A 56,703-nucleotide genomic window follows, 5' to 3' on the forward strand; every position below is an offset into this window, starting at 1 on the left:
GAAAACTGAACCGGTTAATTGTGAGCCGATCATACAACGATACAAACAGCATTTAGAATATGGTTGGGACACCCCCCAACTATTCGGAGCGATGTCTATTCCCAAAGAACATTGGAAACGGCTAACAAGTGAAATTGCTGAATTAGTGACAAACAAGTTGGTTGAGGCTTCGGCGCTTAGTAGTAAAACCCAAATATCGAAAGTAAAACATTGCTACTTTACAGTTTCGCCATCGGACATAGGTATCGAGAAAACTGATATTGAAAATCTTCTCTACCAAATTAAGACAGAGTATCGGACTTCCACAACCGATTGGCAAAAAGTTGATGGCCTGCAAACATTGTTGATTCAACAAGCGCAGCAGCTCATAGAAAAGCATCAACACCCGTTTTTCATCAAGTCGTTAATGGTTTGGCAGGGATACGAACGAACAAAAAGCCGATTACATATAGTATGTAACAGCTCAATAGAGGCTGGACGATTCTCGCGGAATATCAACGATACACTATGCAAAAAATCCCCCTCACTCATAGATGAAGCAGACAACACAAAATTACCATGCATTGCATGTTTAGAAAGGTTATTGAAATTATCATCTGAGAATACAAAATAAAAAACCCCGACTAAGCGGGGTTTAATTATTAAGCAGCTAACTTTTTATCAAGATTGATAAAGCGCTCTGCAATATCGGACAATTCAGCTTTTTCTGAATCGACCAATTTATAATACTTGTCTCCAATTTGTGCGACCCACTGAACCAGGTCAAAACAAATACGCTCACTTACATGAAACACCTCAACACCAGAAACCTTGTGCCAGCGACACGGTGGTAAGCATTCAAATAACCACCAATAATCTTCTGAACTGATCTCTTGCTCTTCCTTCATTTGTTCTTGTCGATAAAGGTTTATCCGAGCATCATGCTCTTCTGGACCAATTACCTTCAAGCTAACTTCAGGGTTAATCTCAGCTTTATACTTTTCGTATTCAGGCCAAGTCATATCCAACGAATCTTCAGTTTTGTAAAGCGCACCGCTGTATGCGACACGTTCTACACCTTCAGAGTCTGTATAGATAATGCTTTCAGTTACATGATAGTTAGAGATAGGTGCGTTTGCGTCAACAATGTATTTATTCTTACTCATGGGGTTTACCTCATTACGTATTGAAGGCAGCTCGAAAGCGCCTATTTTGTTTGTGGCCGATGGCCGATATAGAAAATTCAGTATATCACCAGACAAAAAAAATGCACCTCGTAAGGTGCATCTTGTCTAGTTATTGATTGTTTCAAACGTATCGTGTGGTCTACCGCAAGCTTCTTCTAACTCTTCATCCGGAGTAATTAAAAGTCGGCGCAGAAGACCGGCGCGAAGTTCAGCGCCAGTAACATTATCACCTTCATTATCAGAAACAACTTCAAAAGCGATATCAAACGCATGATTGAACTGGCCTTTACGATCAGTTGGCTTAGCTACATTGTATGTAACTACATAATCGACTGACTGGCCGCAACGTTGTTTCTCATCGAGACGAGTAACATTGTGTGCTAAACCAGCATCAACCAGGTACTTTTCAACATACTCAAAAAGCTTACCTTCAGCATAGGGATACCATGCTTCATTTCTGATACCTGCCAATGTTTTTTCAGTGAAGTGAAACATTTTGATGTTTGGCAAAACGATAATTGTCATTGCTTTACGTACTGACATATTAAGTCCTCTTTACGTGTTGAAGGCAGCTCGAAAGCGCCTGTTTTTGTTGTGGCCGGAGGCCAATATAGAAAATTCATTATATCAACAGACAAAAAAAATGCACCCCGTAAGGTGCATTCATCTATTTCAGCCTAATGTGTTCGCCCCGACAATCTGGTTTCAACGTCCACAATACATGCTCTGTATTGCTTACCGCCACTTCCCATTCATCATCAATAACAAACAGATCAACATCATCTTGATATCTCGAAGTGACTTTACCTTGAAAGTCACCCTTGGAGTTATATACCGGTAATCCAAAATACATAAGACACCTACAAGATTTGATATTGAAGTACATAGGGGTTACTGATCGCTTGCTTATACATTTCCTGCAATGCGTCTCTGGTGCATTCAAATACACGAACCACTTTTTTAGTCGGGCGCTGAATAATAATTTCCAGCATTCCTCGACCTGGCTTTGTTACCTCTGACACACCATCCAGCAACTGTATTCCATCACTGTCAGGACCATCAGGGAAGGGGACGTAAGCATCACGTATTGCATCACTAACACGTTTCGCTACATCTTCACCTTTCTGCGCTTTGAAGATTTCAAGAACAGTCTTAAAGTCTCCACGCCACTGATTCGTACCAGTAAACATAGGTTCAAGCCCAAAGGTTTTGTAGATAGGTTTAAGTTTCTTATCACGTTGAAAACAAACTTCCTTCCACTTCGCATATTTCAACTGCTTCGCAAAAACATCACTGGGCATACCCTCGATAGAGCCAAGAACCGTACCGCCATTTTGGTTATACAAAACGGTTTTAGTGCCACCGGTTATGCCGCGAAAATCATCACTTGTATGTTTCCAGATAAGATCGATATTCTCAGGGGTTTTTAATAGAACGTCAGTAGTCATACTGTTGCCTCATTACGTATTGAAGGCAGCTCGAAAGCGCCTGTTTTTGTTATGGCCGTAGGCCGATTTAGAAACTTTAATATAGCACGAAAAAAGGGTAAATGTAGGGTAGGGGGACCATAAAAAAAGCCCCCTAATAAGGGAGCTTTAAGTTATTTGGCGCTTAGCGTCGATTAGTGCTTTGTCTGGTCTTTTTTCATATGAAAAAACAAACCGAAGCCGACAACCAGTGCCAAGATCATTATGAGACTTGTTACTAATGGTGCCATTACTTCTCCTGTACTTTATCCGCTAGCTGTTGAGCTAAGTATAGCCCAAAAGCCCAAGCTATGATACCAACGGCCATTACCAGTACACCGGCCCAACCTGTCATTTTGTCATTATCGACAAGTATACCAAGTTGACCAGCACCGATAAGAAAAATGCCGATTTTACGCATATCTTCGCTTACCGCTGCAAACAGCGCCCGAAGATTCTCAATAAGTTTCTTCATAGTTAAATTTACTTTCCTCTTTACGTGTTGAAGGCAGCTCGTAAGCGCCTGTTTTGATTTTGGCCTATGGCCGGTTTAGAAACTCCAATATACCATGTGCCAGGTATAAAAAAAGCTTCCCGAAGGAAGCTTTACTATTACTTTGTTTTCAGAATGTTTAGCTCAATACCTTGCTGGGAGGCCACAGGGACCAACATGCTAAGCAGAATTTGTAGGTACTTCTCTCGCGTATCAAGGCGAAGTATCTGACGTTCTGCAATGCCGGTATAAGGCTCCATAACACTAAACAAAATACGCTTAGCTTCTCGCAAAGTAGATTCCGCTACCAAGAACGGGCAACACTCACCATCAGCTTTGAACCCCTTCAATGCCATTTCCCGTTTGTGATAATCGTAAAGCTCTTTAGCTGCATCATCTGAAGCCAAATAAAGATCATCCCAACGAGTTATGACTTTACCAACACTTTCGGTAATTCGACCGCATTGACTGTCCTCAACGACTGGCTTGAACTTATCTAAAGCATCCTTCCGGATAGCTTCAGATATAGGCGTAATCAATTTCAGAAAAGCGGTTGCACCTAAAACTGATATCAAAGCACTTGATACAGGCTTAGGCATTTCTTTTTGAATTGGGGCCATACGTTGTTGTAGTTCTGAAGTATTCATAAGTTTCCTCTTTACGTGTTGAAGGCAGCTCATAGAGCGCCTGTTTTCATTGTGGCCGAAGGCCGGTTTAGAGCCTTCAATATACCAATGTACCAGGTATAAAAAAAGCCTCTACAAGAGGCTTTATTGGATATTAGGCAGCGACCCACTGAGAAACACCGCCTTTGCGATCAAGGCGCTTAATTCTCTTACCATCCATATAATTATGAAAAGCGTAGTGAGTGTTATAGCTGAGTTGCTTGCAAGCCTTCAAATACATCTTCCATGCCCTACGTAATTCAGCGTAGTCCTGTATTGGGGCAATGTTATTGAAGAAGTCAAAGGCTTGGTTAACCGCAGTAACGTTAGTACCGAATTCTGTTGGTCTGATGGTTATCAACCGCTCAAATCGAGTACCGATTGTGATCTGCGTCACCCGACCAATATCACCAAAAAACTCCATATGAATTGTTTGGTCAAGGGTTGAATTTGTATAACGCTCAAATGGCTTTTGCGTAGTCATACGTGTTTTCCTCTTTACGTATTGAAGGCAGCTCGAAAGCGCCTGTTTTGTTTTTGGCCGGAGGCCGATTAAGAGTATTCATCTTAGCAAACATTCTCTGCTGCAGCATAGTCATTTGCGACTATAGGCCTTATGGCCAACATAGATAGGTCTGACTATGCTCGATGAAAAAAGGTCCCGAAGGACCTTTATTTATTCACCTGAACCAGCGTCAATTGCTTGCCCTGGCTCTATCTCAGAAGTGTTTACTTCCTCTGCTTCAATCATTTCTTTCATCAACTCTGGATCAGCGTCTGGATATGATGAACAATGCTTTGCCCATCTATCTAGTAACGCCTGATTAGCTTCCGCTTCATCACGACCCAAACCAATAAACTGAAACGATCTTGTTTCTGCAATTTTAAGTAACATACCTACCCCTTTCGACAATGCTCAAGCGCTTCATGAAAATCTTCACAGCTATAAACACTGCCAATCTCTTCATGCGATACCTGGTACTCTTCCCACAAAGGGTTATACCTTATGCTGTAACCATTACCGATCCAGAATTTATGTCCTGATTTTGAAAACGATTCAGCGGCAATCTGCCCTTTTTCCCAATAACTAGGCGTTCCCTGGGATAAAGGTGTGCGTTTAATGTGTCCATTAAAATACGCACGATAACCATCTGAAAAACCATCCAGCTTACTAATCAAATTGATAGCTTCAGCTTCAGTAGCAAGCGCCCAGATCTCTTTAATCATTCTGGAACGCTTAGCCCCTCGAATACCTAATTCCTTGCAACGTATTTGATGATCCATAACGGCGTACATCGATACTGCAAAATCCTGTTCCAATGCAATCAAATCTGTCTCAATTTGCTGCAAACGAATTTCAGGGGTTATATTTTTAGGTATGGGGGAAACCAAACCACCATATACAATATAAGAGTATTCGGTAAGCTCGCATAAAGCACCGGCCATTACACATCCATACAGTGCAGATAGAACCGCACTTCGAGATTGCATATCAGCACCCTCAGAACGTGCTTTAGCCATAATCGCATCAACATTACTAGCAAGTGTTATTGCATTCTGTCTCATACATCTTCCTCATTACGTGTTGAAGGCAGCTCATTGAGCGCCTATTTTCATTGTGGCCTGCTGGCCGATTAACCATTTCACTATACCAAATTAATTCACTATCGCACCAACTTCATGCCTAAATACGTGTGATTTCATTTTTGTGATCTCCTTGTCTCAATCAAGGCAAGTAAAGCGCTTTGTTCATAAAGCGCCAATGCAAGGCTTCGCGCTTACTCACCCGTTCAGATTCGCTTTGCTCACTTAGCTGCGGCTTCCGTTGAGCCATTTGCCTTTACTTCACTTCCAGCGCTATTTTTACAGCCGATTTCAACAAAAGGAGAATCAAAATGTTTACATCAGCACTCAAATTTACAGGCAAAATTTTCTTGGAGTCAGTTGACGAAGTTTTCTTTGGTAACACTGAAAATAAACAAACAAATAGCCAGCTTGATCAGCTCAATGATGGCTTTGGCAACATCATCGCTGACAACAACGATATGACTTGGCAAGAAGCTGAAACAGCTCAAAGTCTTGGTGAATTGTATGATACTTACTACTAAAAAATGCATCTTCGGAAATAAAAAATGCACCCGAAGGTGCATGTATATTAAGCATTGTTAGCTTTCCAGTCATCAACGATTCTGCGTTGTTCAAAATCATCTTTCATGTTTTCAATGGCCCATTTTCTGAATTCCAACTTGGATTCTAAATAAACCCTGATAAACAGCTTCGGTAAGAATTTGCGATAACGCCTTATCAAATCGTCTCGTTTACTTTCCTGATATGCATACCAATAAACAAGCTCATCAGCTCTACTAAACGGCACATACCAAAGAGATACAGCCGTGACAAACAAGACAGTAGAACTTACCTTGTTGCTATAATTTAACCACATCATACGTCACCCCTTGAATATTAAAATTAGGCATGCCTAATTAAAAAGGACGCATAGCGTCCTTTATTCGTTACCAACCAGATTGATTAGTTTTGGGGATTACCACCAAGTAAACCGGCAGCTTTTAAGCATTCGATCTCTTGTTTAGTAACGTGACCAACTAACTTTTCAGCTTGAACTTTCATCGCCTTGCGGTTCTGACCATCTTGTTGCCAAGACTCAACAACCAACTTACCTTCAATCTCGACTTGATCGCCAGGATTAATGGTATTTTTACATTGCTTGAGAAAGCGGTTAGTAACCTTAACGTCGATAAACGACACTCGCTCAACCCATTGGTTGTTGTTGTTTTTATCAAAATAACCATCATCGTATGCGATACTCACATTGCCAAAGTATTCACCTGACTTTTGAGTTGATTCTTTGATATCAACGAACGATACATTACCAGCGATAATTACAAGATTTTGCTTTAAGTTTTTCATAGGATATTTCCTCTTTACGTGTTGAAGGCAGCTCGAAAGCGCCTGTTTTGTTTAAAAAAGTAGCATGTACATAGTAATACATGGCTACTTCTTGTGCAAACACAAAGCCTCGAAAACCCGCCCGAAAAAAACGATCTTTTTTGTCATTTTTGATTAACTGTTTCTATTGGCAAGTCTACGAGCTCTTGGAACTCTACATGGGAAGGGCAGCTAGAAGCGCCCACTTTTTACAAACTCGATTAGAAGGTTACACGCGCCAGTTCTTAAGAAAAACAGCTCAATATAATGAGCTGCGCGTGTAGGAACTACACGACTATCCTCTAAGGCTGTGTTCTGACTAGCAGATACACTGAATTACAAGCCTCCCAGGTCGCACCTGGTTGTACCATCGGTCAAGCCTCCCAGGTAGGGGACGTTGCTATAGGCAACGAATCTCGGCGCGTGGCCTTTTTAAAACTGGATCAAATGAACGAAAGAGGGGGAAGGGCGACCTAATAAAAATCCTTGCCCATACTCACAACCTAGTTGTTCTGACATCTGACGCTGAGATTCTGTTTCAATCCCTTCAGCCAAGACGTAACACCCTTTCACATTCGCTACTTGTATTAACGATTTTACTATTGTTTGTTTGATTTCGCTAGACTCAACACCGTTAATTAAACTACGGTCAATTTTTACGCCATCAATGTCCAGTTTATCAATTGCGGCCATGTTGCAAAATCCAGCCCCAAAGTCATCTACAACGACTTTAGCACCTAATTGTTTAAGCATATAAATAGAGCAATTTACTTGCTCATAATCTTCTATCTGAAAGTCTTCAGTTATTTCAATCTCGATACAAGATGCATCGAGATCACCACCTTGGGCCATATTGTAAAAGCACTGCAAAAATACACTTTTATCACCTTTCTCTAATTCATCAGGCGAAACATTAATTGCTAATTTCAATCCCTTACCGTGGCGCTTTTGTTCAACACTCACTTTGTTCAACATCACAGGCCATAGACGATTCCAGATAGTGCTTTTGTTGAGCCGGTCGATAAATCGACCTGGCCCAACAATTCCGCTTACCGGATGATTCAACCTGAGCAAGCATTCAAACCCTTTTAGTTTGTTTGAACCAAGTGCGAATTGCGGTTGATAGTAATACTGAAAGTGTTCAGCCAACCGCGCATCGATGTGTTTGCTTTTACGAGGCTCAACGAGTCGAGCCGAACGCATACCGGTCATTTGCCCATCTTCCCTTTGATGCCACTCATGCCTTTACTAGCCATGCTTTTCCCCATTCCCTTAGCTTTGTTGGTTGCAGCAGAGCCACCTTTTTGACCCGCACTACCAGCACCGCCAGCCATTTTTTGGAATGCGCTATCTGCACCGGCCATACCGACCCAGCCAAGCGCTGTAGAGAAAAGTAATGGTGCATACAGGTACAAAGCTGAAGCAATCCACTGGGACAGCATTTGTGTATTAACTTCATCAAAATCGACACCTAATGCTGTCATCATCGTGTCATCAATAAGTCGAGAGAGTTCCCAAAAAAACGGCCAAAACATCATTGACATTACTACACCGTGGAACAAGCCAATGTACTTCCACTTAAATCCCGACATTATCATTGCAGGAAGATAGGAGATCACGATCACCATAATGATAAAGGGTTTTACCATCGGCATAGACAACTGAAGCATACTCGCCCCACTGAATTGCTCGATCGACTTACCAGCTACACCGATAGTTCCCATCGCCCTAAACGCCCAGTCAGTAAAACCATCGTCGCCTTGAGTACCGTAGTCCGTAGTTGAAAGAGAATTCAACTCAGCTAACTTGATAGGCGTGAAAAGCGACTCTTTAACAACAACATCTTTTTGTGCATAGCCATAATTGTATTGTTTTACTCTGTTTAAACGTGTAACCAACGTATCGTAAATTTCCATATGGTTATCTTTTAAGTAATCACTTAAAGAGTTGTACAACCGTGTCGATAAGGCCTCTTCTGCGATATATGCTCTTGTTGTATTGATAACACCTTCACCAAGCCACCATTCTTTACAAGTTGGAAACCCATAATCACTCGGTAACTGCTCAGATTCGGGAAGTTCATTAACTGAGTTACCGAAACCTGGCCTTGCCTTTTTAGAATAAAACCCATCACCATCAGCGTTATCATAATAATCCATGACCAATTTGTGACCCCCAGGCCAATTATGGTCATCAGGTAGACCGAGATCCCATTCAGATAAATATTTACGTCTCGCTGGGTTGTAGCATGTTTTTATAAATTCCTTGGTTTCATTACGCAAAGCTTCATCTGTAATCCGCTGAGAAAGCATTCCATCAGATATAAGGCGAATGTCAGTCGAGCAAGGCAAGTCTTCTACTGCCCAGTTTTTAATACCTTGAGAAATACGAAGCGCTACAGCAAACAACACCGGTATACGTATCTCACGACCGCCAAGTTGCACCTCCATATTTTCAGCAACAAATTCAGCTTCCTCGCCCAAAATTTCAGTAGTTATTGTGCCTGCACCAGTTGTATCTGACGTACATTGTCGAGAGTAATACTTAATGTCATCAAACTTGAGACGTACCATCGGATAAAGCGCAAGCTCTAAAGCAAGCAGCATAAAGAAAAGCCCCATTGCAACCGTTCGCAATGAGGACTTGGTATTAAAGTCTTCCATTGATGATTCTGAGGCGCTTTTCACTGCACCAAATATCAGTGCGATCATCGGGAAGTAAACCAAACCGGTCTGAGCAAATATATCCCACAACACATCGTAGATATAAAATGCAAGTGAGATACCATAAGCATCTATCGTGCTATCAACTACCATGCGTCCCCCTTAAAACACCAAGCCTAAAAACTCTATCAGCACTAACGTTCCAACAACGTAGGGATAAAGCGTTTTAAGAAAGAAAACCTGGCGCAAATTAAGGCCCTGCACACGACCAAACCACCTTACAAGCTCTTTCCAATAAAAAATCAGCAAAACCACAATAGATAGACGCATGACCGTAAAATAACTACCCACTCCGTCTATGCGCTTTCCCACTTCCAAAACAGCTTCTTTCTGCTCCATCAAAGAGACAGCAAGGTTAAGCAAAAAGCTTACCCCCAGTGTAGCGAGCAACAATATACCGCCACCAATTAACAGCCATTTGAACACCGCCTTTCTTTCAATATTCATTACTGACCTCGCCCTATCATTTTACGAATGGCATCAGTCATATCTTCACTAGGAGCAACGCCATTGTACTTCTCGCGCCCTGCTTTTCTGTTAAGCAGTGTCACGGCAACAGACTGTTTGGTTGAAGCTCTTAACTCTGCATCTTGGCGAAGCAGGTCCATTTCTTCACCAAGCTCAGCAATACGTGAAGTAATGATTTGTACCGCATCCGGATTTTGCGCCACATGCGCTTCTTTTAAACCAGAAAGCATGATTCGACGTGCAGCAATCAAACGCTCAACGATATCAGCAATGGCAACTTCTTCAGCTAATCGCTCAACCAATGCTTCTCGATACAAAGACTCGCCTTTAAGCGCTTCCATGACTTGTTGTGTTATGGCATACCCTGGGGCTGAAATTTCAGCTAGGTCTTCAGAGTCGTAAACAGTGGTAGGTGTATCCAGCAAGGTCAACAACCGGTCTTCTATACGCCTTTGTTCTTTTTCCATTTTTGCGTAAACGCCGGTTCCAGGTGTTGTTGTCAAACGTTCACAATCTACACACGTTCTTATCGTGGTTTCCCCTACGATATCAGTCACCCATTCCGCAGCCTCTTCAGGATCTTTCCAGTATTTAGCAAACCAAGGCGCATCATCGTTTTGCGGTAGGTTAGAACGACTTTTAACATCACGATTAGCCAACAAGTTGACACCCGCCTTTACTGTGTCGGCTACAGTATCGATAGGCGGTTGATCTTTACCGGCAGCTTTTTCACCCCCAACCCATTTAACGCCGCCATCGCCTTTCTCTTTATCAACATTTTCTTCTACTTGAACAACGTCATCAGATTCAGGATCTGAATCACCCCAATCTTCAAAGCCTGATACTTCAACCCAGCTACCAGGTGAACCGCCTGTGCCATACCCTTCACGCACCATCTTATCGGTCATTTCTTCACAGGTAGCTACAGAGGCGTTAAACAACTCGCTAGCTTCAAGCTTACCTTGCTGGATGAACTCATACAGTTGCGGATCAGCTCGCGCAATTTCCATCATAGGCCAATTTGATATCGCGCCGGTCACACTGGCCAACAGGTCATCACCCAACTTTTCAAGCTGGCCGGTTACACCATTTAAAATATTGGTAACAGACAGTGACATATCGAAGTTGCCGCACATTGGCGTTTTCCAACGAACCCCTGCACCTACAGGTATATTTCTATTTCGGCGCTGCTTAATTTTGGCTTTTCCGCCGATTTCAAAAACCAGTCTTGGATCTAATTTATCCTCTGCTGCTGAAGCTTTTGAAACCACTGCCCCATTCGTCAAAAAGAAGGCTGTTACGGCCAATGCAATAACACTTTTTTTCATCATTATCTTCCTGTTGAATCTGTATCAATGGAGAACAAGAACACTTGACCTTTTTTCTCGCAGCATGTGTAAGGCCTCCATAGCTGCCAAGCGTAATTGCCATCGTCTGAACGTCTGTGCTGATAACCGTCATAAACGTATTCCGTCATGTTCGGCATATCTGTATCAATTGTTTGGTCTTTGCGAGTAGAGTCTTCACCAAAGATGTGACATTGGCTTTCGGCTCTTGGATAAAGCATTTGCCACTTACCCTCTTTCGATGTCCACTCCTTGACTTGACCAGGGGGCCACCAACCATCCTTGCTATTCTTTTCACCAAGGAAGTTGTAAACGTGCAGTGCGGAAGTGTCTGTAGCGATGTCTGCCGCCCTTTGAGCAAAGACAGCTGAAGCTTTGTAGGTGTCGTTTTGCATCAGACTACCAATGCGGGGGTAAACATTGCCAAAGCGCCCAGTGAACAAGAATGTTTCATTCTGTCCATCGTTGCGTTCACCGACTTCACGCATACCAGGAACGAACGTGGCAAGTTTAAGAAATTCTGTATAAGGGAATTTCCAAGAAAAATAATCAAGCGTAGATACATAGTAAGGCTGGAATGGTTGCACACCACTTTCACAACCATAGTCGGTACTGCCCAGCACTTCAGAAATAGGCAATAAACCAGGACTACCAATGATATCAACGTGGCGCGATATAATTTTAGAGGATTGTTTACGCTTATCTTTACCCTTGTCTTTAGAGCGGTCTTTAGCAGTAATACGGTCAGCATTAGCCGGAGTGCTACCAGATTGCCCCAAAGATACAAGCTCGGATACAAACGACATTTCATCCCACGGCGTTTCACCTGGCGTTTGATATACTTGCACAATAGCATCAGGATTGTAGTGTCTAACCTTAATGCTTGTTTCCACACTACAGCTGGGCGGGAAAGGTCTGCACTTCAACCAAAAACAAACACCTGTTGGTCGCCATGCAACGCAACTAAATGAAAGGCTTTCCTGTATTATTTCAGCACTGTTGATATCTGCCTTAGCAGGCAGGGGTTTGAAAGAAAAAATAAGACCTACTGGGACCATCACGGACAATAAAAACTTATTCATGAGTGCCACCTTGCTTTTGATAGATTCGCAGGGCCTGATTCACATCAGTAGTTCCATACACTACATAGCGCTCATCAATCACTGTAGCAGGCAGTTTAGTTACCCCTAAACCATACGCCCTACCAACGCCCTGATAACCATCCACAATAGCTTGTATTTGCTTCTTACCCTCTTCACTGTTTGCATACCGGCTCATGAAAGCGGCGGCATCGTCAAGGTTAGTAGGTAGCTTCTTGCTAATTTCACTTTGCAGACCAACAGGCTTGTCCAACTGATAATAAACAAGCTCTATTCCTGCCACTTCAACTTCAGAAACGTTACCAGTGCTATAGTCGTAAAAGACTTCGATTTTTTTAGGCCACGCATCGGAAAACCCGCCTTTCGGTTGCGTACTGGCAAACCCGCCGTTTGAGACAAGCGCAAGAACAAATAAAACGTGCTTCGATAGGTACAAAGGACACCCCCCAATATTTCTATAAGGGCATTGTCCAGTAATAAAAAAGGAAATGCTGGGAAAAACCCCAGTGACTTTAACAGGGTTTTTTTAGGCAAAGAAAAACCCGCATAAAGCGGGCTTAATTTGAGCTTTAATTAGGCATGCCTAATTTTTCAATAATAAGTATCGTACAACTCACCACGCGATTGTGCGTCTTCTGCTTCTTGACGAGTCATATGCTCACCATTAACGAACACGCCACCAATTCCGTCATCCAAACCGTCTAGTTGACGCTTATCTTCTGAAGAGCTGCCATCAGAACCAATAAAAAAGCTAACCAAGAAGAACACTGCTACGGCCAGCACCCCCAAAAATCCTGCAATACCCATAATGTCACTCCTTAGCTTTAAAGTTTTCCAATGAATCAACAATTTCGTTGTATCTTTGTTTAACCCAGCTTTTCTTGATTGGTCCCCAGGAATGGAGTTGATACCCGCCAGTCTTTCGCGAACCAACGTACTCAACTTCAATTCCCATATCTCGTATACCATTAATATTAGTCTTAACTGTGTTTTTAGGCCAGTTAAGCAAGCCTACTATTTCGACCGTAGAGATTGGCCCTTGCTCATCGATGATATATGCAAGGATCAACCTCCTATAGTAAGCACTTTCAAATAGATTTTTTATTTGCATTGAAACCACTGTTTCTGAATATCGCCATCAGACCCAATAGTAACATAAACCCAAATCCTGTGCTGCCGCCACTCTTTTCGCTACCAGTGTCCCCACCAGTATCACCGCCAGAGCTGGCATTATCATTGTCAGTCAATGTAATCGTAATGGTACTTGTTGTAACCTCTACACCCGCACCCTCAAGCACAACATCAAATGAAGTATTACCAGCTTCATCATCAGAGTCATCCAGAATCTGAAGTGTTAGTGATTTTTCAGTTTCACCATCAGCGAATGTCAATTCTTGATCTAACGCAGTAAAGTCAGTACCAGCAACCGCACTACCAGCTACCGTGTAAACCCGAACAACAGCTGTTCCTTCAGAACCACCACTTCGAGTAACCGTAATCGTCACACTACCAGCAGCTTCAGAAACGCTAGTCGCTGACGCGCTTAACGCAAATGTACCAGCATCAGGCTCTACCGTATCATCATTATCAAAGATATCGACATTCACGCTCTTGACATCGTACTCAGCAGTTTCGCTAGGACTATTAATTTCAATAGTCAGACTTTCTTTCGTTTCTGCCTTTTGGTCATCAATAGTCACCAAAGTAACTGATTTTTCAACTTCACCTTCAGCAAATACAAGCTGTTCATTTAGAGCAACATAGTCAGACCCAGCAACTGCACTACCAGCTACCGCAGAGACATTAACAACCGCTTCACCAGTACCCCCAACGCGACTTACAACATACACACCTGAATCACCTTCATTCAACTCTGAAGGCCCAGCAACCGAGAACATGCCAGCTGCGCCAGTTTGAGCGCCATCAGCAACATTTACCGTTGCAGTAGCCACATCACCAACACTCAACTTATAAGCATATTTCATTGTTACTGAAAAAGACTCAGTGCTTTCGCTCTCACTGTCTTTTACCATTGGGTAGACCACTTCAGCAGTGGCCGCACCCGCTTCAAATTCTGCCAGTACATAAGCATCTACGAAATCAACACCCCATTCCGCAGTATCACTTTCAGCAAATAATTTAACCGATGCAGCTTGCGATAAGTCACCATCACGTTGCAATGTGATCACCACGCCATCTTCTTCATTGCCTGAAAAAGCAGTTTCAGCAAACGATACGACTCCCAACGCCTCAACACCTGCACGGCGCTGAGTAGTTGCCACAAAGTTTTCTTCCAGAACGCGAGCATTGTTAGCTGTATCTTCATTACCACAAACCTCACCACCGCTAGATAAGTCAGGCGAAGAATAATGATGCAGCGTTTTAGCAGCTGGCGAAGCCGAATACATGATTGTGTAATTACCACCACACATCGTTGCTCTCGCGTATTCTGGACCCACATACGCCTTAGCTTCTTCGTGGTTCATACCGATATTATGACCAACTTCGTGTGCAAACGTAGTGTATTGCTCAGGCGCAACATCATTGTCAAGCATGCTTGAATACTCACCGCCTATACCGGCAAGCCCCAACACTGTATCTTCAGGGCGTTGCTCACGAACATATACAACCAGATCGCCTTTCCATTTTTCCTGATAAGCCGTGTACTCAGGGCTTCCTTCATTCAATGCCGCCAGTGAGAAAAGGTAGTCAGCACCGTCTTGAACGATATTGCCATCACCATCTACAACATCTTGATAAGGAACATCATCTGACACCGATTCAACCGCAATTACATCAGACACAGACAGGCGGTAATTCAGACCGTGCGCGGCATAACTTTCGTTAGCGGTCGCAACCCAAGCTTCAATTCGCTTGTGCGCCTCGTATGCACCATATTTTGCGAAATAAGAAGGCTGATAGAACACAACAACATCAGCTACAGCAGCATTTCCAACAGCGGTCGTAGATGATACTGAATAACTTTGAACTGTGCTTTTTGTTGCCACCTTTGGCAAATATTGAACCGGACTTTCATTAACATGAAGCCCACGAATATCAGCGCCTGTTCCCGCCGTTGCAGAAGCAGCCATTACCGACAAACATACTGTGCTGATTAGTTTTTTCATTACGAATCCCCAAAATTAAAGCTCCCTTAGACTATACCGCTGCGGTATAGTTACGTCAAGGCTATTATTAGTTTTTTATATTCATTTTCTGATTTACCTGGTAACAACTCAGGTAAAACGATATTCATCATATAACGTCGAACATCAGTGGGAATGCGCTCTAGCGTGTACCCACGACCCTCCATTTTGGAGGGCCAGCTTTCGGTATATTTTGTGCCACAGTGGTTGTTTAATTCCTCTATGGCCGCTTTTTGTGTTTTTGTCTTTTTCTCAATTTCCAGCCATTGCAGGAAAAGGCCTTTTTCATTCATAATTTTTTACTCAAGAGTGTGGAATCTAACAGTCACACTGAAATTTCTTGTTTCACCCGTTGCCTTGTGGCGCACGGAAACCGTAGACGAATAATTCTGATCGCCAGTGCCAGGTGTGAAACTCATAACGCATTGCCACTGACTAGATGTGCAATCTCCAGACCATGCAATTGTCCAATCAGATGTCGTGTAAAATTGGTAATTTTCTATTCCCAGATATTCACCAACACTTAATATTGCTTTATATGTCTTGTCAGGCCAACCATTTGCCATACAAGAATTAGGTCGTGCTTGGTCAAAAGCAGCCGTATCAACATAACACCCCGCTGTAACAGATCTAAACGGATCATTTGGCGTTGTATTTGTGTAAGAGACATTCACACTGTCTGAAGCCGTGCGACTTGTATAATGGCTATTAGTCACGATCAACTGAATGCTACCAGAGGCGCTTTCTTGTGGCCCTAACGAACTTGATACTCTGCATGATGGAGAAGCGCTACCGCCTTTGGCAATAGTACCACCACTACATCCGGAAAAGCTCAGCCCACTCCCCGATGTCACCCAGCTATAAGAACAGCCCTGCCTACATCCCGAAATTGAACCAGTAGCAGTGCCAGAAAAGCTTGAACGTGCCGCAGCCGAATTACACGAAGAACAAGTTAGATTCACGCTAGGCGTTTGCGGAATGCAGTATTTAGTGACATCTACGCAGTTATCCAGCTTACTTCTTTGCTCAGTAATCAAAAGGTGATTGTTATTAACAGAGCTTTGAGAAGTGTAAAAGTCATCATTACTTGTAAATGAGCCACCATTAAATTGATTTCCAGTGACAGTGTTATAGTTCGCGCTAGTGCCGCTTACACTGGCAATGCTTCCCGTATTAAAGTTAGCTGTAGTCACGTTGATACCAGAAGCGCTAAGCGCCCCAAGGACAGTCAGTTTTGATGCAGATGCATTGCCTACAGATGAGCTGTTTGATTCAATAACATTGGTTTGAAGACGGTTATTCACCGTTAGGTTTGATGCCGATACAGACCCCGCAGAGGCATTGCCAGAAGTGCTACCGCTTGATGCTTGCACTGTCTGACCTTTAAAGCTGTTGGTATCAATACGGTTACTGTCTAATTCACTAAATGTAGATGTGCCGGAACTCGATACCGATGTACCAGAAGCGCTATTGGCCTCGCCACTATTAATGTTACCTGTAGTAACATCTAAATTTGTCACATTACCATTAGATGATGAAAGTCTGTTAAGCCCAGCCGTTCCTGTGACACTCATATTGCCAATAGAGCCGCTATTGGCTGACACACTATCAAAGTTACCATTCGTGCCGCTCACAGTGCCATACGTGAGCGTATTACCACTTAACGTATTGACAGTACCTGATCCATACGACAAGGAATTACCCGATAAAGAACCGATATTACCGCTGTTAAAGTCCAAGATATTACCGGATACAGAACTAATAGTGCCTGAGCCGTATGTAAATGTATTACCGCCAAGTGCAGTGATCGAGCCGTTACCGAACGTGAGCCTATTACCGCTGACTGAATCAATACTACCGCTATTATAATCCAGTGAGTTACCACTAAGACTATTGATTGCCGCGCTATCAGCACTTACATAATCAAACTGGCCTGTGTTTGCTGAAACAGAATCAATACCAGTAATATCATTGCCATTACCAACAATATCGCCATTCATAGACAGCGAACCGTTAGTTCTAACCGTCCCAGCATTAACATTTAACTGATTACCCGCATAGGTAATACTGTTATTACCTAGCTGAACCTCTTCAGTATTAATTCTGTCTATATCAGCATTAGTAAACTCAGCATTATCGAATGTGGCTCGTTGAACATTAAGTGAACCAATATTAACCAGGTCATTATTGTTAATATCTAAATCAACTTCTAACTGAGTACGTTGCGGATTATCCGGATCTGCTACGCGCTGAAGGTAATCATCATAAAGAGCAGATTGGAAAGGTCTGTTGATAGTTGCTGTAACAGTAGTCCCAGCTGAAGTGCCACCTGGTATCTGGTTTGCTACCGCTTGTGCTACCGATTCTTTGAGAAGGTTAACAGTCAACGTGTAATCGTCACCAGTTTGCCCACCAAATATAACTGTACAAAATGGCGATTGAAATGCTCCACCGCCACCGCATCGTGCCGCATCACCAGTAAAGTAGCCGCCAGCTGCTAAATCGTTAATTGTGGCAGGCCACGCCATGTTATCTCGATAGTAGGCCGTTAATGCGCTCGATATTTCTCTGAGCTCTTCAGCCGTAGACTCATAGGTTTCCCTAACACTTTCTGGCTGCTGCATTCGTGTTTTATAGTAAACCGTACTACCCAATGCCAAAATGCCCACAAGGGCCATAATAAGCAATGAGCCGTAACCGGCTTGACGTTTCAAGCTTCTCATACCGCTTACCCTTACTGACAACCGCCTGCGCTTTGGCAGGAGTTCCATTTGTTGATGTATTGGTCAATCAGAGATTTATTGTTGTTAACGCTACTTTGGCTGGTCGTAAAGTTAGAGCCATTAAACGTGCCGCCGCTAAACTGATTAGCAGTGACCGTATTAAAATTAGCGTTCGTTCCCGAAAGGTTGGCGATGGTCGCGCTGTTTGCGCTCACAGTATTGGCACTGGCCGAATTCGCAGTAACATTGCCCGACACATTCATGCTACTTGCTGTAGCGTTGCCCAACGTGCTACTTGAGGCCTGCAACTGATTAGTCGTGGTTTTATTGCTAACTGTTACATTACTTGCCGTGAGCGTACCACCCACAGAAAAGTTACCGGTAACGTTCACACTACTGGCGCTAAACGAACCGGTAGTTAGGAAATTAGTATCTACGTTCGTCGCATTCACGGTCGCCAAGTTTGCATTTGACGCAGTAAGATTATCTGCATCTAGGGAGTTGAACGACACTGTATTAAAATCAGCACTGCTGCTTGTGAGGTTAGTTACTGTTCCATTATTGGCGGTAAAACGGTTCAATGTAGCTGTGCCAGTAACGCCCAGGTTGCCGAAGTTTGCGCTGTTGGCTGATAGGCCGTTAAAGTTACCGTTAGTACCATTCACAGTAGTATACGTAAGGGTATTACCGCTTAACGTATTCACAGTACCAGAACCAAAAGACAGCGAGTTACCGCCTAGACTATCAATGGTTCCCGAACCGTAATTTAATGTATTACCGCTAAGGCTTCCTACTGAACCTGAATTATAAGATAGGGTATTACCACTCAACGAAGTGATTGTACCATTCCCATAGTTCAGAGTATTACCAGACAAGGTATCAATCGTACCAGTGTTGTAATCGAGGCTATTACCACTCAATGAAGCGATATTACCCGTAGTAGCTGAAAGGTTAGTGAAGTCACCCGCATTAGCCTCTAAACGGTCAAAGCCAGTGATATCATTACCATTGCCCACTATATTACCGTTCATAGAAAGGTTCGCATTCATACGAACCGTACCGGCATTCAAATTAAGTTGATTACCCGCATAAGTAATACTGTTATTACCAAGATGAATTGATTCAGCTTCCACCCTGTCAATATTTGCCGTTGTAATCGTCGCATTTGTAATGGTTGCCTGATTAGCATCCATTTCATCGATATTGTTGAGATTGTTGTTATTGACATCGATGTTTGTGCCAGCTGCTAACTGGTTACAATCAGCGCAACCGGCCACTGCTTTACGCGCAAGAAAGAATGACTGAATAGCCTCTCTTGATGGTGTTCCCATTTCAGTGCTAACGGTTTCACCATCAGCCGCAACATTACCAAAGGAAACTTTACCAGCCAGCATATTTGCTAATTGGTTGCGGTTAGTGTCAATACTCACAACCAAGTTGTCACCGTTTGTCCCAATGACATAGTTTGTGCCAAACGGAGATACCCCCGAACCAGTGTAATACCCCGTAGCAATAAGCTCATTTACAGATGCAGGCCACGCACGGTTTTCCATATAGTAGCCATTCGCTGCCGCTTTGAGCTCTGAAATATCATTTTTGGCATCATCAGCTTGTGATATTGGTTGTTGCTGCTGGATTAACTGGGGACCATATGTGACCGCAAGGCCAGATAGGATTGTCAGCACAAGAATCAACTCTATAAGCGTAAAGCCCTGTGACTTTTTATTAATTTTCATAATCAAACTCCTGCTTAACACAATGGCGTACCAAAGGCTTCTCTATCCAACTGCTTACGAACCCCATCAGCTGTGCGGCTAAAGGTACTATTTGCCGTCCATGTAACGGTTGAACCGGCAACCGTTGCATTTTCTGAAAACCCAGCAACGAAACCGGCATCGGTGGCATTATTAAAAACGACTGAAACCCGCAATAGCGGGTTCCTTGGTCTGATTCGGTCAATTACTAATTGGTAATTGCCTCCCCAGGGATTGTTGAACCCCCCGCCAACAAGGATTCCTTCAGCTCTCAATCGAGCTTCTGTGATGGCGGGGAAAACAGCTTCAGTGCAGTGGCGATGATAGTATTGATTCATGGATTCAAGTAAAAGTTGCGCGTCTTGATCTAACCGTTTTGCGGTAAGGACCCTGCCATTTACTTGACTAAACGAGCTTGCCCAAATCAACATTCCCGCACCGATAGCAATGGTGATAAGTAGCTCAATTAACGTAAACCCACGAACCCGTTTCATGACGTTACCCCTGGAATGTGACCGTCAGTGTTGTACCGTTGAAATCGGCATTAACCGCAGATGTCGCATAGTCAGCGGCAAGTTGCGCTCCAATATCAGCATTTTGAACACCTGTCGCTGTAACCGTGTAACGTGTAGCATCTGCCGCATCTACCGCGATAGTGTAGTTACCACCCCAAGGGTTACGTGCAGTACCGTCAGCCATACGATCAGATACATAGCCTTGGTCATCCAAAACAGTCATTGAAATTCCGGTGAACACATTGTTTCGCTGCTTATAGAGCGAAGCGCCGTTTTGAATTTCACTAATTTGCGCTCGCGTCTTAGCTGCATCACCGATACCAAACATTTGTGCCAATTGAGGCCAGAAGGTAATTGTCAGACCGACAATCAACACCAACACAATTGACAATTCGATTAGGGTAAAACCCTTTTGCTTTTTCATCATTTTCACCTTTCGGCTCCTTACTTATCGATATGACATATTAAATAGAGAAGAGATAACGCCCATAAACGAGCTCACCACCATCAACAATGTCAGAGACATTGTTATCCAAAGAAAGAAAGCCACGAATTGACGAGTCCCTATAAGCGCACGAACCGCTTCATCCCCGCTCCTATCCGCTGCAATCGATATTGCAGACTTCTTTCTATCCTGATCTGGTGAATTTGCAGCGTTCCGCAAACGAAACATGAGGCGCTTACTCAACAAACCAGAATTTAGTGCTTCACCCAAATCACTTTCACCAAACTGTGTTTCGCGAATAATGTGATTTAAGTGATGAACCATGTAGCCATTTGAATTACGCTTGAGCTCAGTCGCTGCTTTATGAAGGTTGTAACGAGTCTCTACGAGAATCCCCAACGTCTTCATCGTTTTCATAGCTGCAAAGTTTTTATAAATGTTCAAAGGAAAATACCCATCAAGAGACAGGCGCATTTTTGACGTATTGTTTGAGACAAAATGAAGTCCCGCTATAAACACCACCAACAACGCCAGAAGCATGTAAGGCCACATCGCCTTTACCCATTCGCTAAAACCAAGCACAAAACGAACTGAAAACGTCATTTTGTCCGGTGGCATTAGATCAGAGAATTGAGGTAACACGAACAACCCCATAACCATCATGAAAGCGATAACCATAAAAAAATATGTCAACGGTTGTTTTACTGGCTTCCAAAATTCCGATTTTGCTCTTTTGATTTCAGCCTCTTGCTTCAGGTACTCATTCACTACGCGAGTTAAGGCCTTTGAACCGGCTTGCTGTCCCGCATCAAAAAGCGTAACCACTTCAGGATCAAACCAATCCACCATACCTTCACTGATAGACTGACCACGCTTCAATGCATCATAAATAGAGGTCGCAGCATTCACTTCTTGCTGCAAGCGCTTATCACCCTTACCAGCATCCATAATTGAACGACACGCCTGACTAGGGCTACACCCATCGTTTAGCCAGCTAGAAAAATCCTGTACAAACTCAAATTGGCGTTGCTTACTAAATCCCCACGTTCTGAAAAACCGCTTTACACGGTCCCAGGTCTGGTAATTTATGCCAGCGTACTCAAGTACGATTAACGCACCACGCTTAACAGCATCTTGTATTTGCTCTTTAGACAGCGCCATAAAAGCCCCCATTAATCTCAATGAACCCATTGTAAAGCGCCTTTTTTAAGAATGAGTCGGAAAAACAGGGGTAACTTTTGGGGGGTTTTTCTGAAGACAAAAAAAAGCGGTCAATTTGACCGCCCTTTGCCCAAAAAATTTTAAAAATTAGGCATGCCTAATTATGATAAGGCAGGCTCTAATCCATTATTGACGAATTCAACTTCTGGATACTTAACAGCTGCTTCCTCTGCAAAGAGGTTTGTAACATGCTTCACAGCTTCATACGGGTCAATAACTCCCTGCTCTATCCGCATACGAGCTCGCGCAGCCATACCCTTCCAACCATTATCCAACAGGTGTTTCTCAAGGGATGCAAGATCATGGTTTCCAATATATTCACGGCATTTATCGTCAAACATGATCAACTCAGCAATAAGCACCCTCCCCTTAGTGCCAGTACCACCACAATGCTTACAGCCATCCTCACTTTTAATATATGAGTTTGTAAACCCCTCTACCGACTTCTTCACTCTGCACTTAGGGCAAAGCGCCGGTATCAATCGCTGGGCAACGATACAGCGAAACAAGTTACGCTCGGCAAGCACTTTAGGACTTACACCTTCATCGATTAAACGACTAATACCACCAATCGCATCATTGGTATGAAGCGTTGAAACCATCAAGTGACCAGTAAGCGCAGACTTAATAACAATTTCGACCACTTCTTTAGATCGCATTTCACTGATACCAATGATATCAGGGTCTTGACGAAGGGCGTTTTTAAGATGATCAATAAAACCTTGCCCTTTAATTTCTGGAAATACCGGTTTTTGCACCGTATTTTTACGCTTAATTCGATACTCAACAGGATCTTCAAGTAACAGAATTTTTCGCTCATCATCTATCGTTTCATACAGCGCAGCTAAAGTCGTAGACTTACCTGAACCAGTTGGGCCAGTAAGCAAAATTATCCCTGTGGGCGCTTCAGTAGAACGGATAAGCATATTGCGAATATCACTGTCCATCCCAAGGTCAGAAATGGTCTTCTTGGCTTCCTGAGACGTTCTGATTACACGCATTACCGTGTGCGGCCCTTCAAGCGAACCACTTTTAGAGGTACGAAGATTTATTTTTTCACGTTTAGGCTTCTGACCGCCTTTTGGATCAGGAACTTCAATATTCATATAGATCGAGACATCAGCCATTTCATTGTCATCTGTCACAGAGCGATAATCCGGCGACTTTGTATTCAGACCAGCGGCGATAATTGAGATAGCTTGCTCTCTTCCCAAGGGAGTGCTTTGACTAAACAAACCATCAATACGAAATACAGCCTCCGCACGGTCCTCATAGACATAAAAATGAATATCTGAAGTACAGGTTACTACCGCCTCAGTAACAATATTTTCCAAATCCTGCAACGCCGCACTATGCGTTTCGTCTGCTTCAGACTTTTCGCCTTTCCCTTTTTTTGAATTCGCGTCATGCAAGATGGCGTGAATATCTTTAGGGTGCGAATAAATTACGTATACATTACCGATTGAATGCTTAGACGATAAAAGCGTTTCGATATTTTGAATTTCCAAAGACTTTCTATCGTGAGCTCGGCGCGTAGTCATAATCAACGCAGTTTTGTCAGTGCCAGGAGGAACAATAACAGCAACAAAAACTGTATCTTCATCTTCTTGGTCGCCACTGCCCTCATAAGCCATACAAACATCCAAAAGAGGCTTGAAAAAGCGATAGCCATTGTCTTTAAATGTGTTGTAGTTTAACTGGGCAGCGCCAGAAATAACTTCTTTTACTGTAGCCATAATGCACCTTTAGTAAGCATAAAGCGTGACTTCATCAGAGCCTTTCATAAGCACCACTTCATTTGATGAAACGCTCTTCACATCGACTTTACCAAAAAGGGTATACCCTTCCTTAGCAGGCACATTTCGGTCGCCATAAGCGAGACGAGCAACATAGTCAGGCCCCTCTTTGATGATTGCTCTTAAAGCAAAATCAGCAAGGGTTATTTCCTTCTTAATATCACTCAACTGGCTTACCTGTTGACTGATTGGCGCATTACCTTGGTAAAGGTTTTGGCCTGCTTGTGTATCAACTGATCCTTTTTCTGCCTCTCTCGCAAGCTCGACATCAATTTGTCCACGTTTGCGACTCCAAAGATCTGCATCGTATTGAGCTTTTGCCTCTTCCGCACGTTCTTTTGCGCGTCGAGCTCGTAGTTCTTGAATACGATAGGACTTAGCTTCAACAAGAAACGTAAACGCTTCTTCTTGGTTAGGGGAATTAGCCACTATTTGCCTCGCAAGCGAATCAATGCTTTGAGAAATATGCCCCTTATCAGGCACTCTCGCCACCGATTTCACTTGAGGCTTGGACTCTGTTGCCCTTGTTGCTTCAGAGTTGTTTTTAGACGTAGTAACGGCACTTCCAGCATTACTATCGTAAACCCGATAACCTATTGCAGTTGACAGAATGACCGCCGCACCTATCGCCAATACTTTGGTACGCTTGTTCATAGTTTCTCTCCAAATACTGATATTTTTAAGCCGCCAGTAAAGCGCTCATTGTCGATGATGTATTGACCGGCATTAGGGTCTGCACTATCACCACCGATACTTACAGGCAGGTTTTTTGTTATTGCGCCCAAGGTCATTAAGTCTTCTTTGTATATGCCCCTGAACTGAAACATGAGTTCCCGTATCGTCCACTTTGTATCTGTGCCTTTAGGCACATCACGAATAAAAGTAAGTTCTGCCCCAGGAATATATTCATTCACCGCATCGCGAAGAAAATGATGCACCTCTTCAACGTTGTACATTTTCACTTGGCTTTCATCTGTAGTCGTGACGTTAGCGCCAAGACCTAGCAAAACAATTTCATTGGGATCAATCATAACGTGAAGCCCATTTTGTCCTGCAAAAGCTTTAAGCGTTTCAACATCGCCATTTTCAGTAGACATCATGCGGTAACTCACTTGGCCTTTCGTATGCGTAACCTTAGTGACTGTCCAGCCAGGTAACGTCATTAAACCAACATGAGTGTTATAATCCTGTGCCATACGATTCAGCACTTGAATTACATCAGAGGACATTGCTTGATAAAACGAAGCATAAGGGTCTACAACCACTGTTTTTTCAACGGTATCGCTTGTTAGCGAAGCAAGTTGATTCACTCCCATAAGGACGATACCAACAATACCTAAGTAAAGAAGCCACGGCCTGCGACTCTTAATCTTAGACATCGCATCACGCTCAGCTAAAAAAGAAAATTCTTCAGTAGGCTCAAGCTTGTCAGTCAAAGCAGCTGACAAGTTTTCAATACGGCCACTAAAGACATTCTTCGCTTTTTCTAACACCCCATTTTCGAGAAACTGGTAGTTGATTAGCTTTACATTTTCAAGGTTGGCTGACCCCATAATAGATTCGAGATCAGCTTTGATATCTTCTGCTTTACCAACTTTGTCTCGTTTGATGTTTCCGTCACGAACAATCACGATAACGTTATGTTCGTCGCTAGAACGCTCAACATAAACAACATCGTTCATGCCTGCCTTCAGGCAATATGAGTGAAACCGTGCGGCAAAATCATACCCATCACGCTCAGACGTATAAGCAGCGTGAAGAGCATCACCGGTTGAATAGACAGACAGATACCGAAAATCTAATTCCTTCGCCTTTTGACGAATTTTTTCTTCTCTTCCAGCACCTTTAAAAGTTGCCCTGAAGGGCTGAAATATCCAGCGATGTTCTTCTTTGGGGCTCGTATAAATTCGCATTCGACCCCCTACTGGAACACAATTCTTGGCGTGATAAGAATCAGCGTTTCCTTTCGGCTCTTAGTGCCACCAAGCTCACCGCCTAACGCCACAAATCCACCTGTAGAATTTTCTGTATATTGGTTTTTATTATCACTGCTACCAGAGATAAGCAGTGTTTGACCATCTTTTACAGCAAACTTCATAAACATATCTGAAAAGCTTGTTTCAGGGGCTTCAATGGCTTTATCGCCGCTTTCAATACGTCTAAACTTTCCGTTAGTGAGATCTGATAAGAACGTAGATAACTGGATAACAACTTTGTCACCTACATAGTTAGGCAGCATATAAATTGTGTCACCGGTTTTTAAAATACCTGGCATGAGATTGTCTTGTGAACCGACATTCGCAGTAGCTGTACCGCCACTTTGCGCTAAGTACGCAAACTCACCACCTTGGGATAATTTTGTTACCTGATTGTTCAAGCTAACGACTCGACGGCTTTTAACCGTTGTCACCGCGCCGTATTGGTCCAGCACATTAAGTAGCACCTGAGAACCCGCATACTTTCCCGTTTCCTGACTATAACCAAGAATTGTCGGAGCTAAATCGTTATCTACTAACGTGTTGAAGGCTGTTTGAAGTCCAAACACTCCCCCAGTAGCTAAGTCCTGCTTAATAACATTCCAGTTGATACCGCGCTGATCACCTTCATTTGAAGTGAATTCGATAATCTGAAAGTCAACCGCAACCATCTGAGTGATTTTATCGTTTCCACGCTTTAGGTAATCGGCTATAGCCGAGACATTATCAGGGTAGTCTTTAACCACCACAGTAGACGTAGCTTGGTTAATGACATATCTCCCCTCTTCGCTTTTTAAAAGCTCAAGAGTGGACTTCATATCTTCCCAAATTGAAAGACCTTCAGTAGAGAAATTGATATATTCGTCCGAACTGGAAAAACCCGTATCCGTGACAACGGTGTTCATCCCACCCCCGCCGTTTGCATTAGCTGAGCCGGTTGAATTCTCTTTAGCGCCAAACAGGTATTCTGTTTGCCCAGCGATAAAAGACACATCGAATTCTGCTGTTTTAAACTTGCTCCACGTAAGCAAATCACCGTCAATTTCGTATGAATACTTAGTAGCGAATGAAATTTTATCCAGCAAACCGCCAATAGTGCCTTTATGCACTAACGAAAATCTGCGACCTTTATCCAAACTATCTAGGTAACGAATGTTTACACCTTCACGCGCAAGCACATCTCGCATAACTTCTTCAAGCGTATAGTCAAGGTATGACCCTTCTGCTTTTTGAAAGAACCACTGAGGCTTGTCCTGGTCACGCTCTTTCAATTCAGGTACATAAAATTCATCTGAATACCGAACGTGGGGTAATTCCTGTTCATTGACAGCGTATTCATACGCTTTAGCTACAACAGCCTCACCTTCCTGTTTTACTTCTTTGAATGATGAGACAGAGGAAGCACAACCAGCCAAAAATATAGCCGTGGCCGTGGCTGTAATGATACTGAGTTTAAATTTTTTCATTATTGACCCCTACTACAGCTTTTTAACGATAACGCTGCCATTACCCTTGAAGTCAGCTACTAACTTATAAGGCGCAAGCACAGCATTAATGACGTGATCTAATGAAGCACCGGACAATGTGTGACTGTTAGGCCACATGAAATTGTCAGAGGCTTGCCACTGAATATCATCTGTAGAATCGATGAGACGGTGATGCATAAGCAATTCGACAAGTTGAGGCTTCAACAACCCTTTGCGAAGATTAAAATCAACAGCACCGGTTTCCGGATAAAAGCGATAAGGACCGTCTGTAACCACAGCTGGCGGCGATGGTTTATCGCTATCTTCTACAACGGTACGAAGACTTGGTTGAGTAATGTCATTATTTGACATTGAATAGACCTCAACACTTTCGCTGGCTTCAACAGGCGCAACCGTAGGAATTTGTGCTACAGCAACAACCGGCTTTTGGTAAGCAGCAGCCACTTTAGACGTAACAGTGACTGCATCCTGATCCAAGAAATCCGAGGAACGGACAACACTATTTTGTGCCGCAACCGGCAATGCAAAACCTAACGCCATGACAAGGCTGGCAACTTGCGAACTTTTCATAATATTTTCCCAATTAAATCTTTTTTCCAAACCTTGACCAGTCGCTCACCGGCCACTACTTCATAGTCACAACCTGGCATTAACTCACCTATCACGTCATCGAGAAGCAATGAAACTTCAATACGAGACGCAACTTTCTCAAGCGTGACTATCTGGATATCGTTAAGATGTACGTCAGAAGGCTCCGGTTCTTCGCCAATAAGCTGCAAAGACCACCCAAGCGCTTCAAGCAAACTTGCTGTTTGCTGCAAACCGTTAGAACCTACAGGTTGCAAATGACGCATAGTTGGAACGGCCATAAACAAACGCTCATCAGATGAACGGTAGATTCCATTAGAGCCATCTACCCACGAATAATCGCCGTCATGCATATAAGCCTTTTCAAAAGCACCCCAGTTTTCCGCATGATAGATACCAACACGGTCGCGCTGTTCAAAACGCTCCAATGGCTTTACAAGCACCCTATAATCAGCATCAACGTCTACAGCATTTACAATGGAATAAAGACGCGACACAGCCAGAGTAAAGTCTTCTTGCTTATTACCAGAGGCTACAACAACGACCACAGGGCGTTTTTCGTATCCGGCCAACACACTATTTAATCGCTCTGTGAGCGCGTATCGATTGTTAAATACAGATTGACCCGCATCGAACTGTACAAATATGTCTGCGACTGGATGCACACGTTCTTGGTGTACAGAGGAACACCCTGACACCAGTAAAAACGCTGCACAAACGCAGAGACTGAGCTTTTTAAGTTGTTTCATGACTCCACCCGACTTTTTTTGATGATGCCATTTTATTTGTGTCAACAAAGGTTTGCTGGGAAAAGCTAGGGGAACTTTTAGGGGGTTTTTCTGAAGGCAAAAAAAAGCGGCCAATTTGACCGCCCTTTGCCCAAAACAATTTCAAAAATTAGGCATGCCTAATTTTGTTCTCGATAAATACCACGCGCTTTATCAAGAGCCTTAGCCACCATTTTCGCAGCGTCCGTCTCAGAAATACCATGCTCATCCATGTATTTACGGCGCTCTGCCTTTTGGTGTGATTCACTCATTGCCAACGCCAATGTAAGGCTAGGCGGCACTGCCCTGAATATTTCAGCTAATCTACTACTAAGCACTACACCTTCGGTATAGCAGCGCTCTTGCTTCTTGGCACTGGCAAGCAAGTGTTTCTGTTCGTCGGTCAGTTTTTTAAATCTGGCAACCTCCTCAACCTCTTGAGGCTCCAAAGCCAAACAAAGCCACCATTCAAACAATGACAACATAACTTCCGCTTCATTTGGGAAGTCAGCCATATTTTGCGTTGCTAACCAAAGCCACGCACCTAATTTACGCCACATCTTAACGATTTTGACAACACCTGGCGCAAGCAATGGGTTTTTGGTTATCAAGTGAGCCTCATCCGTAAGGAAGATAATAGGCCTACCGGTTTCCTGATCACGCTCAGCAATATCATTCACGTTGTTCAGAATTGACATATAACTAACGGCCAATTCAGCTTCACTGTTATCTTTAACGAATTCAGCTAAGTCGATATGAGTAAAGTCACACTCCGGCCACAAGTCACCTTCACGGTTGAATATTTGCCCAGCTAAACCTTGCGTGAACTTACGCATTGCAGCGGCATATTCATAAAAGCGTGTTCGGATATCCTCTGGAACCGTATCATCTTGCGATACATTGTAGATATGCTCAGCAACGTCTTCGGTGATAACTTGATTACGGCCTTCATCCCGACACGCTTTCGCAGCTTTGAGAATCGCTTCACGAATTAACTGCTGATCACCTAACCGGATACCCTTGGCAACATCTTTGTTGCCACCTGAAACCATAATGCGTGTGATGATTTCCATTTCGCCCAGGTAATCCTTTTCATACTCCTGACCATCATCATCATCATCTTCATAATCAGGGCTTAACTTTCCTGTCTCGAAGTCTTGCATGACTTCCTCAACAACATCTATATCCGGTGTAACCGTCGTTCTACCAAATAATTCCTGCTCTTTCTCTTCACGCTCAAGCGCTTTAAGAGCATTAGCAAAAGGAGGGATAATAGTGTTTTCACCAGAGCGCATCCTAACCTTGTGAGTCGATACCCCTGACTCTTTTAGATACTCACGTAACATACCAAATGAGTTACCGGCTTCTACAAGAAACACCCTTGCATTATAAATAGACATCAAGAAAAGGAGCATACCGGTAATCTGTGCCGACTTACCCGCACCCGTAGGACCAAACAGGCATAAGTGAGCATTCTTAGCTCTATCCATAGGGTTTAAAGGATCAAAACTCATTGGCTCACCGCCACGATTAAACCACAATAAACCAGGATTACCAGTACCTTTACCACGCCCCATGATAGGTGCAAGGTTAGCAATATGTTCTGTGAATACTAAACGCGAACGGCGGCGCTGCTGCTCTTTTGATGGATCGTAATTCATTGGCAGATTCTTAATGTAAGAATCAAGAATAATGGGATCATCAGCATCATCGAGCGCATTTAAACCCTCAAGTTGAAGAAGCGATATCACGTCAATTTGGTTTTGTCGTAATTGCTCTTCATCTTCACCACGGATATAAAAACACATTTCAACCGGATACATAGGGCTATCATTTGCCAACCTATGTTTAGCTTGCTCTACTTCAGCTTTAATCCGGTTAATTTTGGCGCTATCCCCTTTAGCCTTATCTTCAATTTTATCGATACGTTTTTCTATGACATCTGAAGGCGTAATAACGACTTTCATCGACATAACTGTGCCTTCAGGCATACGGTCGAAGAGTGCGGAAATATCCTTACCGTTTTCCTTTGGCGCTGACATAGCCCCAATTTTTGGTCTACGGCGAAGATTTTGAACTGTGATCACCTTATGAGGCAGGCCATCGAAATACCAGGTTCCCGATTCATTGTCGCTTTCCGGTGGTCGGTGTAAAAGACTTTCAGCAAAGTCATGACCATATGGCAGATCTTCATTGTCGGTATACGGCAACTGCTCTAACAATTTATCTGTATCGCCGCCAGTGACTTCAGGGCGAGGATTAAACCAACGGAATAGCCACTCATAGAAGTTTTTACCATCAACGCGAAAGCACTTAACACCCGATTGCGTCAATGAACTTTCGACTTTTTGGCGTACTTCATTAAGCTCTTGAATGGGCGTTCTACCTCTAGGTGGACTTCCGTTACTACCGTAACGACGATAAAACACCATTCGGTAGGTACGTACTGAGCCGCGCCAGTTAACCCCAGTTACAGTATCGTCGTGAAATAGGCCACCTTCTTTACATACATCTTTTAGATGTTGCTCCATAACAGGAAGATACTCTTTAAAAAGGGGACTTTCCGTTACTTGAGGGTTATCTTTGCGAATATTGGCGGCATACTCACGCACGGTTTTGGCAAAAAACGAGAGTGAAAGCACGTCACTTTGGTAAAATTCAACAACCCAAGGATTTTTTTCATGTTGGGGGAAAACTTCATTCAAAAACGATTTAAAGTTATCCCTGATACGTGCTAACTCGCTTAACATCACGCCTTCGGCATTTGTCGGAAATATATCGTAAACGGCTGCTACACTGCGCTCATCACTAAGTAAGAAACACTCATCTTCTGTGAGATACTCAATCCAAGGTAAACGGTCGGTAAAACTACGGCGAACAGAATACATTTTTTCCATATCGCCTTCAGTTACCATTTCTTCCGGTTCCCGATCATACAATTTGAAACTATCTGCAATCATGCTGGCAGACCGCTTCAGGTTACTACTGATTTTCTTAGCGAACATTAGCTACATCCCCCACTAAACCGTACTGTACTTTTTCATACATTGGAAAACGCACTGTGTAACCAGGAACAATAACACCAAGGCGAGTAGACCGATGCGGATAAATAAACATTTCCAATTCAGGATTTTGTAACCGGCGATAAGCGTATTCGCCTACTGCTTTGTAGTTGATATCATTTTCAAGTGGGCGGCTAATGCCTACAGCTCCCGCCCCTTGAGAAACATCAGCACCTTCCCCGACCATATGATTTTCATAATTTTGCTTCATTGTCGGTCCCTCTTTTGCCATTTCAAAAGGGGTTTTGCTCGCGCACCCAACGGTGTTAATCAAGAGCAGTAATAGGACTGTAATTTTCTTCATAACTGACCTTTCTGTTTGTCGGTATGTAATCAATAGGTACGTCTTCAACGAACAATAAAGAAACCTTTTCACCTGGCGGGACGTAGATGGCTTCGTAGTAATTTTCATATCGCTCAGATAGCATTTCACCGGTCTTGTTTAGACCTCCTGAAGCAAAGCTTCCAGCTGCTAATTTACCCGCATTGCCAGTAAGCCCTATGCTTGTGCTATTACCTGAAGAAGTAAGCGTTTGTTGTTGCTTTGCAATTGTTTCCGCATAATTTGAAAGGCCAGCGACTACACCTTGGGCTGTGATGTACTTACCCACATCATCAACTTGAACACCTTTAATGCATGGATTTCCCCAACGGTCGCCAAGCTCTGCAATTGGCTTTTCATACGTGCCTTTCTGGTTATAAATCCGGCCATCTTCAAAATTAAATGTCACGCTAGTAACACGGCCCCTAACACAACTGAAAGCCATATCACCAGTACCTACCCCGCTTACGATTGCGTTTGCAACACCTGGCATCGTATGACCGTTTGCCATCAACGTATCGCCTGACAGCATCACTTGAAAACGGAATGGATCATGCGTTTGACCTTTACGCTCAATCCGACCTATTAATGCGGTGAGAGCCGTTGCATTATGAATAGAGCTATCAGAATGGATTGTGGCGTATGGAATCGGCTTCAATTCCTCTTCCAGCTTTGCTTTAGCTTCAGCTGCGCTATCTTTAACGTTATCCGCAAAGTCACCCGCCTTACGACTGAAAGCACTACCGTTACCTAGAAGGCCATCAATAACACCATTACCTTCATCTGGTGTAAATCCAACCGGATAGGCCCACTGGATTTCTTCTGAGTTCTTGTTTTTACCCTGTGAAGTAGAACCGGTATTCACTTCAAAAGCATCAGCGAACGGCATTTCATTATCAACATTACCGACACTATTAGGATTAACAGTATTTTCAGCGATGAATTTTTCTTTAATGGCCTTTGTTCTGTCATCGATAAGCTTTGAGACTTTATCCAACAACGCTTCTTCATCAACGGTGTCGCCGGTATTGTTCTTAGATGAGTCAATTATTTGTTGAAGATCATCTTTTGTAACTGCGTTATCAAGCGACTCTTTGATACGCTTTTGCTCCCCCTCAACAGTAGAAAGATATGCAGACATCGCGGCAATCGCCTCATTTTCAGTCTGCACCGGTTTACCAGTACCTTTCTCTGACTCTTTCGGTGATGTTTGTACATCTGATTCTTCTTTAGAATCGGTAGCCAAAAAATAAATAGGGATGATAACCATTAAGGCAGCTAAACCTTTAACGATAGGGTTTTGCTTTATACGCATAACAACTCCCTACTTTGAACAGCAACATCAAAGGGCTTTTCACTTAATAGATATACCACTGTAAAATCTTTTCTATGACCAGCTGGCATAGCTGACTTGAACTGAGCGGTAGCAGAGTAAAAATCACCTCTAATACGACAGGGTTCAAAGATTACAGCCTGTGTAGAAACATTGATAAGTTTCAACGCTGTTACGTACAAGCCCCCACCGGTCCAACTTGCTAAAACTTCAGACTTGAACGCACCACCGCGATAGAGATTGGCCATTGCACGTTGTTTAACTACAACTCTACGGACCCCAGGGGTAGGCTCAATAAGCTCAGCAGATGGCGCATACAAGCTTTGGGAAGCGAACTGCACCAGATCCATAGGTGTTAATTGAGGCGCTTGAATTGGTAAACGGCTACCACCTACTACACCTTGCTCTGGTTCATTTTTTGATTCATTGATATGCACAATCAAATCATCACCAGCCTTAGCAGCCCCTTCAGACACTGAGGCCTGAAGGACATAAAAACGACCGCTATCTAAACCTTGCAGAGTAAGCTTTTCTGTAAACTCCGTAACCGGTGTTATATACAGCATGTTATCAATCAAGGAATGCTTGAACTGCTCAGCGTAACGCGCTTTTACTGCAAATCGCACTTTTTCAGGGAACGTAACCTTTCGCTCTACATTTTCTTTGAGCTCAACGCCGATTTCTTGCCCTTGTTCCCACTTCACTCGTTCGGTGGCATACCCACCAAACGAGCAAAGCATAATGATGAAAGTTAACAGGAAACGAATCATGATTAATTTAACCTCTTCGGCTGACCCTTCATGCCATCGATAGCCAATCGCCAAGGATTTTTCTCTCTATCAACATCGTACTGAGTCACAATCAACGGGTAACGCATTACAGCATCACGGACAACCTTGCCACCAATAAGCTCACGCTCAACGACATCAAGATAAACAATCCAGGTATTGTTTCCTAAAGGGACTACTTTACTGTCTGAGTAAGCGCCATACTCAGAGATACCACGCACTTTACGGCGGTTATCTGACTCTTTAACTTTCGCTAAATTCATCAGCTGTGGACGATATGAATCAGTAACGAAGTAGCCGTATTTACGGATATTATCTTGAAACTCAACGGCGCAATCTTGCTCACAGCGATTCAATTGCTGATAAACGTTGTAAGCGAACGCATAAACTTCATGACGTTGGAATTCATTGACCTTAACCATTCCACCTCGCGATAGATCTGGTGGAAAATGACACTCAAATTCTTTAGGAAGTGTCGCTAACAGCCAGTGAGCATGCAGAACCAGCCCCAACAGGATTACTGCAAAGATCGTCAGGCCACGAATAACCTTATCTTTGCGGTCACTTTCTTTAATTGCTTTACTTTTCATATTCACTGTTTTGAAGCCCCTCTACTGCTTCGCCCCAAACTCCATTTGGTGCTTTCACAAATAAAATTAGGCTTAGCTAATTTCTTAGCCACAAGCCAAGCGTGAAGGTTATGTTCAACATAGCCAGAAGGCTTGCCGCGCCTTGCTTTCTCCATCCACCCAGCAAGGAAATAAACCACTATCATCGGGATAACAAAGACGAAAACGATCATGAGCATCGGAAAGCCACTTAACATTCCAAGTAAGACCCCAATAGGCGAACCTATAAAAAGGGATATTAAGAATACGCTCTTGATCTCTCCATCCGTCAGGCCCTTGAATACAACCGGCTCTTCATTAATGAAGTCGCCGGTAAAGCTATCTGTAAAATCGCTTTCGTCCTGTTTCATTAATCAACCCACGTATCAGCCAGGTTGAACAGAATGATACCCAATGTTAACAGCGCCAAGCCGCCAACTACGTGACCAGCAAGGTCCATCCAGCTACCACGCTCATCAGAAATATCGTTATATTTCTTCATAGCGCCTTTGATGATGAGGATAGCGAACCACGCTGTCATACCGATAATGACCACCTGGACAAACTTTTCCATTAACCACATCAGCATTTCAGCGCCGTCTTTATCATCTGAACCATCTGCAAAATCGTCTGTAGTTGGCATATCTGCGCGAACTTGCCATGCAAACGCCATCAATGTCCAAAAGGCTAATTTAGATTTCTCCGCCATCGCCTTGAATACCTTAATAACTTTCATTGTTTACCTCTGTATTTGAAGTTAATTGATTACCGTAAAAACCCCAGTGGCGACCGCTACAGCGATGACCACATCAACCAAAACGTCAAGCGCTTGCATATCACCTTCTATCAAGCGCGTGTAAGATCCTTTCAGAACCACTACGCAAAACAGACTGACTACAAACGTCAACATCCACTCAATGAATGCTTTCAACGTGTCAGCATCCATCCCAAAAGTTTCACTGAATATTTCCATATTCTGCCTCTAGGGGCTTGAGCGCCTTTGGTTGACGAGAAGGCCCATTAATGTGTCTTTCAACTGCCTTTTGAACAGCGTCAAGATCACTTACAAGAGCCTCATAATTGAAAGCTTCTGTATCGTCGGCACGACGAAGCTCACTTATCTGAAGCACATCATGCTTCAAATATTTCAGCTCACTCGCAATTCTTGCCAACTCAGCCTTCTCCTTTTCAGTAGAGGCATTAGCCGAACCAGCAAAAACAGCGAGTAAAACCGCTGAAACCATCAATATTTTTTTCATATTGCACCCCGCAAATATCACTTGAGGGCATTGTAAAGGGGTTTATTTCCGGATGTACTCGAAAAGCTAGGGGAACTTTCAGGGGGTTTTTTCTATACCGCTGCAGCATAGTCATTTTCGACTATGTTTTGTGGCCATCATAGACACATTTAACTATGCTCGATACAAAAAAGCCCCCGTATTGGAGGCTTTTAAAATTAGGCATGCCTAATTTTGATTCGTTAGAAGTATTTCTTGTAGTTAGATGCCGTTAAATGTAATGCATAGCCGAACATTGCAGCAAACGGCACAACTATTAGCGCCGGATTAATACTGTTAGGCCATGACAGATAGATAACAAAACACAACACTACTGAAGGACTGATAAGCTTAGTTGAAAGCTCAAATTTGTCTGTACTTTCTCTACCAGCTCCCCATTTTCTCAAGTCACGTTGCACCAACCCCGTCACAAGCCCAACAACTGCAAATAGTATGTAGGCCGGTATCGAAAGGAAAAGAACGCAAAGCCGCAACAATACAACTTTGATTATCGTGTAAGCAGATACAAAGTAATTCCACGCCCACCCTTTTTCTTGATTTGACTTCCGAATGTAATCATCAATACCTATGGGGCGGAATATATAATCGTCCGTCCATGTAATGAGCTCACCCGCAACTTTCACAGGAGCAGATCCCATCAGACTATCTTTGAAATGCTGATTAACATACCCTGCTTCGGCTCTAAGCATGTTTCTTGAATGATCAACACCCATACCAGGTTGAAAATCAGCAAATGAACACACAGTCGTTCCTGGGCCGTCATCACAATGCCAAATTAAACCCCATTCAACCAGAATAGAAATAATCATTGTCACCATCACGGTAATTGGAAGCGCCATGACAAAAAGAACAATCTTGGTAAACACACCATGACGTTTTGTTTTGTCTGCCTGCCGTTGCTGTTCTGACTTAGCTTTAGCCATTATGCTGCTTCCTCCCACCAAAGTTCACCAGTGCGATAGCGCTCATTCATATCCGCGCATATATCGACAAGATTTTGTGGAAGCTCAATATCCCCCTTATCATCAAATAAAGGCAACCGTACTTTGAATAGCTGATTACCATTCTTCAGTACAAATGCGTGACCTTTAGGCAAGCTCGTAACATGGTAAGGCTCTACCATTGGCACTTTATCTTCAGATATACGATCTTGGTTTTGGTCATCGAAGCGCCCTACACCAGTGCCATCTTTCTTGCTTGCCCCCGAAACCAATGTGGCTTCTTTGACAGGTACTTTCGGCAATCGACTCGTAAGTAATGAAGCTGTTTCCTCGTTCTGCACCCTCATCATAATAGTGGTATTAAAGTTACCTATGATCTGCATTGATTTAGGGTTGCCGGTAGTGCTACCAAACTTCGCATCGATATCCTGTAATGTTTGGGTATACGCACATATCCGGACACCCGCCCCGCCAGATTGGTTAACCATCGGAACAAATTCATCACCAACCAGGGAGTTGAATTCATCAGCGTGAAGGTAAATCTCAGGGAATTTGAGTTTCTTACTCCCATCGAGTGAAGGAAGGCCAACGTCTTTACCATGTTTGTACATAAGGCCTGCGTTTGAAACAAGGTCATTAAACATCGCATTACCTACGGCAGTTGCTACTTCCCTATCAGTCAAACCATCAAGGCCAATATATACAATACCTCTTCGCTGTATCACTTCACGCCAGCTCAGAATTGGGCGCGGATCTTCTTCATTGAAGTATTCAGGACTAAGCAGCTTACCAATTTTATCCGTATTCATTTTGTCCAAGAACGGAAGCAAACTGGCAACCAGTTTTTCGTAGAATGACCTTTCATAGTTACTGGCAAGCAGCAGCTGGCGTCCCAGGTTATCTTTAGGCAAAAGTTCTTTCATCAGGTCGATGATTGCAACCGTAGTTTTGGTTTTACCTTTGCGCTCTACCATAGGATGCTTATCACGTACCATTGCGGCACGTTCTTCGATTAGTGATTCAGGATCATCATCAACAGCAAGTAGGGCCTTTTTCGCGTACAGGTAAAGCAAATCCTCTAAGTCCTGAACGTAATGGTTGATGTTATCAATTGTGGGCCTTACACCAACATCAACTAAGGCGCGAGCTACTACATTAACGAAACGCCAGCTGAAAGCTTTGAATGCAGAAGAGTTACCTTCATCACCAAGTTGAGCAGTAGTTTTACCAGCAACTTCAGTAATGCGTTGGAACTCACCTACAGGGTTATATCTGCATGACGCTTCAGGATAACCAAGATGGAAAAAGTAAAAATCATCTTCTCTACCAGCTCGTTTCGCTTCCACGTACATCCTACGGAATAGCTCACCATCGCCTTTAGGGTCTATAACAATTACACAATTATTTCCACGTCGAATATCACCGGCCACCAAAACTTCTTCCAGCCGAGTTTTACCCACACGGGTCGTACCCAGCACAATCGCGTGACCATTTCGCTCGCCCAGGTCCCAGTACGTTTCATTTTCCTCATCAGCACCAACACCATGTATTGCAGCTGTACCGCCGATATCTGGATAAGGAGTCAGGTCAAGTAACTTTAAAGGATTGTAGGGAGATTGGTTTCTGAGTGCCTTCGCAATCATAGAAAGTCCAAATGTATTTTCCCAATTGACCTCTTTACGCCTTGCCCACTCATAACGTGCAGGCGGTTTAGTGTAATCCTCATTTTCCGGTTTGGTCGTGTCATAGAGGCGTTGAGTATGAATGGATTGCCATCGATACCCTTGTCCCAAAAAAGACTTCGACTTTGAAACAGGGAGATCAGCAGGTTTTATAGAGTAAGGTTTTAGTGTTTTGATATTCCTTTGGTATTTACTAAGGCGCAACGCATCATCTAAATACTTATAACCTATATAACTAAAGGCACTAGCACACGCATAGGATACCGGCTCTGTCATCATCCAATAATAAGGGGCAGCAACACTTAATCCAGCAGCTACACCCGATACCGTTGCCGCATTATATTCAGCAATTGGTCTTAATAAACGCTCGATAGGATAGTCATTACTCATTGCCAAACCCCCGTTGAAGTAACCAAAAATGGATAAGCGCCTACCTTCAGCTCTTTACCGATCCCATCACCAGAAGAAGGTACAAATTTCAAACCTGAAAACTCAGAAGAGAACGCCTGTAATTGTTGGAACGATTCAGCTTCAACAACATATATAGGAGCATTGAGCTCTGCTAACTTATCAAAACGAAAACGCAGCCATTTGATAGATAAAGGGTCGGTCCCAACAACAGCAAAGGGTTGAACTGTCTTAGCTTCTTGAAATTTGAAGCCCTTCATTACACCTGGCTGCATATTGCTTGGGACAAGAGGAAAGAACATTTCACGCGATATACTGTTTCTTGCTTCCCTCAGAAGTTTTGACGCTTTTTCGGCATCAACCTTAGAATCTCTGAAGCTCAAATTAGTGTAATATTCTTCAGCAGGCTTCGTTTTACCTACCGTTGCCAATTCGGTCAACTGTGAGGCATTAACCGACGATACGGCGCTTAATAACGCTAGAACGAAGACAGTACCGCTGAAGCGTATTTCTTTGCTCTTACCTGATTTGAAGGCGAATGATAAGCGCCTATTGCGTATTCCCATGACTTACCTTTTTTTAAATCTTTTAGATGGTTAGCGGCATACTGAATGTTTGCCCTTGGGTCCATTAATGCGCCGACAGACGCGAATTCTTTTCCATGCCAATACCAATTAATCTGACACATGCCTACGTCGAGCTTTACGGGCTCAGTCCCATCCATCAGTTCAAGTTCTGCATAAGCCACTGCGCTATGCTTAGTTTTAAACCACAATCCTTTTCCACCAATATTTAGTGTCCAAGGCCAAGGCTGACGCTTGCCGTTGTGATAACTTTGGCTTTCGTGCGTACATACCGCTTTAATAATTTCGGTAGGTACACCTGTTTCATTAGACACCGATTCCAAAAGGTCATTAAAGCTTGCCATCGCTGGCAGTGACAGACTGATCATTAAGCAACAAACAACCTTCCGGAACATGCTAATCAAACTCCACAAACGGCACTTTGCTCACTTCTTTTTTTGCAGTATTCAATGTCACAACACGACTTTGATTAACATCAGCAGCGTTAAGACCACTATCTACTACACGAGCTTTAGCCCATTCAATAATCTGCTCCTTTGTTGGTTCGGCAACAAAGTGGATATCAAGGCCGGAATATTTGCCCGATTTGAGCAATTCATACTGGCGCTGGTACGCTTCAACACATCCATCGCAATTGCCAATAGCAAGGTATAATTGCGCTCTAGGCTTACCCTGTAAAAGTTCATCTAATGATGGCTGATTGTTTGCGGCACTGAATATGTCAGACATATTGGATTTAGCGACCGGCGCATTCATATTCGACACCGCATAATGAGACGTTTCAGGATTTTTATACGCAAACCTTGGCACACCAGGGAACGCACGTTCCCACGCTTCATTTACTTCAAGTTGCCAACTGATCACCTTGATATTGTTTTCAAACTGAATTTGAACCCACTTATCTGCATAGCGCTGTTTATCTATTTCAGACTCACTTTCAAGCGCCAATGCGAGTAAAGGGTTTTTATCCAGATCAGGCGTAAAATAAGCGCGGGGGGATTTTAAGATCTGCTTATAACGCTCATATTCTTTTTCAGTTAGCTTCCACTGTTTTGCATGAACAATATCCGCTTTAGTTAATGAACTTTCCGTTACCGCAGTATCAGTTTTTTTGGTCGGGGAAGGCGACTCATTAGACTGATTAGCAAATACACCCACACTGACCACTAAAGCAATAGCAGAAACACTTAATCTGAACGCTGACATAAAGCCCCCTCTTGAAGATAAACCCGCTCAGAACGCTCAACGCTAAGATTTGCAACGCGACGATATTCTTTCGATGCATCACATTCCGGATATGGATTTGAAACTGAGGCCTGTAAAACATCAATACGATCATCTACAGCTAAAGTAGACTGTTGAGTATCGTAACTCGACGCACACCCGCCCAAGGTCGCTACTGACAGCAAAATTAAACAAATACGCTTCATAGCATCACCTCTTTTCTATTGCCCTCAAAATGCTCGAATAGAGCCTTATGCTCAGAAATTTCAACTAAGCGCCAACGGCCAACAATGCCACCGACACGAAGGAAACTTGTTTGATCAGGTGCAACCTTTTGAGCAACCGTTAAGAAAACGTCATCACCCCATACGTTTTTGCTATAAACAACGATAGGAAATTCCTGAGACGCTTCTTTAACATCAACACCAATTTCTTTTAGCTGATTAGAAATACCACCTAACCACCGCTGATTTTCCTTAACGTTATTCGTTAACGTTTCGTCATTGGCCTCGCGCCTCGCTACTTCCATTTCAAACTGCTTTAGCAAAGCATTTTGATTTTGCATCACCTTAATTAACGAATCCTGCTGCTTATTCAACTGACCAGCAATAGCGCCAACCTCTTCAGCAAGCATAACCAGTGAGTCATTAATACCCTTTAACTGTTCGGGAGGGATATCAGCTTGAATGTCCTGCGTTTGTGTATCAGTGTTATTCGCGTCATTACCAGCCATCATTGAACTACCGGCTAATGCTGGATCGTTAATTAAAAAATCACTTCCAGAAGGACTATCCATAACGTCATTTGAAACAACCGGCACAGGCGGCTCTTCTACAACCTGTGGTTCTTTTTCAAAAATACCTAAGTGGTTAATGGCGTATTGAATCCCAAAACCAGCGACACCCAGCAAGGCCACTAAACCAACCACAAAGCCAATAGGAGGCTTTTTCTTGCCAGCCTTCGGTTTATCTTTGCTCGCACCTTCGAGCTCCGGTAAACCGTCTGCAACGGCTTCTTCTTGTTCAATATTTCTATCAGTCATGGTTCACCAAACCTTTGTATTCATCTTTTAAATCAAATGTGTAAATGCGACGAAGTGGATCTTCAACAGGCACGTAATACTGCCCTACCAATACTTGCAGAACAGTTCGCAGAGGCATTAGGGATAGCTTGCGGTGTACCTGTGGCAATGGACGGTCAAGCGTAATGCCAAGCGCCTCATCGTTTGACTTATCAAGTGCCAGTACCCAACCAGAATTCATAAGCACAAAATTCACTGCATCACGCACTGTTTTCACACTTGGCGGGAATGACAATTGGATATTGACCGATAGCGGGTCAATTTCTTTAGCTTCCGGTGTAGGTGTAATTAATGTATACCGGTCAGTGACTACTTGTTCCGCATGCACTGAAGCGCTCAGAATTGCTATTCCAAACGCTATTGAAGTTAGAACCTCATTTTTCATTATTTGATCTCCGAAAATACCTGGTGCAATTCACTGACCGCACCACGAACAAACTTGGCTTGAAATTCAACGAATTTATCAGTTGTTATTTGACCTTCTTTGATAGCTTGAAAGCCACGTTCCCACAGCGCTGAATTTGCAGGCTCTTTCATTTGTTTAGGCACATGGACCATATATTTTTCAAACCAGCGGGAGGGCTTCAATTGGCGCTTTTCTTCCATTAGAAGGCCTGATTTAATAAGGTCTTTGATTATCGCGGGACGTGTAGCCACAGTACCAATACCATCCTTATCACTAAGCAACTTTTTCAGCTCAGCGTCTTCGACTTCAGATGAAATATTTACCATTGCCTTCGCTAAGGATGATTGCGTATAACGTGACGGTTTTCTTGTGGTTTTCTCAACAATGCGAACTTCTTTAACACCGACTTTCAAACCACGATTTAATGCTGGCAACTCAGGTAAGCCAGCCTCATCTTCACCTTCTTCAATAGAACGCCAGCCCAAGGATTTAGGAACATTACAAGTAGCTTTACAGGTGAGATTGCCGAATTTGATACCTACATTCGTACTTTCGTATACGTAATCCGGCAAGAACTGAACAAGATAACGCTTCGCTACCATCAAGTAGACGGCTTTTTGCTTATCTGTCAGACGTGAAAAGTTAAGCGCTGTTACCGTTGGGATAATCCCATAATGCACTTTAACTTTATTATCATTCCACGCCTTTGTACGGCGCTTCAGATCAAGCTTATCAGATAGAGAACTGAAGGCATCCAACTTGACCAAGTGCGTGACAGTTTCACTGATATCGTCAGCTAGACCACTGGTTAAGTAAGGTGTATCTGTTCGCGGGTAAGTAGTTGCGGAATTTGGCTTATCGTAAAGTGACTGTGCAATTTCTAACGCTTCATCCGGACTGATATTATACTTCTCACAGGCCGATTGAAGGGATGTCAATTCAAAAGGCAAAGGAGGTTGCTTACTCTTATCCTCTTTCGTAAGGGAGTCAATCACTCCTACCTTTTGCGCCTTAATGTACTCTACCGCTTTTTCAGCATAGCCTCGCTCAAGCAACCGGCCATCAACTAATCCGCGCTCAGGAATTTCCCAGGACACCGTAAACTGATCACCACCCTGCGTATAAACATCTACTTCAACCTCGTAATATTTCACAGGCTTAAAGTTTTTAATTGCTTGCTCACGCAAATACACCAGCATTGCAGCTGGGGTTTTAACACGACCAACAGGGAATGCCTTTTTAAAGCCACCGGATGATTCAAGCTTTTGAACAACCAATGTCATAGCCATTGTAAGGTTCATGCCCACAACCCAATCTGCCATTGCTCTCGCTTGGGCAGAATGATACATCCACTCAGTTTCCCAACTAGGTAATGGATTAGCGAACGCTTTAGTTAAGGTTTTTTTATCTGTAGAACCGTAAAGCACTCTAAATACATCACCTTTATATGAGGCAAATTTGAGAATATTTCGAGCAATACACTCACCTTCTGGATCAGGGTCCGTAGCGATATAGACTTCTTTCGCCTTTTTCAATAGGCCCTTAATAACACGCCACTGTGCTTTAGCTTTTACATCTAAAGCATATTTGTACTCTTCAGGCACTACCGGTAATTTATCGAAGGCCCACTTCTTCTTTAGCTCAGGCGTATAATGCTCTGGCGGCTGCAACTTAAATAGATGCCCTCTCGCCCAGGTAACAGCAACGTCACCATTCTGGTAATATCCCTGCTTCTTATGAACAGGTGACATCCCCAAAAACTTGGCAACGTCCTCACCCTGGCTAGGTTTTTCACAGAGATATAATTTCATTTCTGCACCACATAAAAAAAAACTGACACTACAATAGCGTCAGTTTCGATTTGATTCAGCGAAAAGCTAGGGGAACTTTCGGGGGGTTTTTCTTGAGCCTAATTAGGCATGCCTAATTTTGCTACATTTGGTTCCCTATTAACCGCATCCAAGATGCGTTGGTCGAACTCACCACTATCTTCCGCACGTTGATAAAGCGACCACAACACATCGAATCCATACCCAAATTTACGATGTGCCATAAGAAAACGCTCTAATTCAGACATTTTTTGGTTAGCTGTCCATAAACAAATAAAGTCTGCGTAATCGCTTGGGGGAGCCGTTTTAGGCCGACCTTTAAGGGGCGTAACACCCAAACGGAAACGACGAGCTTTCACAGAGTCTTCATTTTCCTCAGAAAAAAGAAAAGACATCATTGCGTAAGTCGCTTTCTTCGACACCAAGATATCCTTAATCCCCTCTCTACGCTCATAGCGCATATGGGAATAGGTGCGTTCACGTATCTTATCTTTATTGAAAGCGAATTTGACACAACGGCGCTCAACCATCTGATTAGCTAACCATTCGAGTTTTCGCGCATCGGCGCGGGAAAGCATACGACGAACTTCAGGGTCAAATTTAATGATCCCATCCATATTCGCGCATGTAAAAGTATCGGCCAAAGAGTCGGCCATAAACATGACAAGCTCACGAACAACCTGACGATGACCATAAATACAGTCCATTTCAGTTGCTTCGCGGCAAATTGGGACCTGTTCAGACCCAATGTTTTTAAGAAGCGTTTTGAGCAACCGCTCATTCACTTCAAAAGTGACAGCGTTCGCCTTCACGTAGTTATTAGCAAGCTTCAATAAAGACGATGAAGTTCCTTGCCTAACAAAGTCGAACGTTTTTTCGTCATACCCAAAAACACCAACAAGAGGATGCTGACTATTATCCGCTTCGGATAGAAGAGCCAGCAGTATTTCCCTCACTAATAGAGGCGCACGTACTAGGTATGGAGTACGCGCAAATGCATGTGCGTCCATACTGCTTTCCCACATTAAATTGTAAAAACCCACTAACAATTATATACGCGGGTGATCAAATTGAACAGGAATTATCCACATTTTTAGTCAAAAAAATACGACAGTATTTGTCCTAATAACCTGTTTTAAGGACGTTTTTCAATACTTTAGTATTATTTCTCATACCTATATTAAGCAATTTCATCCCTTTTTACCACCCAAGCATACGTATTTGCATCCAGGGACTGAAAGGAAGAAGGTACTTGTACATTTAGCAACAATACATTCACAACTTCATCTTGTATCGATATCTCCCAAATGTCTCCACCCTCTTCATTTTCAACCCATGATTGTGACATTTCGAGATCTGTTAATACTTCCTCTGCCACCGTTTTGTATGCTGCCTCATTATCAAGATCGTAGTCACTGCGAACAAATTCCATCACGCCTTTATCTCGCTCAACAACAATTACCTTTTTATTGTCTCGCATTAAGACGTGAACACCATTTTGCGATGGAAACTCACTCACTTGTGCCAAGCACCATTTCAACAAATCAGTCGTGATAGATGACTCCGAACTGAACAGCAATGTCGATTCATCCTCATTTATCCCTGTATTGTCAACATTACTCGATGAATCACTAGGCTCAACGTCTGAAATTGGTACTTTACTCGTACCTTGTGTTTCATTCGGGTCCAATTTATCTTCTCCGGTTTCAGCAACATGATCAGGACCTGGCGACGATGTTGTTGCTGCAAGAAAAGCTGTAAATTCATCCAAAGCATCAGCTGACGAATTTACCGGCGCTTCCTCTTGGGTTGATGATTTACTTTCAGCTGACGATACGACTTTTGGCGAGTTATCACTTATTGGTGCGACTTGATTATCAGTTGCGTCCTGCAACTCTAATGGCGCTTGATCAGTATTTTCCCCATCAGGTTCATTATCAAAAATAGACAAATCTAAGCCATCATTACTTGATACTTCTTCAGAAGCTACAGGTTTGTTTTCCTCTGTTTGTTTAGACTGATTACTACTTTCAAGTAGTTCATCTAGTGAAACACTATCGTCGCCACCACCGAGGCCACTAATCAGATCGTCTAACGAATCACTTTTCTCAGGGTCTTCATTTTCCACAGGCACAGATTCTGAAATCTCAACTTGAGGAATATTTTCAACAGACCGACCTATTGGCGCTGCTCGCATGTCGGCCAATATTCCTGAAAAAAGCCCTTTCTCACCATTACTATAAATCGAGTCGATCAAACCTTTCAAAACATCAGGCTTACTGTGTAACCACTTCCATCCAGTATCGTTCATCATCGCATTGAATATGGATATCGCGTAGACATAAGCGGGATAAAGGCGACTAACCTTAGACAATTTAATTTCACATTCTACTGGCACATTCATCCAGGGATAGAAGTGCGAACGCTCACCTTTTGTCTTTTTGCCCTTAGAAATGGCAGTAAACTCAAAGGAATGGCAAAGCCTTGCCACATATAAAGATGAAAACGCAATCGACAAGCTGAACGTATGAAGATGCACTAAAAGCGGGTCATCCTGCACAGTCCCCTTACTTCTCCGGACCAAACGAACAAACTGATCAACATAATCAGAATACAGTTTACCTTTTTGTTTTTCATATACGCCTAAAGAGCGAGCAACAGAATCTATAATTGGGGAATATAAAGCCTCCCAATATTCATCTGATACCGCTATTATTTTTTTTAATGGAACTACATCTAATGCAGGCTCACGCTGCTTTCTGCTCCAAGGCCATCCCAGTTGCATAACTGCACCACCCATAATTGAAATTCATAAATTTTTTCGCTGTTATTCAAACAATCACTGGCTACTACATTTCCAGCATGCGCCCTGAAATCCTCAAAAGACTCCATCAGTGGTTCCCACACCTTACCAGTAGATTTACAAACAATGTTTTTATTCAAAACAGGTAGTCTGCATAACCAATTAAAGAATAACTCTTCAGTAATTAGAGCTGTTCGCGTCTGCTCTTTCATAAGTTGACAATGAACCTGCATTACAGGATCAAGAGATTCATCCACGTCAGCCACCCCCCGAAACCTCTGCTCTATTACAGACCACGCAGAAAGAAAAGGCCTCAACTCATCTGTTTGAGCAAGAATTTCTTCAATTTCAGAGATCAACTGGGCTCTAAGCCGTGTACTACTGGACATTTAAAACCCCACTTTGATAGTTAGTGGAGCAATTGAATCATACTTAGAGAAAAGGAGGGCGAAGAAAACACCCCCGATGTTCGAGGGGTTTTATTTGATAGGAGTAAAATTAGGCATGCCTAATTATTCTGCCAAGGGCGCTTTCGACTTCATTGGGGTTTAGGTTGCTCAGACCAGTTACTGACAAGACATCATTTACTTCGTCGTCTGAAACATCTACCAATAGGTAAACCAGTAATGCATCAAGCTCTTCATCACTATCGGGGACGTACCCTTTCGACAAGACATAACGAACCATTGTTTTTACTGCCCATTGGGGGACAGACTCACCGCCCATCCAATTCCGCAAAGTACGCCCTGGCACAGCTCTATCGCGTTCTGAATAACCAAAACTCTTTGCTTTTTCAACTAAGCAAATACCCGCAGCCGAATCAGTAGGACCATGATATTTCAAGAACTCCGAGGCAAAGAAGCCCCGAAGTCCCATTGCGTTTTGCCAAGCGTTAGGATTGACCCTCATAACCTAACCCACAAAAATAAGAGCAAGCTCAGACACATCAACGCGAACGGCTGGCTCTTCGCTATTGTCATACTGAATCCAAGCAAACCCCTCTTCCTTGTCTGCACGATCTAATAACAACTTGGCGACCTTTGAGTTATGCATAACATTGATTTCAGTCACGCGCTTTTTCTGAAATGGAGTTTCTTCAGATTCTTCATCTTCCGATTCACCATCGTTAGATTCCGGTGCCTGAGACTTTTTATCAACTTTTTCCGACTGAACTTTATCAGCCGGTTCAACTCCATCCTGTTCGGTTTCTAACTGAAACTCTTCTTCAAGTTCGTTCTCACCACCGGTCATTCCATCTGGTGTAGGGGTTTTTGAGTTAGGACGCTTTTCGTGTTCTTTACGCTCTTCAAGCGCAGCAATTTGGTCATCGATAGGCGTTTCTAAATCTTTAACACTCAGCGATTTCGCCCATTTTCTAGTAAGGCTATCATTCTGAATTGCCCATTCAATTAACTGCTTAGTCTTATCAGCATCTTTGCGAGCTAAACGAATCAATACAGCCAAGGTACTATAGTCCCTGCAAACACCCTTTTCGTATAACTCATCAATGAAGTTAAGATTTTTATCCACCCCCAGCTTGTTCAATTGCATAATTTCAGAAATGTCAGCAACAGACTTATTAGGATCGCAATCCGCAATTTGTTTCTGAGTTAAACCCGCAGCTTTCAGAACCTCATAAGATTTAGCCAAATCTTTAGGTGCAAGCTTTACCGCACTTTGATTAGAAATCACCTGGACAGCATGCTTAGTATCAAAGCTTTTTAATCGAACACTGACTTTGATAGTATCGTGGCCTGCATATTTGGCAGCTCGCCATCTACGCTCACCGTCTATAATCATGTAACGCCCATCTTCTTGCTCTTCAACAAGAGGCGGATAAATAATTCCTCCGGTTATGGGAAAAGTGTTTACAATCCCCATAATACCAGCATCATCAAGGCCTTCTGTACGTGGTTGTGTTGGATCTGGATAAACATCATCAATAGGTAGTTCAACACCATATTCAACGTCACCACCTTGAACACCACTAATGAGATCCATGAAACCACCAGTGTCTAAATTACTTTTACTCATGACCAATCCCCTTACTTAATTCTGTCGTTAATAGCGTCAATAGCGTTTCGGAATGCGCGGCCTACTGTGGCAGCGTTACCATTTGGAGGGCTAACCCAACACGCTCTACCGGCCATGCGCGCCTCTTTGATACTAAGGGAATCCGGCAAATAATTTGGGATCAACAACTGCTTATAATCTCGTTCAATCTGAGCCAATATATCAGCGTAAGGATTCTCACCTTTACGAGTAGTTGGCTTTTTAAAGAAGTTAATGTAAACACCGCCAATCTGTACACCGGCACGTAAACCAGTCTTAACAGCCTTGACAGTCTTTAATAATGAAATCAGACCTTCGTTTGAAAAATCATCAATTGTGACCGGCACGAAAATGTAATCAACGGTATTGATTGCGGCCAACTGAGTGACACCGAGCGATGGCGGCGTATCAATAAGAATGTAATCAACATCAATTTTATCAAGATGTTTCTTTGGGTTCCCGATGAGACTTTTTGCCTCTCGCCCAGCTGCAAGCACATTTGCAATGCGTTCTTTATGCGCTGGTATAACATGAAGGTTTTGATGAATTGGAGACTGATACATAACAATATCGTCTTGCTTCAAATCCGAGTTGAAGAGCTCAGCTGATGTAAAGCCGTTTTTCTCTACCCATTCAACCTCTTTGATTGAACCCAGTAAAAGCTTACTCATATTGCGCTGACCGTCGAAATCGACAACTAATACTCGATATCCTTGCTCAGCCAGTCTGTATGCCTGGTTGAATTCAACTGTTGTTTTGCCGACTCCACCCTTTTCATTTGAGTGAACGCATGATTTAGCCACCTTCTTCAAGACAAAGGACGGCTTAACCGGTGTGATAGTTTCCATAATTAACTCCTAGAGCGTGGGCTTTAAACCCGTTTTATAAACCATACAGTATGTATTGGTTAAACATACATTAACTGACTTTTAACTGGGATACAATACCCCGAACAAAAAAAACGAACGAACACCGTTCGTTTATTGTTTGTTGTTCGTTTGTTTATATTGTAGACTCGATTTATCGATAGAGTGAGGGCGAAAATGATGAATGCAGATCTACAAGAGCGAGTTAATCAGATATGTAATGACTTGTACGGCAAAGGGGAAAAAATCAGCGTAAGAGCTGTTTTGTCTCTTCTTCCAGATGTAAGCAGTACCAGCACCATGCATAAGTACGTCAAAGCGTGGCGGGATGAACTGCAAGCAAACCAGCAATCGCTAATGGAGCGACTTGGTTTTTCTGAAAAGTTTACTCAGTCTTTTTTAGAAGAATTCAGCCGGTTTAATACGGAAGCAGAAAAGCGGTGGCGAGAAACTGCGGAACAAGCCAGGGAACAGGCCAGAGAAGCAATTGAAGATCTGGAACGTATTGAAGAGAAATATCATAGACAGCAAGCATTACTAGAGCAAAACCAAATAGCAATCAAACAGCTCGAAGAACAATGCCGCGAAAAGGCCAATACTCATCAACGAATTGAAACAGAACTCAGGAATCGCATTGATCAACTCGATAAAGATAAATCGAATTTAGCTGAAACTAACGAAGCGCTACGCACTGAAATAGCTAAATCACAGCTTAAACTTGAAAATAATGAAAAATACGTCACAGAAGTAAAAGAAAATCAGCGCAGAGTAACGCAAGAACTTCAGGTTGCTAATCAGAAAATCACTGAGCAAGCGGCCACAATTGCTAAACTAGAAACTAATACCGAACGTGATGTAAAACAAATCGAAGATTTACGCAACAGTACGGTTGATTATCGCCGGTTAATGGAAGAAAGTGAAAAACGAGCTGGCAAACTTGAAGATAAGATAAGAGAACTAGAAACTCAGTTAACAGCTGTTAGAAAGGGCTCTGAAGATAAACTTTCAGCGTTGAAAGTAGATAATGAAAAACTAGCTAAAGATAATGCAGACAAAGAGCGCCGGTTAATACAGCAAGATAAAGTAATAGATAAGTTAACCAACCAGACTGAATAATAATTTCAACTCCCTATCGATACCTACTATGCCAGCTGCAGCTGGCATAGTTATTTATGACTATGTTTCTGAAAGAGCCTGAATCATCGCGGCCATAACTGCTTGGCGCTCACCTATAGGCAACTTCTTTATTTTAGCTGCCCACCTATCCGCTTTCCTTTGAATTCTTTGCCTATCTGTAAAGTTTTTTCCCGCATACGTATGATAATGAACTTCCCCAGGAATAAAATTGCACCAAAGCTTTTCAGTTCGCACCCCTCCCCTGGACATTGCCTGAAAGGTATCGGACCACCACCCTGCACCGTCAACGAGAACAGAATCATATAAATCGCTAGGGTATCCAGAAAGAATGATATTAGCCGGTAATGACTGGATTAACTCAAGCAATGTAATGTGTTGGTCCTCAGTAAGCTCATGCTCATATCGAGCGTTGCTGGTTCGCGTACTAGGTAAATAAGGAGGGTCTAAATAAAGACAAACGCGACCATTATTTTGAAAATCAAAATCACGTAAGAACTGAAAGGCACACATATGAACCAGTTCAGCGCTGGGATGATCTAAAGAAGAAAGGCAACGAGGGTTTAAATCAACTCCAATATCACGTTGAGCAGGCGCTTTGTGACGTAATACAGCACCCGTACCAAGGAAAGGCTCTATAAAAGTATCATGTGGCGGGATGAGTTGCACAATACGCTGATAAACACCGCTACCATTTTTAGCACCCAAGTAATTTTGCATAAGTAGAAACCCATATTACAATATAGCAACGAACATAGTCAGAACTGTCTATGCTGTCAATTCAAATTAGGCATGCCTAATTTCTAAAGATATAAAGCTATGACCTATGGACTTGTGAATTTACGCTACGCGCAACAGCCTTACCGTATGGACAAGCATATGGATAACTCATGGACGGACAAGCCGACCACAAGTTACCCACACGCATTGACCACACTCACGGCTTAATTCACGAATTCCACAGGCCCAAAGAAATAATAATTTTCTTCTTATTATTTTTTTTATGTACAAACTTTATTATTCCAAGTCCATGTTGTGTACAAACTTTTTTGTCAGTGTACAAACTTTATTAAACCAATAATCCATTTTTACTCACCTACCGGACATATCTGTGGGGGGGAATATATAGAAGCGGACCTAATTACCGGATGATTCATTACCTCTGCCCAATAACGTCTAACCGTTCTTTCACTCCGGCCACAAATCGCAGCTACAGTTACTTGAGTTGGGGTGACATTTTGAGTTAGAAGCTCCCTGGCCGCACGTAGGATGCGACTTAGAGTTGATTCGGCTTTCTTCTTGGCCGTAGACACCGCAGCAGCTTGTCTAGCAGCCTTCACTTCTTCGGGGGTAAGCTTGGTTTTGTCTTGGTACAGAAATGAAACATCCATACCTAATTGGCGTTGCAGATAGTCTGCTATTGAATCCTTTTTGTATTTGTATAACGTTGTTTTTGCTGTCTTCAGGTATTTGCCTAGTTCTTCGTCCGTTAGGCCAATATGACGCTCGTTAAGCTGTCTTACTCGCTGGTAAGCAGCCTCTTCATCTTGAATATGCCTTAGCGCCACAAACAATATAAACGCCGTACTATCGCGCATCCCCTCTTTTACAGGGTTACTATTAATGTGCTGAAGGATATGGGTGTATATCTTGAACCACCATTGACCTATCGTATGTTTCCCACCGTTAGGGTTTTTATATACGTTTGGATCTTTTGGGGGTGATTTACGAGGTCTTGCGGGGGCAGAAATAGGCTGAACTAACGTGAGGTGCTTAGGTTTTGCAATTTGAACATTTAAAGACTTTGCAAGTTCTTCAAAGCTAAATACATCGCCGCAAGAATAAAATTCTACAGTTCGTTTTGTTGATCCGTGTCTTGAACCTGGCATTCTTAGCACTCGCGCAGGGTCTTTACTCGCGCCAAGATCTACATGCCAAAGGTTGCCACCTTTTAACTTACCCACTAAAGAAGAGGCGATATCTCGCCATGCAGCAACACGCCATTTATATGCATCAACACCGGCATACATCCAGTAAAGATGCACACCACCGGAGCCCGATAGCACATAGCCAGTTGGCAGAGGTACGCCCTGTGATTCCAACTGATTAAATACTTCACTTACTACTTGAGCCTCCTGCTCTTTAGAAAGCGATTTTTTGGTTTCCCTGGTAGTTCCAGCTGGCGTATTGATATCAATCTCTAACCAATTGGCATGCAGTGAAGCCAATTGCTTTGAATTGCGCCAATCAAAAAACTGATTAGGTGACACAAAACAGTCCATCGAGCAATCACGCCCGATAGATGCATCAAGATAGAATTGAGATAGCTTGCACGTCTTTTTTCCAGATTGACGTGTACCGATAGCTCGCCAAGGCGAATTATCGTCTGCTATACGATATGACCACACATAACGGCAGTGCGCTTCCTTACCAATGCCCATCATCTGATTGAAATCAGTCGAAGGACGCTTCTGGTAATCCTGAAGCTGCCTAGTGCTTTTTAATAGACTATTCTCTGACATCACCACCCGATCCCTGCCACATTGACGGAATCGAGTAGTAACGTGGGTTTGCGCTTCCCATAATTTCCCTTTTTTTACTTATACTTACTTCTAGTTGCTTTTATTAGGCAAAAAGGTACTTGACCGGTTGGGGGGAAACGACTAATATTTGAGGTGCGAATTCAATATCTAGTGCTTCCAACCGTTACCGGTTTGTTGCTACTCGAACAAATAGCCTCGTTTCTACGAGGCTTTGTTTTTTCTAAATCATGCCGCTACTCCGGCAAACTTTTCATTATCAATCACGAAATTTTTAATCCCCAATTTTCTTGTTAGCTTCCATGCGCTTTCGATTGTTGAAAACGTTCTTGGTTCTGGCTTATTAACCATCGCCAAAAATGCGTCTATTTCACCGTTCTGGCTGCGTACACGCATTACTTGTTTCTTACCTTCAGGATCTGGCAGCAATGCAGCTTCCACAGCCAAATGCATGCGCGTTAGCTCCTGAATGCGTTCTTGACTAATTAATGGTTGCATCTGCATACCTGGCTCCTATGGAAATATCTCGACCCTAAGTGTTGCAAGTTTTTTACATTCGATCAAGTTTTTTTGGGCAAAAAAACATTTTTGGATCTAAAAAAGTTTTCCTAGTGCTTTTTTTACCCTCTCCTGGTTAGTTAAACCATCGGTATCAGCATTCGCTATCAATCGGTCCACTTCATCTAACAGGGTTTCAACCGCGCTATCGCTTACAGTCTCCACAATATCGCTATCTATTCCGACCCAATGACTTACAACGACAACACACTGAAAAACATCATGGTTGGTCGCTGGCCTATAGTTACTGTTGGCTGTTCCGGACATCAGGCCTCTCAATCTTGAGCCCGTTAAATCAGGATGTATCTGTTTAGCCATTCTTATATAGTCACTACTTTTAAGACCTGTCAGGCTCCACAACCCTTTAATCAGTCGATTATTCTTATTTTCTTTTTCCATTTGATACAAAAAAAGCCGCTATAAAATGCGGCCCTTTTTCTTATATATGCCCGTAGTTAATGTAGAGTGTGTAACATATCGTTGAACTGATCAACCAACTGCTGCACATCAACATCGCCATCAAAGGGACTATCTTTTAGCAATTGCTCGACAATTTGATTGTCGAACTGCTTGCCAGCCTGCTTCAATGTATTACACATTGATTCAAGCTGGCTTGCGGGGCCTGCTTCAAGATCAAACCACTGAAACGCTTGCCAGGTATTATGCATGAGCTTTCCCCCCATCGATGAGGGAAAACCGTAGTTTACGCTCTCGCACCAAAACTTGATGTTCGGGAAGTTCATTCACTACCTGAAATAAAGGCATACCAGTGTGTTCTTGCTGCAACTTCTTCACTTTCGCACCCAATCGGGCAGAAGCTTCCGCACAACGTTGTAGACTAAGCTTTTCAGCCTCTGAAGAAGCCTTATTTGCTCTGTCTGTAAAGTGCTTAGCGCCCAGTGAAATAGTATCCGCTAAAGACATTCTCTTGTTCATAGTGATTCCTCATTACGTATAACAGGCAGCTCGAAAGCGCCTTCTAATTAAATTGCTTGTTGTTGCTTAACGAATTGTACTAAACGGTCGTGTTTCTCAGTATCGGACTTTGGGAACTGAGTTAGTGAGCCATTAAGTGATGTGTGAAGTAGATAGACGTTATTATTTTGGTAGGCGACTCGATACCCTTGAGTATTCAGCCCCATCGCACAAACGCCCATACAAATTCCATCGTTAGCAACATCGCAAATACGGTTGCATGATTTCATTGCGTTCCTCGTTACGTGTTGAAGGCAGCTCGAAAGCGCCTGTTTTATTTGTGGCCGTGAAGCCAATTAGACACCTTAAATATATCACAGAAAGATTAAAATGCACTAATGGCCATCATAGTCATTTTTAACTATGCTCGATAAAAAAATGCACCCCGAAGGATGCATTTATTTTTAGGCAGCTTTTAACATATCGTTGTCGCTTGAAGCTTCAGAAACCCACTTGCCAAGAGCGTAACCAACAGCCGTAAAGACTGGGTAACACACGCCTTGCCCCAGGATCTCGTGAGATACGGTTGCCGATACACCATGTATCAGCTTCACCGGCACACCTTTTAAGGCTGCATGCTCAGTAGGAGTAAATAGCCTGCTACGCACACCATCCGGATGCACAACATAAGCATCGGTTGACCCCGCTTTGTGATACAAGCGTCTAATCGTAGGTACTGAAGACTCAGTTCCATCAATTAATACACGCTTGAACCCTTTACCAGCGGCTTTATCGCGCTTTTCCTTATCAATTAAATACTGATAAGTACGCCAACACTCAGCATCCAGAGGTACATCTTCAAGAACTTCAGATACAGTCTGCGGTTTTGTTGCAATTGGCTTAACTAAATCCATTTTAAATTCAGTTAGGCCTTTTGACGTTGCAACTACGCACATCCGATCTCGATTCTCAAGACAGCCATATTCATTACCGTTCAGTGCAGACATATCAAGGGTATACCCCCATGTTTCTAACACTGATTTTATGACGGCCATACTCAATTCTTGAGCATAGTCAATCACGTTTTCTACGACAATGATTGAAGGCTGACACTGCGCCACGAAGGACAAAAAATGAACAAAACAGGCCCCCGAGGAATCGTGCAGCTCAGCGGCTCTGATGCCATTCTTGGCCTTTCCAGCACGGCTTGTACCCGTGCAGGGTACACCCGCAACAAGGATATCAACCTTTGGCGGATTCTTCAGTTCAACAAATTCAATTCCACTTTCGATAAGAATTGAATCATCACGGAAAAGTTCTGGTTGATTCGCTACCATCGTATCGAGGTACTGACGTTCCTGTTCTACGATGAATTTTGTATAGCAGTTAATACCGGCCTTTGTTAAACCTTCATGTAGTGCAGCATCGATGATACCGCCCCCTGAAAATAACGAACCGATAGTAAGCGCTTCACCGTT

At 43.0% G+C, this 56,703-nt stretch carries 66 protein-coding genes (1 of these 66 only partly in view); 3 read left to right on the forward strand and 63 right to left on the reverse strand.

What is annotated here, in order from left to right:
* A partial coding sequence (locus PSH41_RS16900; RefSeq protein ID WP_273633952.1) for a hypothetical protein occupies positions 1-613 on the forward strand: 613 nt, incomplete at its 5' end.
* Positions 614-641: 28 nt separating this feature from the next.
* On the opposite strand, the gene PSH41_RS16905 is transcribed toward PSH41_RS16900, so the two are convergent.
* The 8 genes from PSH41_RS16905 to PSH41_RS16940 all read right to left on the reverse strand — a co-directional run bounded on the left by PSH41_RS16905 (position 642) and on the right by PSH41_RS16940 (position 5,356).
* A complete protein-coding gene (locus PSH41_RS16905; RefSeq protein WP_273589656.1) occupies positions 642-1,145 on the reverse strand; it encodes a hypothetical protein in 504 nt (167 codons plus the stop codon).
* Between the two features lie 126 nt (positions 1,146-1,271).
* Complete coding sequence (locus PSH41_RS16910; RefSeq protein WP_273589655.1) at positions 1,272-1,709, reverse strand: hypothetical protein; 438 nt, start codon at positions 1,707-1,709, stop codon at positions 1,272-1,274.
* A 317-nt stretch (positions 1,710-2,026) separates the two neighbouring features.
* Positions 2,027-2,614: a hypothetical protein gene (locus PSH41_RS16915; protein WP_273589654.1), complete on the reverse strand. Its 588-nt coding sequence runs from the start codon at positions 2,612-2,614 to the stop codon at positions 2,027-2,029.
* Positions 2,615-2,882: 268 nt separating this feature from the next.
* On the reverse strand, positions 2,883-3,107 hold the full coding sequence (locus tag PSH41_RS16920) for a hypothetical protein (protein WP_273589653.1): 225 nt from the start codon (positions 3,105-3,107) through the stop codon (positions 2,883-2,885).
* 137 nt (positions 3,108-3,244) lie between these two features.
* Positions 3,245-3,772, reverse strand: coding sequence for a hypothetical protein (locus tag PSH41_RS16925; RefSeq protein WP_273589652.1), 528 nt, complete (start codon positions 3,770-3,772; stop codon positions 3,245-3,247).
* 133 nt (positions 3,773-3,905) lie between these two features.
* Positions 3,906-4,274, reverse strand: a complete 369-nt coding sequence (locus PSH41_RS16930; RefSeq protein ID WP_273589651.1) for a hypothetical protein — start codon at positions 4,272-4,274, stop codon at positions 3,906-3,908.
* A gap of 192 nt (positions 4,275-4,466) precedes the next feature.
* Complete coding sequence (locus PSH41_RS16935) at positions 4,467-4,685, reverse strand: hypothetical protein (protein WP_273589650.1); 219 nt, start codon at positions 4,683-4,685, stop codon at positions 4,467-4,469.
* A gap of 2 nt (positions 4,686-4,687) precedes the next feature.
* On the reverse strand, positions 4,688-5,356 hold the full coding sequence (locus PSH41_RS16940; protein WP_273589649.1) for a hypothetical protein: 669 nt from the start codon (positions 5,354-5,356) through the stop codon (positions 4,688-4,690).
* 329 nt (positions 5,357-5,685) lie between these two features.
* Between PSH41_RS16940 and PSH41_RS16945 the strand changes: the two genes are divergently transcribed.
* Positions 5,686-5,898 carry a hypothetical protein gene (locus tag PSH41_RS16945; RefSeq protein ID WP_273589648.1) on the forward strand — a complete coding sequence of 71 codons (213 nt, stop codon included), beginning with the start codon at positions 5,686-5,688 and terminating at the stop codon, positions 5,896-5,898.
* Between the two features lie 47 nt (positions 5,899-5,945).
* On the opposite strand, the gene PSH41_RS16950 is transcribed toward PSH41_RS16945, so the two are convergent.
* From PSH41_RS16950 to PSH41_RS17175, 47 genes are all read right to left on the reverse strand, one after another.
* Positions 5,946-6,236 (reverse strand): hypothetical protein, encoded by a 291-nt coding sequence (locus PSH41_RS16950; RefSeq protein WP_273589647.1) that lies wholly within the window; start codon positions 6,234-6,236, stop codon positions 5,946-5,948.
* Positions 6,237-6,319: 83 nt separating this feature from the next.
* Positions 6,320-6,718, reverse strand: a complete 399-nt coding sequence (locus PSH41_RS16955; RefSeq protein ID WP_273589646.1) for a single-stranded DNA-binding protein — start codon at positions 6,716-6,718, stop codon at positions 6,320-6,322.
* A gap of 450 nt (positions 6,719-7,168) precedes the next feature.
* Complete coding sequence (locus tag PSH41_RS16960; RefSeq protein WP_273589645.1) at positions 7,169-7,948, reverse strand: EAL domain-containing protein; 780 nt, start codon at positions 7,946-7,948, stop codon at positions 7,169-7,171.
* The gene (locus PSH41_RS16965) at positions 7,945-9,552 is read right to left on the reverse strand and encodes a conjugal transfer protein TraG N-terminal domain-containing protein (protein ID WP_273589644.1); all 1,608 of its coding nucleotides are present in this window, start codon (positions 9,550-9,552) and stop codon (positions 7,945-7,947) included. The genes PSH41_RS16960 and PSH41_RS16965 overlap by 4 nt, the downstream gene beginning before the upstream one ends.
* Positions 9,553-9,561: 9 nt before the next feature.
* Positions 9,562-9,906, reverse strand: coding sequence for a hypothetical protein (locus tag PSH41_RS16970; protein WP_273589643.1), 345 nt, complete (start codon positions 9,904-9,906; stop codon positions 9,562-9,564).
* A complete protein-coding gene (locus PSH41_RS16975; protein WP_273589642.1) occupies positions 9,906-11,258 on the reverse strand; it encodes an integrating conjugative element protein in 1,353 nt (450 codons plus the stop codon). The genes PSH41_RS16970 and PSH41_RS16975 overlap by 1 nt, the downstream gene beginning before the upstream one ends.
* Complete coding sequence (locus tag PSH41_RS16980) at positions 11,258-12,355, reverse strand: TIGR03756 family integrating conjugative element protein (RefSeq protein WP_273589641.1); 1,098 nt, start codon at positions 12,353-12,355, stop codon at positions 11,258-11,260. The genes PSH41_RS16975 and PSH41_RS16980 overlap by 1 nt, the downstream gene beginning before the upstream one ends.
* Positions 12,348-12,809, reverse strand: a complete 462-nt coding sequence (locus PSH41_RS16985; RefSeq protein WP_273589640.1) for a TIGR03757 family integrating conjugative element protein — start codon at positions 12,807-12,809, stop codon at positions 12,348-12,350. The genes PSH41_RS16980 and PSH41_RS16985 overlap by 8 nt, the downstream gene beginning before the upstream one ends.
* 155 nt (positions 12,810-12,964) lie before the next feature.
* On the reverse strand, positions 12,965-13,156 hold the full coding sequence (locus PSH41_RS16990) for a hypothetical protein (RefSeq protein WP_273589639.1): 192 nt from the start codon (positions 13,154-13,156) through the stop codon (positions 12,965-12,967).
* Positions 13,157-13,184: 28 nt separating this feature from the next.
* Positions 13,185-13,484, reverse strand: a complete 300-nt coding sequence (locus PSH41_RS20135; RefSeq protein WP_369128004.1) for a helix-turn-helix domain-containing protein — start codon at positions 13,482-13,484, stop codon at positions 13,185-13,187.
* Positions 13,462-15,501, reverse strand: a complete 2,040-nt coding sequence (locus tag PSH41_RS16995; RefSeq protein ID WP_273589638.1) for a Calx-beta domain-containing protein — start codon at positions 15,499-15,501, stop codon at positions 13,462-13,464. The genes PSH41_RS20135 and PSH41_RS16995 overlap by 23 nt, the downstream gene beginning before the upstream one ends.
* Positions 15,502-15,551: 50 nt before the next feature.
* The gene (locus tag PSH41_RS17000; RefSeq protein WP_273589637.1) at positions 15,552-15,812 is read right to left on the reverse strand and encodes a hypothetical protein; all 261 of its coding nucleotides are present in this window, start codon (positions 15,810-15,812) and stop codon (positions 15,552-15,554) included.
* 6 nt (positions 15,813-15,818) lie between these two features.
* On the reverse strand, positions 15,819-18,242 hold the full coding sequence (locus PSH41_RS17005) for a beta strand repeat-containing protein (protein WP_273589636.1): 2,424 nt from the start codon (positions 18,240-18,242) through the stop codon (positions 15,819-15,821).
* A gap of 11 nt (positions 18,243-18,253) precedes the next feature.
* A complete protein-coding gene (locus PSH41_RS17010) occupies positions 18,254-19,978 on the reverse strand; it encodes a prepilin-type N-terminal cleavage/methylation domain-containing protein (RefSeq protein ID WP_273589635.1) in 1,725 nt (574 codons plus the stop codon).
* 14 nt (positions 19,979-19,992) lie between these two features.
* Positions 19,993-20,490, reverse strand: a complete 498-nt coding sequence (locus tag PSH41_RS17015; protein WP_273589634.1) for a type II secretion system protein — start codon at positions 20,488-20,490, stop codon at positions 19,993-19,995.
* A 4-nt stretch (positions 20,491-20,494) separates the two neighbouring features.
* Positions 20,495-20,938, reverse strand: a complete 444-nt coding sequence (locus tag PSH41_RS17020; RefSeq protein WP_273589666.1) for a competence type IV pilus major pilin ComGC — start codon at positions 20,936-20,938, stop codon at positions 20,495-20,497.
* 21 nt (positions 20,939-20,959) lie between these two features.
* Positions 20,960-22,147 (reverse strand): hypothetical protein, encoded by a 1,188-nt coding sequence (locus PSH41_RS17025; RefSeq protein ID WP_273589633.1) that lies wholly within the window; start codon positions 22,145-22,147, stop codon positions 20,960-20,962.
* Between the two features lie 131 nt (positions 22,148-22,278).
* Positions 22,279-23,913 (reverse strand): GspE/PulE family protein, encoded by a 1,635-nt coding sequence (locus PSH41_RS17030; protein ID WP_273589632.1) that lies wholly within the window; start codon positions 23,911-23,913, stop codon positions 22,279-22,281.
* A gap of 9 nt (positions 23,914-23,922) precedes the next feature.
* On the reverse strand, positions 23,923-24,627 hold the full coding sequence (locus PSH41_RS17035) for a hypothetical protein (protein ID WP_273589631.1): 705 nt from the start codon (positions 24,625-24,627) through the stop codon (positions 23,923-23,925).
* Positions 24,624-25,886, reverse strand: coding sequence for a hypothetical protein (locus tag PSH41_RS17040; RefSeq protein WP_273589630.1), 1,263 nt, complete (start codon positions 25,884-25,886; stop codon positions 24,624-24,626). The genes PSH41_RS17035 and PSH41_RS17040 overlap by 4 nt, the downstream gene beginning before the upstream one ends.
* 8 nt (positions 25,887-25,894) lie before the next feature.
* On the reverse strand, positions 25,895-27,415 hold the full coding sequence (locus tag PSH41_RS17045) for a hypothetical protein (protein WP_273589629.1): 1,521 nt from the start codon (positions 27,413-27,415) through the stop codon (positions 25,895-25,897).
* A 12-nt stretch (positions 27,416-27,427) separates the two neighbouring features.
* A complete protein-coding gene (locus PSH41_RS17050; RefSeq protein ID WP_273589628.1) occupies positions 27,428-28,006 on the reverse strand; it encodes a hypothetical protein in 579 nt (192 codons plus the stop codon).
* The gene (locus tag PSH41_RS17055; RefSeq protein ID WP_273589627.1) at positions 28,003-28,773 is read right to left on the reverse strand and encodes a hypothetical protein; all 771 of its coding nucleotides are present in this window, start codon (positions 28,771-28,773) and stop codon (positions 28,003-28,005) included. The genes PSH41_RS17050 and PSH41_RS17055 overlap by 4 nt, the downstream gene beginning before the upstream one ends.
* A gap of 158 nt (positions 28,774-28,931) precedes the next feature.
* A complete protein-coding gene (locus tag PSH41_RS17060) occupies positions 28,932-31,796 on the reverse strand; it encodes a conjugative transfer ATPase (RefSeq protein WP_273589626.1) in 2,865 nt (954 codons plus the stop codon).
* The gene (locus tag PSH41_RS17065) at positions 31,786-32,157 is read right to left on the reverse strand and encodes a hypothetical protein (RefSeq protein WP_175079793.1); all 372 of its coding nucleotides are present in this window, start codon (positions 32,155-32,157) and stop codon (positions 31,786-31,788) included. The genes PSH41_RS17060 and PSH41_RS17065 overlap by 11 nt, the downstream gene beginning before the upstream one ends.
* Complete coding sequence (locus PSH41_RS17070) at positions 32,120-33,490, reverse strand: hypothetical protein (RefSeq protein ID WP_273589625.1); 1,371 nt, start codon at positions 33,488-33,490, stop codon at positions 32,120-32,122. Before PSH41_RS17070 ends, PSH41_RS17065 begins: the two co-directional genes overlap by 38 nt.
* Complete coding sequence (locus PSH41_RS17075) at positions 33,481-34,278, reverse strand: DUF3438 family protein (protein WP_273589624.1); 798 nt, start codon at positions 34,276-34,278, stop codon at positions 33,481-33,483. The genes PSH41_RS17070 and PSH41_RS17075 overlap by 10 nt, the downstream gene beginning before the upstream one ends.
* Before the next feature lie 2 nt (positions 34,279-34,280).
* Entirely contained in the window at positions 34,281-34,886 is a 606-nt protein-coding gene (locus PSH41_RS17080) for a PFL_4703 family integrating conjugative element protein (RefSeq protein WP_273589623.1), read from the reverse strand.
* Between the two features lie 2 nt (positions 34,887-34,888).
* Positions 34,889-35,275: a TIGR03750 family conjugal transfer protein gene (locus PSH41_RS17085; protein WP_257327060.1), complete on the reverse strand. Its 387-nt coding sequence runs from the start codon at positions 35,273-35,275 to the stop codon at positions 34,889-34,891.
* On the reverse strand, positions 35,275-35,640 hold the full coding sequence (locus PSH41_RS17090) for a DUF2976 domain-containing protein (RefSeq protein ID WP_273589622.1): 366 nt from the start codon (positions 35,638-35,640) through the stop codon (positions 35,275-35,277). The genes PSH41_RS17085 and PSH41_RS17090 overlap by 1 nt, the downstream gene beginning before the upstream one ends.
* Before the next feature lie 21 nt (positions 35,641-35,661).
* Entirely contained in the window at positions 35,662-35,877 is a 216-nt protein-coding gene (locus PSH41_RS17095; protein WP_273589621.1) for a hypothetical protein, read from the reverse strand.
* The gene (locus tag PSH41_RS17100) at positions 35,861-36,163 is read right to left on the reverse strand and encodes an RAQPRD family integrative conjugative element protein (RefSeq protein WP_257327063.1); all 303 of its coding nucleotides are present in this window, start codon (positions 36,161-36,163) and stop codon (positions 35,861-35,863) included. Before PSH41_RS17100 ends, PSH41_RS17095 begins: the two co-directional genes overlap by 17 nt.
* A gap of 221 nt (positions 36,164-36,384) precedes the next feature.
* The gene (locus PSH41_RS17105; protein WP_175079801.1) at positions 36,385-37,125 is read right to left on the reverse strand and encodes a TIGR03747 family integrating conjugative element membrane protein; all 741 of its coding nucleotides are present in this window, start codon (positions 37,123-37,125) and stop codon (positions 36,385-36,387) included.
* Entirely contained in the window at positions 37,125-39,215 is a 2,091-nt protein-coding gene (gene traD, locus PSH41_RS17110) for a type IV conjugative transfer system coupling protein TraD (protein WP_273589620.1), read from the reverse strand. Before traD ends, PSH41_RS17105 begins: the two co-directional genes overlap by 1 nt.
* Positions 39,212-39,799, reverse strand: coding sequence for a PFL_4695 family integrating conjugative element protein (locus PSH41_RS17115; RefSeq protein WP_273589619.1), 588 nt, complete (start codon positions 39,797-39,799; stop codon positions 39,212-39,214). The genes traD and PSH41_RS17115 overlap by 4 nt, the downstream gene beginning before the upstream one ends.
* Entirely contained in the window at positions 39,712-40,185 is a 474-nt protein-coding gene (locus PSH41_RS17120) for a transglycosylase SLT domain-containing protein (protein ID WP_273605100.1), read from the reverse strand. Before PSH41_RS17120 ends, PSH41_RS17115 begins: the two co-directional genes overlap by 88 nt.
* A gap of 28 nt (positions 40,186-40,213) precedes the next feature.
* On the reverse strand, positions 40,214-41,023 hold the full coding sequence (locus PSH41_RS17125; RefSeq protein WP_273589617.1) for a hypothetical protein: 810 nt from the start codon (positions 41,021-41,023) through the stop codon (positions 40,214-40,216).
* Positions 41,005-41,247: a hypothetical protein gene (locus tag PSH41_RS17130; RefSeq protein ID WP_273589616.1), complete on the reverse strand. Its 243-nt coding sequence runs from the start codon at positions 41,245-41,247 to the stop codon at positions 41,005-41,007. Before PSH41_RS17130 ends, PSH41_RS17125 begins: the two co-directional genes overlap by 19 nt.
* Positions 41,244-42,083, reverse strand: a complete 840-nt coding sequence (locus PSH41_RS17135; protein ID WP_273589615.1) for a hypothetical protein — start codon at positions 42,081-42,083, stop codon at positions 41,244-41,246. The genes PSH41_RS17130 and PSH41_RS17135 overlap by 4 nt, the downstream gene beginning before the upstream one ends.
* Positions 42,076-42,507: a PFGI-1 class ICE element type IV pilus protein PilL2 gene (pilL2, locus tag PSH41_RS17140; RefSeq protein WP_273589614.1), complete on the reverse strand. Its 432-nt coding sequence runs from the start codon at positions 42,505-42,507 to the stop codon at positions 42,076-42,078. The genes PSH41_RS17135 and pilL2 overlap by 8 nt, the downstream gene beginning before the upstream one ends.
* Positions 42,507-44,339 (reverse strand): DNA topoisomerase, encoded by a 1,833-nt coding sequence (locus PSH41_RS17145; protein WP_273589613.1) that lies wholly within the window; start codon positions 44,337-44,339, stop codon positions 42,507-42,509. The genes pilL2 and PSH41_RS17145 overlap by 1 nt, the downstream gene beginning before the upstream one ends.
* 98 nt (positions 44,340-44,437) lie before the next feature.
* A complete protein-coding gene (locus PSH41_RS17150; RefSeq protein WP_273589612.1) occupies positions 44,438-45,367 on the reverse strand; it encodes a hypothetical protein in 930 nt (309 codons plus the stop codon).
* Positions 45,368-45,537: 170 nt separating this feature from the next.
* Positions 45,538-47,157 (reverse strand): hypothetical protein, encoded by a 1,620-nt coding sequence (locus PSH41_RS17155; RefSeq protein WP_273589611.1) that lies wholly within the window; start codon positions 47,155-47,157, stop codon positions 45,538-45,540.
* The gene (locus tag PSH41_RS17160) at positions 47,094-47,549 is read right to left on the reverse strand and encodes a hypothetical protein (RefSeq protein ID WP_273589610.1); all 456 of its coding nucleotides are present in this window, start codon (positions 47,547-47,549) and stop codon (positions 47,094-47,096) included. Before PSH41_RS17160 ends, PSH41_RS17155 begins: the two co-directional genes overlap by 64 nt.
* A 109-nt stretch (positions 47,550-47,658) precedes the next feature.
* Positions 47,659-48,003, reverse strand: a complete 345-nt coding sequence (locus tag PSH41_RS17165) for a hypothetical protein (RefSeq protein ID WP_273589609.1) — start codon at positions 48,001-48,003, stop codon at positions 47,659-47,661.
* A 69-nt stretch (positions 48,004-48,072) separates the two neighbouring features.
* The gene (locus tag PSH41_RS17170; RefSeq protein WP_273589608.1) at positions 48,073-49,194 is read right to left on the reverse strand and encodes a ParB/RepB/Spo0J family partition protein; all 1,122 of its coding nucleotides are present in this window, start codon (positions 49,192-49,194) and stop codon (positions 48,073-48,075) included.
* A gap of 11 nt (positions 49,195-49,205) precedes the next feature.
* Positions 49,206-50,060, reverse strand: coding sequence for a ParA family protein (locus tag PSH41_RS17175; protein ID WP_273589607.1), 855 nt, complete (start codon positions 50,058-50,060; stop codon positions 49,206-49,208).
* A 195-nt stretch (positions 50,061-50,255) separates the two neighbouring features.
* Here PSH41_RS17175 and PSH41_RS17180 point away from each other — a divergent pair, with 195 nt between their 5' ends.
* Positions 50,256-51,194, forward strand: coding sequence for a DNA-binding protein (locus tag PSH41_RS17180; protein ID WP_273589606.1), 939 nt, complete (start codon positions 50,256-50,258; stop codon positions 51,192-51,194).
* 60 nt (positions 51,195-51,254) lie between these two features.
* Here PSH41_RS17180 and PSH41_RS17185 read toward each other — a convergent pair whose 3' ends face one another.
* The 8 genes from PSH41_RS17185 to PSH41_RS17220 form a co-directional block, all read right to left on the reverse strand.
* Positions 51,255-51,932, reverse strand: coding sequence for a DNA adenine methylase (locus PSH41_RS17185; protein ID WP_175079817.1), 678 nt, complete (start codon positions 51,930-51,932; stop codon positions 51,255-51,257).
* 368 nt (positions 51,933-52,300) lie between these two features.
* Positions 52,301-53,734 (reverse strand): hypothetical protein, encoded by a 1,434-nt coding sequence (locus PSH41_RS17190; protein ID WP_273589605.1) that lies wholly within the window; start codon positions 53,732-53,734, stop codon positions 52,301-52,303.
* A gap of 246 nt (positions 53,735-53,980) precedes the next feature.
* Entirely contained in the window at positions 53,981-54,256 is a 276-nt protein-coding gene (locus PSH41_RS17195; protein ID WP_175079819.1) for a hypothetical protein, read from the reverse strand.
* Positions 54,257-54,346: 90 nt separating this feature from the next.
* On the reverse strand, positions 54,347-54,709 hold the full coding sequence (locus tag PSH41_RS17200; RefSeq protein WP_273589604.1) for a hypothetical protein: 363 nt from the start codon (positions 54,707-54,709) through the stop codon (positions 54,347-54,349).
* Between the two features lie 56 nt (positions 54,710-54,765).
* The gene (locus PSH41_RS17205; RefSeq protein WP_175079821.1) at positions 54,766-54,978 is read right to left on the reverse strand and encodes a hypothetical protein; all 213 of its coding nucleotides are present in this window, start codon (positions 54,976-54,978) and stop codon (positions 54,766-54,768) included.
* The gene (locus PSH41_RS17210) at positions 54,971-55,246 is read right to left on the reverse strand and encodes a hypothetical protein (RefSeq protein ID WP_175079822.1); all 276 of its coding nucleotides are present in this window, start codon (positions 55,244-55,246) and stop codon (positions 54,971-54,973) included. The genes PSH41_RS17205 and PSH41_RS17210 overlap by 8 nt, the downstream gene beginning before the upstream one ends.
* A gap of 47 nt (positions 55,247-55,293) precedes the next feature.
* On the reverse strand, positions 55,294-55,515 hold the full coding sequence (locus PSH41_RS17215) for a hypothetical protein (RefSeq protein ID WP_257327087.1): 222 nt from the start codon (positions 55,513-55,515) through the stop codon (positions 55,294-55,296).
* Between the two features lie 174 nt (positions 55,516-55,689).
* Positions 55,690-56,703, reverse strand: the 3' portion of a protein-coding gene (locus PSH41_RS17220; protein WP_273589603.1) for a DNA cytosine methyltransferase. Its footprint extends 363 nt past the window's final position; 1,014 of the gene's 1,377 nt are visible here — the last part of the coding sequence; its start codon lies off the right edge, out of view; its stop codon occupies positions 55,690-55,692.

Source organism: Pseudoalteromonas sp. CST2, from assembly GCF_028599385.1.
Taxonomy (GTDB): Bacteria; Pseudomonadota; Gammaproteobacteria; order Enterobacterales; family Alteromonadaceae; genus Pseudoalteromonas; species Pseudoalteromonas atlantica.

Bases quoted from the DNA above. Each gene is read 5' to 3' on its own strand.
- PSH41_RS17150 (WP_273589612.1), bottom strand. From the start codon at position 45,367: ATGGACGCACATGCATTTGCGCGTACTCCATACCTAGTACGTGCGCCT.
- PSH41_RS16925 (WP_273589652.1), bottom strand. From the start codon at position 3,772: ATGAATACTTCAGAACTACAACAACGTATGGCCCCAATTCAAAAAGAA.
- PSH41_RS17065 (WP_175079793.1), bottom strand. From the start codon at position 32,157: ATGAAGAAAATTACAGTCCTATTACTGCTCTTGATTAACACCGTTGGG.
- PSH41_RS16920 (WP_273589653.1), bottom strand. From the start codon at position 3,107: ATGAAGAAACTTATTGAGAATCTTCGGGCGCTGTTTGCAGCGGTAAGC.
- traD (WP_273589620.1), bottom strand. From the start codon at position 39,215: ATGAGTAATGACTATCCTATCGAGCGTTTATTAAGACCAATTGCTGAA.
- PSH41_RS17135 (WP_273589615.1), bottom strand. From the start codon at position 42,083: ATGACTGATAGAAATATTGAACAAGAAGAAGCCGTTGCAGACGGTTTA.
- PSH41_RS17090 (WP_273589622.1), bottom strand. From the start codon at position 35,640: ATGAAAGTTATTAAGGTATTCAAGGCGATGGCGGAGAAATCTAAATTA.
- PSH41_RS16910 (WP_273589655.1), bottom strand. From the start codon at position 1,709: ATGTCAGTACGTAAAGCAATGACAATTATCGTTTTGCCAAACATCAAA.
- PSH41_RS17205 (WP_175079821.1), bottom strand. From the start codon at position 54,978: ATGCATAATACCTGGCAAGCGTTTCAGTGGTTTGATCTTGAAGCAGGC.
- PSH41_RS17195 (WP_175079819.1), bottom strand. From the start codon at position 54,256: ATGCAGATGCAACCATTAATTAGTCAAGAACGCATTCAGGAGCTAACG.
- PSH41_RS17155 (WP_273589611.1), bottom strand. From the start codon at position 47,157: ATGGGTGGTGCAGTTATGCAACTGGGATGGCCTTGGAGCAGAAAGCAG.
- PSH41_RS17170 (WP_273589608.1), bottom strand. From the start codon at position 49,194: ATGAGTAAAAGTAATTTAGACACTGGTGGTTTCATGGATCTCATTAGT.
- PSH41_RS16960 (WP_273589645.1), bottom strand. From the start codon at position 7,948: ATGACCGGTATGCGTTCGGCTCGACTCGTTGAGCCTCGTAAAAGCAAA.
- PSH41_RS16955 (WP_273589646.1), bottom strand. From the start codon at position 6,718: ATGAAAAACTTAAAGCAAAATCTTGTAATTATCGCTGGTAATGTATCG.
- PSH41_RS17040 (WP_273589630.1), bottom strand. From the start codon at position 25,886: ATGCGAATTTATACGAGCCCCAAAGAAGAACATCGCTGGATATTTCAG.
- PSH41_RS17070 (WP_273589625.1), bottom strand. From the start codon at position 33,490: ATGCGTATAAAGCAAAACCCTATCGTTAAAGGTTTAGCTGCCTTAATG.
- PSH41_RS16915 (WP_273589654.1), bottom strand. From the start codon at position 2,614: ATGACTACTGACGTTCTATTAAAAACCCCTGAGAATATCGATCTTATC.
- PSH41_RS17085 (WP_257327060.1), bottom strand. From the start codon at position 35,275: ATGAAACAGGACGAAAGCGATTTTACAGATAGCTTTACCGGCGACTTC.
- PSH41_RS17215 (WP_257327087.1), bottom strand. From the start codon at position 55,515: ATGAAATCATGCAACCGTATTTGCGATGTTGCTAACGATGGAATTTGT.
- PSH41_RS17005 (WP_273589636.1), bottom strand. From the start codon at position 18,242: ATGAGAAGCTTGAAACGTCAAGCCGGTTACGGCTCATTGCTTATTATG.
- pilL2 (WP_273589614.1), bottom strand. From the start codon at position 42,507: ATGAAAAATGAGGTTCTAACTTCAATAGCGTTTGGAATAGCAATTCTG.
- PSH41_RS17160 (WP_273589610.1), bottom strand. From the start codon at position 47,549: ATGTCCAGTAGTACACGGCTTAGAGCCCAGTTGATCTCTGAAATTGAA.
- PSH41_RS17035 (WP_273589631.1), bottom strand. From the start codon at position 24,627: ATGAACAAGCGTACCAAAGTATTGGCGATAGGTGCGGCGGTCATTCTG.
- PSH41_RS17120 (WP_273605100.1), bottom strand. From the start codon at position 40,185: ATGATCAGTCTGTCACTGCCAGCGATGGCAAGCTTTAATGACCTTTTG.
- PSH41_RS17130 (WP_273589616.1), bottom strand. From the start codon at position 41,247: ATGAAGCGTATTTGTTTAATTTTGCTGTCAGTAGCGACCTTGGGCGGG.
- PSH41_RS17185 (WP_175079817.1), bottom strand. From the start codon at position 51,932: ATGCAAAATTACTTGGGTGCTAAAAATGGTAGCGGTGTTTATCAGCGT.
- PSH41_RS17200 (WP_273589604.1), bottom strand. From the start codon at position 54,709: ATGGAAAAAGAAAATAAGAATAATCGACTGATTAAAGGGTTGTGGAGC.
- PSH41_RS17060 (WP_273589626.1), bottom strand. From the start codon at position 31,796: ATGTTCGCTAAGAAAATCAGTAGTAACCTGAAGCGGTCTGCCAGCATG.
- PSH41_RS17025 (WP_273589633.1), bottom strand. From the start codon at position 22,147: ATGGGTTCATTGAGATTAATGGGGGCTTTTATGGCGCTGTCTAAAGAG.
- PSH41_RS17100 (WP_257327063.1), bottom strand. From the start codon at position 36,163: ATGAAAAAAATATTGATGGTTTCAGCGGTTTTACTCGCTGTTTTTGCT.
- PSH41_RS17105 (WP_175079801.1), bottom strand. From the start codon at position 37,125: ATGGCTAAAGCTAAGTCAGAACAGCAACGGCAGGCAGACAAAACAAAA.
- PSH41_RS17115 (WP_273589619.1), bottom strand. From the start codon at position 39,799: ATGGGAATACGCAATAGGCGCTTATCATTCGCCTTCAAATCAGGTAAG.
- PSH41_RS16975 (WP_273589642.1), bottom strand. From the start codon at position 11,258: ATGATGAAAAAAAGTGTTATTGCATTGGCCGTAACAGCCTTCTTTTTG.
- PSH41_RS16945 (WP_273589648.1), top strand. From the start codon at position 5,686: ATGTTTACATCAGCACTCAAATTTACAGGCAAAATTTTCTTGGAGTCA.
- PSH41_RS16970 (WP_273589643.1), bottom strand. From the start codon at position 9,906: ATGAATATTGAAAGAAAGGCGGTGTTCAAATGGCTGTTAATTGGTGGC.
- PSH41_RS17050 (WP_273589628.1), bottom strand. From the start codon at position 28,006: ATGAAAAGTTCGCAAGTTGCCAGCCTTGTCATGGCGTTAGGTTTTGCA.
- PSH41_RS16965 (WP_273589644.1), bottom strand. From the start codon at position 9,552: ATGGTAGTTGATAGCACGATAGATGCTTATGGTATCTCACTTGCATTT.
- PSH41_RS16930 (WP_273589651.1), bottom strand. From the start codon at position 4,274: ATGACTACGCAAAAGCCATTTGAGCGTTATACAAATTCAACCCTTGAC.
- PSH41_RS16950 (WP_273589647.1), bottom strand. From the start codon at position 6,236: ATGATGTGGTTAAATTATAGCAACAAGGTAAGTTCTACTGTCTTGTTT.
- PSH41_RS16995 (WP_273589638.1), bottom strand. From the start codon at position 15,501: ATGAAAAAACTAATCAGCACAGTATGTTTGTCGGTAATGGCTGCTTCT.
- PSH41_RS17015 (WP_273589634.1), bottom strand. From the start codon at position 20,490: ATGAAACGGGTTCGTGGGTTTACGTTAATTGAGCTACTTATCACCATT.
- PSH41_RS16935 (WP_273589650.1), bottom strand. From the start codon at position 4,685: ATGTTACTTAAAATTGCAGAAACAAGATCGTTTCAGTTTATTGGTTTG.
- PSH41_RS16980 (WP_273589641.1), bottom strand. From the start codon at position 12,355: ATGAATAAGTTTTTATTGTCCGTGATGGTCCCAGTAGGTCTTATTTTT.
- PSH41_RS16940 (WP_273589649.1), bottom strand. From the start codon at position 5,356: ATGAGACAGAATGCAATAACACTTGCTAGTAATGTTGATGCGATTATG.
- PSH41_RS17045 (WP_273589629.1), bottom strand. From the start codon at position 27,415: ATGAAAAAATTTAAACTCAGTATCATTACAGCCACGGCCACGGCTATA.
- PSH41_RS17095 (WP_273589621.1), bottom strand. From the start codon at position 35,877: ATGGAAATATTCAGTGAAACTTTTGGGATGGATGCTGACACGTTGAAA.
- PSH41_RS17080 (WP_273589623.1), bottom strand. From the start codon at position 34,886: ATGAAAAGTAAAGCAATTAAAGAAAGTGACCGCAAAGATAAGGTTATT.
- PSH41_RS17175 (WP_273589607.1), bottom strand. From the start codon at position 50,060: ATGGAAACTATCACACCGGTTAAGCCGTCCTTTGTCTTGAAGAAGGTG.
- PSH41_RS17020 (WP_273589666.1), bottom strand. From the start codon at position 20,938: ATGATGAAAAAGCAAAAGGGTTTTACCCTAATCGAATTGTCAATTGTG.
- PSH41_RS17010 (WP_273589635.1), bottom strand. From the start codon at position 19,978: ATGAAAATTAATAAAAAGTCACAGGGCTTTACGCTTATAGAGTTGATT.
- PSH41_RS17190 (WP_273589605.1), bottom strand. From the start codon at position 53,734: ATGTCAGAGAATAGTCTATTAAAAAGCACTAGGCAGCTTCAGGATTAC.
- PSH41_RS17055 (WP_273589627.1), bottom strand. From the start codon at position 28,773: ATGAAACAACTTAAAAAGCTCAGTCTCTGCGTTTGTGCAGCGTTTTTA.
- PSH41_RS17075 (WP_273589624.1), bottom strand. From the start codon at position 34,278: ATGATTCGTTTCCTGTTAACTTTCATCATTATGCTTTGCTCGTTTGGT.
- PSH41_RS17180 (WP_273589606.1), top strand. From the start codon at position 50,256: ATGATGAATGCAGATCTACAAGAGCGAGTTAATCAGATATGTAATGAC.
- PSH41_RS20135 (WP_369128004.1), bottom strand. From the start codon at position 13,484: ATGCAAATAAAAAATCTATTTGAAAGTGCTTACTATAGGAGGTTGATC.
- PSH41_RS16905 (WP_273589656.1), bottom strand. From the start codon at position 1,145: ATGAGTAAGAATAAATACATTGTTGACGCAAACGCACCTATCTCTAAC.
- PSH41_RS17145 (WP_273589613.1), bottom strand. From the start codon at position 44,339: ATGAAATTATATCTCTGTGAAAAACCTAGCCAGGGTGAGGACGTTGCC.
- PSH41_RS17000 (WP_273589637.1), bottom strand. From the start codon at position 15,812: ATGAATGAAAAAGGCCTTTTCCTGCAATGGCTGGAAATTGAGAAAAAG.
- PSH41_RS17030 (WP_273589632.1), bottom strand. From the start codon at position 23,913: ATGGCTACAGTAAAAGAAGTTATTTCTGGCGCTGCCCAGTTAAACTAC.
- PSH41_RS17125 (WP_273589617.1), bottom strand. From the start codon at position 41,023: ATGTCAGCGTTCAGATTAAGTGTTTCTGCTATTGCTTTAGTGGTCAGT.
- PSH41_RS17210 (WP_175079822.1), bottom strand. From the start codon at position 55,246: ATGAACAAGAGAATGTCTTTAGCGGATACTATTTCACTGGGCGCTAAG.